The 57391-nt window shown below is 72.5% G+C and carries 51 protein-coding genes (1 of these 51 running past the window's edge); 12 read left to right on the top strand and 39 right to left on the bottom strand.

The window, feature by feature from the left end; genetic code table 11:
- From ACFQLX_RS06655 to ACFQLX_RS06665, 3 genes are all read left to right on the top strand, one after another.
- On the top strand, positions 1–63 hold the end of the coding sequence (locus ACFQLX_RS06655) for a hypothetical protein (RefSeq protein WP_386413070.1). Its footprint begins 201 nt before the window's first position; the window shows 63 of its 264 coding nt (coding positions 202–264); its start codon lies off the left edge, out of view; it ends in the stop codon at positions 61–63.
- On the top strand, positions 63–803 hold the full coding sequence (locus tag ACFQLX_RS06660; RefSeq protein ID WP_386413071.1) for a peptidoglycan recognition protein family protein: 741 nt from the start codon (positions 63–65) through the stop codon (positions 801–803). The genes ACFQLX_RS06655 and ACFQLX_RS06660 overlap by 1 nt, the downstream gene beginning before the upstream one ends.
- A gap of 129 nt (positions 804–932) precedes the next feature.
- Positions 933–2510 (top strand): family 10 glycosylhydrolase, encoded by a 1578-nt coding sequence (locus ACFQLX_RS06665; protein ID WP_386413072.1) that lies wholly within the window; start codon positions 933–935, stop codon positions 2508–2510.
- A 27-nt stretch (positions 2511–2537) separates the two neighbouring features.
- On the opposite strand, the gene ACFQLX_RS06670 is transcribed toward ACFQLX_RS06665, so the two are convergent.
- The gene (locus ACFQLX_RS06670; protein WP_386413073.1) at positions 2538–4001 is read right to left on the bottom strand and encodes an aminotransferase-like domain-containing protein; all 1464 of its coding nucleotides are present in this window, start codon (positions 3999–4001) and stop codon (positions 2538–2540) included.
- Here ACFQLX_RS06670 and ACFQLX_RS06675 point away from each other — a divergent pair.
- Positions 4000–5019: a DMT family transporter gene (locus ACFQLX_RS06675; protein ID WP_386413075.1), complete on the top strand. Its 1020-nt coding sequence runs from the start codon at positions 4000–4002 to the stop codon at positions 5017–5019. The genes ACFQLX_RS06670 and ACFQLX_RS06675 overlap by 2 nt on opposite strands.
- A gap of 57 nt (positions 5020–5076) precedes the next feature.
- Here the strand turns inward: ACFQLX_RS06675 and ACFQLX_RS06680 are convergent, their stop codons facing one another.
- On the bottom strand, positions 5077–6357 hold the full coding sequence (locus tag ACFQLX_RS06680) for a glycoside hydrolase family 10-like protein (protein WP_386413076.1): 1281 nt from the start codon (positions 6355–6357) through the stop codon (positions 5077–5079).
- Between the two features lie 215 nt (positions 6358–6572).
- Between ACFQLX_RS06680 and ACFQLX_RS06685 the strand changes: the two genes are divergently transcribed.
- The gene (locus tag ACFQLX_RS06685; protein WP_386413077.1) at positions 6573–7433 is read left to right on the top strand and encodes a 3-hydroxybutyryl-CoA dehydrogenase; all 861 of its coding nucleotides are present in this window, start codon (positions 6573–6575) and stop codon (positions 7431–7433) included.
- A gap of 89 nt (positions 7434–7522) precedes the next feature.
- On the top strand, positions 7523–8188 hold the full coding sequence (locus ACFQLX_RS06690) for a DedA family protein (RefSeq protein ID WP_386413078.1): 666 nt from the start codon (positions 7523–7525) through the stop codon (positions 8186–8188).
- A gap of 278 nt (positions 8189–8466) precedes the next feature.
- On the opposite strand, the gene pheT is transcribed toward ACFQLX_RS06690, so the two are convergent.
- From pheT to ACFQLX_RS06745, 11 genes are all read right to left on the bottom strand, one after another.
- Complete coding sequence (gene pheT / locus ACFQLX_RS06695; protein ID WP_386413079.1) at positions 8467–11001, bottom strand: phenylalanine--tRNA ligase subunit beta; 2535 nt, start codon at positions 10999–11001, stop codon at positions 8467–8469.
- Positions 11001–12125, bottom strand: a complete 1125-nt coding sequence (pheS, locus tag ACFQLX_RS06700; RefSeq protein WP_386413080.1) for a phenylalanine--tRNA ligase subunit alpha — start codon at positions 12123–12125, stop codon at positions 11001–11003. Before pheS ends, pheT begins: the two co-directional genes overlap by 1 nt.
- Positions 12126–12289: 164 nt before the next feature.
- On the bottom strand, positions 12290–13396 hold the full coding sequence (locus ACFQLX_RS06705) for a sensor histidine kinase (RefSeq protein ID WP_386413081.1): 1107 nt from the start codon (positions 13394–13396) through the stop codon (positions 12290–12292).
- A 186-nt stretch (positions 13397–13582) separates the two neighbouring features.
- Positions 13583–14443, bottom strand: a complete 861-nt coding sequence (locus ACFQLX_RS06710; protein WP_386413083.1) for a TrmH family RNA methyltransferase — start codon at positions 14441–14443, stop codon at positions 13583–13585.
- 137 nt (positions 14444–14580) lie between these two features.
- Positions 14581–14967, bottom strand: a complete 387-nt coding sequence (gene rplT / locus ACFQLX_RS06715; protein ID WP_386413084.1) for a 50S ribosomal protein L20 — start codon at positions 14965–14967, stop codon at positions 14581–14583.
- A gap of 84 nt (positions 14968–15051) precedes the next feature.
- Positions 15052–15246: a 50S ribosomal protein L35 gene (gene rpmI / locus ACFQLX_RS06720; RefSeq protein ID WP_386413086.1), complete on the bottom strand. Its 195-nt coding sequence runs from the start codon at positions 15244–15246 to the stop codon at positions 15052–15054.
- A 135-nt stretch (positions 15247–15381) separates the two neighbouring features.
- Entirely contained in the window at positions 15382–16068 is a 687-nt protein-coding gene (infC, locus tag ACFQLX_RS06725; RefSeq protein ID WP_386413088.1) for a translation initiation factor IF-3, read from the bottom strand.
- A gap of 338 nt (positions 16069–16406) precedes the next feature.
- A complete protein-coding gene (locus ACFQLX_RS06730) occupies positions 16407–16775 on the bottom strand; it encodes a DUF1844 domain-containing protein (RefSeq protein WP_386413089.1) in 369 nt (122 codons plus the stop codon).
- A gap of 43 nt (positions 16776–16818) precedes the next feature.
- Positions 16819–17598: an SseB family protein gene (locus tag ACFQLX_RS06735; RefSeq protein WP_386413090.1), complete on the bottom strand. Its 780-nt coding sequence runs from the start codon at positions 17596–17598 to the stop codon at positions 16819–16821.
- Positions 17576–18919, bottom strand: coding sequence for a type VII secretion-associated serine protease mycosin (gene mycP, locus ACFQLX_RS06740; protein WP_386413091.1), 1344 nt, complete (start codon positions 18917–18919; stop codon positions 17576–17578). The genes ACFQLX_RS06735 and mycP overlap by 23 nt, the downstream gene beginning before the upstream one ends.
- Positions 18916–19788, bottom strand: coding sequence for a hypothetical protein (locus tag ACFQLX_RS06745; RefSeq protein WP_386413092.1), 873 nt, complete (start codon positions 19786–19788; stop codon positions 18916–18918). Before ACFQLX_RS06745 ends, mycP begins: the two co-directional genes overlap by 4 nt.
- Positions 19789–19972: 184 nt before the next feature.
- On the opposite strand from ACFQLX_RS06745, the gene ACFQLX_RS06750 reads away from it, so the two are divergent.
- On the top strand, positions 19973–21235 hold the full coding sequence (locus ACFQLX_RS06750; RefSeq protein ID WP_386413093.1) for an amino acid deaminase/aldolase: 1263 nt from the start codon (positions 19973–19975) through the stop codon (positions 21233–21235).
- A 64-nt stretch (positions 21236–21299) separates the two neighbouring features.
- Here ACFQLX_RS06750 and ACFQLX_RS06755 read toward each other — a convergent pair whose 3' ends face one another.
- The 3 genes from ACFQLX_RS06755 to ACFQLX_RS06765 are packed head-to-tail and all read right to left on the bottom strand — an operon-like array spanning position 21300 to position 24916.
- Complete coding sequence (locus ACFQLX_RS06755; protein ID WP_386413094.1) at positions 21300–22085, bottom strand: 3-oxoacyl-ACP reductase; 786 nt, start codon at positions 22083–22085, stop codon at positions 21300–21302.
- A 47-nt stretch (positions 22086–22132) separates the two neighbouring features.
- The gene (locus tag ACFQLX_RS06760; protein WP_386413095.1) at positions 22133–23494 is read right to left on the bottom strand and encodes an aldehyde dehydrogenase family protein; all 1362 of its coding nucleotides are present in this window, start codon (positions 23492–23494) and stop codon (positions 22133–22135) included.
- A 54-nt stretch (positions 23495–23548) separates the two neighbouring features.
- Complete coding sequence (locus tag ACFQLX_RS06765) at positions 23549–24916, bottom strand: glutamine synthetase family protein (protein ID WP_386413096.1); 1368 nt, start codon at positions 24914–24916, stop codon at positions 23549–23551.
- A 47-nt stretch (positions 24917–24963) separates the two neighbouring features.
- Here ACFQLX_RS06765 and ACFQLX_RS06770 point away from each other — a divergent pair, with 47 nt between their 5' ends.
- Positions 24964–25704: a gamma-glutamyl-gamma-aminobutyrate hydrolase family protein gene (locus ACFQLX_RS06770; protein WP_386413097.1), complete on the top strand. Its 741-nt coding sequence runs from the start codon at positions 24964–24966 to the stop codon at positions 25702–25704.
- On the opposite strand, the gene ACFQLX_RS06775 is transcribed toward ACFQLX_RS06770, so the two are convergent.
- Positions 25625–26290 carry an endonuclease V gene (locus ACFQLX_RS06775; RefSeq protein WP_386413148.1) on the bottom strand — a complete coding sequence of 222 codons (666 nt, stop codon included), beginning with the start codon at positions 26288–26290 and terminating at the stop codon, positions 25625–25627. The two genes, ACFQLX_RS06770 and ACFQLX_RS06775, sit on opposite strands and share 80 nt — an antisense overlap.
- Before the next feature lie 90 nt (positions 26291–26380).
- On the opposite strand from ACFQLX_RS06775, the gene ACFQLX_RS06780 reads away from it, so the two are divergent.
- Both ACFQLX_RS06780 and ACFQLX_RS06785 read left to right on the top strand, forming a co-directional pair.
- Entirely contained in the window at positions 26381–27292 is a 912-nt protein-coding gene (locus ACFQLX_RS06780) for a 5'-3' exonuclease (protein ID WP_386413150.1), read from the top strand.
- Positions 27293–27420: 128 nt separating this feature from the next.
- Complete coding sequence (locus tag ACFQLX_RS06785; protein WP_386413098.1) at positions 27421–28284, top strand: siderophore-interacting protein; 864 nt, start codon at positions 27421–27423, stop codon at positions 28282–28284.
- Positions 28285–28333: 49 nt separating this feature from the next.
- On the opposite strand, the gene ACFQLX_RS06790 is transcribed toward ACFQLX_RS06785, so the two are convergent.
- From ACFQLX_RS06790 to ACFQLX_RS06875, 18 genes are all read right to left on the bottom strand, one after another.
- On the bottom strand, positions 28334–31144 hold the full coding sequence (locus tag ACFQLX_RS06790) for a DEAD/DEAH box helicase (protein ID WP_386413099.1): 2811 nt from the start codon (positions 31142–31144) through the stop codon (positions 28334–28336).
- A gap of 88 nt (positions 31145–31232) precedes the next feature.
- Positions 31233–32207, bottom strand: coding sequence for a twin-arginine translocase subunit TatC (gene tatC / locus ACFQLX_RS06795; protein ID WP_386413101.1), 975 nt, complete (start codon positions 32205–32207; stop codon positions 31233–31235).
- An 80-nt stretch (positions 32208–32287) separates the two neighbouring features.
- The gene (gene tatA, locus ACFQLX_RS06800) at positions 32288–32566 is read right to left on the bottom strand and encodes a Sec-independent protein translocase subunit TatA (RefSeq protein WP_386413102.1); all 279 of its coding nucleotides are present in this window, start codon (positions 32564–32566) and stop codon (positions 32288–32290) included.
- 191 nt (positions 32567–32757) lie between these two features.
- Positions 32758–32955: a hypothetical protein gene (locus ACFQLX_RS06805; protein WP_386413103.1), complete on the bottom strand. Its 198-nt coding sequence runs from the start codon at positions 32953–32955 to the stop codon at positions 32758–32760.
- Between the two features lie 6 nt (positions 32956–32961).
- The gene (locus ACFQLX_RS06810) at positions 32962–33888 is read right to left on the bottom strand and encodes a helix-turn-helix transcriptional regulator (RefSeq protein ID WP_386413151.1); all 927 of its coding nucleotides are present in this window, start codon (positions 33886–33888) and stop codon (positions 32962–32964) included.
- Positions 33889–33921: 33 nt separating this feature from the next.
- Positions 33922–34902, bottom strand: coding sequence for a helix-turn-helix transcriptional regulator (locus tag ACFQLX_RS06815; RefSeq protein ID WP_386413104.1), 981 nt, complete (start codon positions 34900–34902; stop codon positions 33922–33924).
- A gap of 186 nt (positions 34903–35088) precedes the next feature.
- Entirely contained in the window at positions 35089–35460 is a 372-nt protein-coding gene (locus ACFQLX_RS06820) for an FKBP-type peptidyl-prolyl cis-trans isomerase (RefSeq protein ID WP_386413105.1), read from the bottom strand.
- Between the two features lie 105 nt (positions 35461–35565).
- Positions 35566–36549, bottom strand: coding sequence for an FKBP-type peptidyl-prolyl cis-trans isomerase (locus ACFQLX_RS06825; protein WP_386413106.1), 984 nt, complete (start codon positions 36547–36549; stop codon positions 35566–35568).
- Between the two features lie 111 nt (positions 36550–36660).
- A complete protein-coding gene (gene pafA, locus ACFQLX_RS06830) occupies positions 36661–38022 on the bottom strand; it encodes a Pup--protein ligase (protein WP_386413107.1) in 1362 nt (453 codons plus the stop codon).
- Between the two features lie 202 nt (positions 38023–38224).
- Positions 38225–39061: a proteasome subunit alpha gene (gene prcA, locus ACFQLX_RS06835; RefSeq protein ID WP_386413111.1), complete on the bottom strand. Its 837-nt coding sequence runs from the start codon at positions 39059–39061 to the stop codon at positions 38225–38227.
- A 64-nt stretch (positions 39062–39125) separates the two neighbouring features.
- Positions 39126–39971 carry a proteasome subunit beta gene (gene prcB, locus ACFQLX_RS06840; protein ID WP_386413113.1) on the bottom strand — a complete coding sequence of 282 codons (846 nt, stop codon included), beginning with the start codon at positions 39969–39971 and terminating at the stop codon, positions 39126–39128.
- A complete protein-coding gene (locus ACFQLX_RS06845; protein ID WP_386413115.1) occupies positions 39923–40264 on the bottom strand; it encodes an endonuclease VII domain-containing protein in 342 nt (113 codons plus the stop codon). Before ACFQLX_RS06845 ends, prcB begins: the two co-directional genes overlap by 49 nt.
- A gap of 78 nt (positions 40265–40342) precedes the next feature.
- Positions 40343–40555 carry a ubiquitin-like protein Pup gene (locus ACFQLX_RS06850; RefSeq protein WP_386413116.1) on the bottom strand — a complete coding sequence of 71 codons (213 nt, stop codon included), beginning with the start codon at positions 40553–40555 and terminating at the stop codon, positions 40343–40345.
- A 159-nt stretch (positions 40556–40714) separates the two neighbouring features.
- A complete protein-coding gene (gene dop / locus ACFQLX_RS06855) occupies positions 40715–42226 on the bottom strand; it encodes a depupylase/deamidase Dop (protein ID WP_386413117.1) in 1512 nt (503 codons plus the stop codon).
- A gap of 259 nt (positions 42227–42485) precedes the next feature.
- Entirely contained in the window at positions 42486–44249 is a 1764-nt protein-coding gene (arc, locus tag ACFQLX_RS06860) for a proteasome ATPase (RefSeq protein WP_386413119.1), read from the bottom strand.
- A 241-nt stretch (positions 44250–44490) separates the two neighbouring features.
- Positions 44491–45066, bottom strand: coding sequence for a hypothetical protein (locus ACFQLX_RS06865; RefSeq protein WP_386413120.1), 576 nt, complete (start codon positions 45064–45066; stop codon positions 44491–44493).
- A gap of 105 nt (positions 45067–45171) precedes the next feature.
- On the bottom strand, positions 45172–46062 hold the full coding sequence (locus ACFQLX_RS06870) for a tRNA (adenine-N1)-methyltransferase (RefSeq protein ID WP_386413121.1): 891 nt from the start codon (positions 46060–46062) through the stop codon (positions 45172–45174).
- Positions 46063–46120: 58 nt separating this feature from the next.
- Complete coding sequence (locus tag ACFQLX_RS06875; RefSeq protein ID WP_417845898.1) at positions 46121–47302, bottom strand: site-2 protease family protein; 1182 nt, start codon at positions 47300–47302, stop codon at positions 46121–46123.
- A 95-nt stretch (positions 47303–47397) separates the two neighbouring features.
- On the opposite strand from ACFQLX_RS06875, the gene ACFQLX_RS06880 reads away from it, so the two are divergent.
- Both ACFQLX_RS06880 and ACFQLX_RS06885 read left to right on the top strand, forming a co-directional pair.
- Complete coding sequence (locus ACFQLX_RS06880; RefSeq protein ID WP_386413122.1) at positions 47398–48438, top strand: RecB family exonuclease; 1041 nt, start codon at positions 47398–47400, stop codon at positions 48436–48438.
- A gap of 15 nt (positions 48439–48453) precedes the next feature.
- Positions 48454–49125, top strand: coding sequence for a response regulator (locus tag ACFQLX_RS06885; RefSeq protein WP_386413123.1), 672 nt, complete (start codon positions 48454–48456; stop codon positions 49123–49125).
- A 59-nt stretch (positions 49126–49184) separates the two neighbouring features.
- Here ACFQLX_RS06885 and ACFQLX_RS06890 read toward each other — a convergent pair whose 3' ends face one another.
- The 4 genes from ACFQLX_RS06890 to metH all read right to left on the bottom strand — a co-directional run bounded on the left by ACFQLX_RS06890 (position 49185) and on the right by metH (position 57144).
- Positions 49185–50738, bottom strand: coding sequence for an ABC transporter substrate-binding protein (locus ACFQLX_RS06890; protein WP_386413153.1), 1554 nt, complete (start codon positions 50736–50738; stop codon positions 49185–49187).
- A gap of 104 nt (positions 50739–50842) precedes the next feature.
- Positions 50843–52465, bottom strand: coding sequence for an ABC transporter substrate-binding protein (locus ACFQLX_RS06895; protein WP_386413124.1), 1623 nt, complete (start codon positions 52463–52465; stop codon positions 50843–50845).
- A 333-nt stretch (positions 52466–52798) separates the two neighbouring features.
- Complete coding sequence (locus tag ACFQLX_RS06900; protein WP_386413125.1) at positions 52799–53491, bottom strand: HAD family hydrolase; 693 nt, start codon at positions 53489–53491, stop codon at positions 52799–52801.
- 110 nt (positions 53492–53601) lie between these two features.
- A complete protein-coding gene (gene metH / locus ACFQLX_RS06905) occupies positions 53602–57144 on the bottom strand; it encodes a methionine synthase (protein WP_386413126.1) in 3543 nt (1180 codons plus the stop codon).
- Between the last annotated feature and the right edge of the window lie 247 nt (positions 57145–57391).

Raw genomic sequence — 57391 nt, forward strand, 5'->3', positions numbered from 1 at the left:
GAGCCGCTCAACGCCACCATCGGCTGCGCCCTGGACGCCCCCAACCGCGGAGGGCTGCGCTGATGGCCACGTTCGTCACCCGCTCCCAGTGGGGCGCCCGCGCGCCCAAGAGCGTCAGCACCAACATCACGCCCGGGCAGGGCGGCGTGGTCGTCCACCACGTCGACGCCGTCAAGGTGGCCCGTACCAACCACGCGGACTGCGCCGCCCAGGTGCGGGGCATCCAGAACTACCACATGGACAGCAACGGCTGGTCGGACATCGCCTACAGCCATCTGGCCTGCGTGCACGGCTACCTCTTCCAGGGCCGCGGCGAGGGCGTGCGCACCGCCGCGCAGGGGACCACCCAGGGCAACGACGACTGGTACGCGGTCTGCGCGCTGACGGGCGGATCGAGCACCAACTACGACACGATCACCGCCCAGTTGATCGACGCCATCCGCTACGGCGTCAACCGGCTGCGCGTCTCCGGCGGGGCGGCCAATGCCATCACGGGCCACCGCGACCACCATTCGACGGCCTGCCCGGGCAACCTCTACTCCCGGGTGATCAGCGGCGAGGTCAACCCCGGCGGCGGCCCGCTGCCCTATCCCGGGGTCAGCTTCCGCCAGCCGCCGACGTTCGTGCACGCGAGCGTGGCGACGTGGCAGTACCGGATGAACACCAGGCACGGCTACGCGCTCACCGTCGACGGCCAGTACGGCCCCGGCTCGGACAGCGCCTGCCGCACCTTCCAGAGCAGCCGCGGCCTGACCGTGGACGGCATCGTCGGCCCCGCCACCTGGGGCGCGACGTTCGCCTGAGCCGGCTCCCCACCGCCGGGCCCGCGTGCGACACGCGGGCCCGGCACATCGTTTCGCGCACCCGCACATCGTTTCGCGCACCCGCACACCGTTTCGCGCACCCGCACACCTCCCAGGGGGCAACACCGCATGCAGTTTCCACGATCGGTGCCACGACTGCTCACCACGCTGGCGGCGGGCCTCGGCCTGCTCCTCGGCGCGCTCACCGCACCGGCCCACGCCGAGGAGGCGGCCAACTCACCGGCGCAGTGGCGCAGTTACTGGGTGGACGCCTTCAACGCGGGCATCTACACGCCCGCCCAGGTCGACGCCCTGGTGCAGGACGCGCTGGACGTCAACGCCAACGCGCTGATCGTCCAGACCGCGCGCCGCTACGACTGCTTCTGCAACAACGCCCTCTACCCGCGCACCGACGCCGCGATCGCGCCGGCCCCGTACGACCCGCTGGCGGAGATCGTGAGCAAGGGGCACGCGGCCGGGCTGGAGGTGCACGCCTGGGTCAACGTCAACACGATGTGGAACAGCGCCACCGCGCCCCGCTCCCCCGAGCACGTCTTCAACCAGCACGGCCCGAGCGCCACCGGCAGCGAGCGCTGGCTCAACAAGAAGGCCAACGGCCAGGAGCTGGTCGGCGCCAACGCCTACGTCGACCCCGGGCATCCGGCGGCGGTGGACTACGTCGTACGCGGCGTGCAGAGCATCGTGCGCACCTACGACGTGGACGGCGTCAACCTCGACTACGTCCGCTACCCGGACGGCAGTTCGACCACCACGCACAGCGACTGGGGCTACAACGACGTCTCCGTCGCCCGCTTCCAGCACGCCACCGGCCGCACCGACGTCCCCGCGCCCTCGGACGCCGCCTGGAGCGACTGGCGGCGCGCGCAGGTGACGAACCTGGTGCGGAAGATCTACCTGGGCATCTGGGAGGTCGATCCGCAGGCGCGGCTCTCGATGGACGCGATCACCTACGGCCACGGCCCGCAGGCGGTGGGCGGCTGGCAGTCCACCCGCACCTACGCGGAGGTGCTGCAGGACTGGGCCGGCTGGCTCGACGAGGGGATCATGGACACGGCGGTGACCATGAACTACAAGCGCGAGTGGAACCCGGACCAGGCGCTGATGTTCGCCGAGTGGTCGGAGTTCCTCGCCGACCACCAGGGCGAGCGGCAGGCCGTGAACGGTCCGGCGCTCTACCTCAACGGCATCGAGGACTCCCTGCGCCAGGTCCGCCGGGCGCTGGCGCCCACGGCGGCGGGCAATACGGCGGCGGGCTGGAGCGGTTACTCCTACGCCAACCCCAGCATGAACGTCGCCGCCAACGGCCTGGCGGTCGAACGGGCCGCGCTGGAGCGGGCGTTGACGCAGGGCGAGGAGGCGCCGTTCCGGGAGAAGGCGGCGGTGCCCGCGATGTCGTGGAAGGAGTCGCCCCGCGACGGGCACGTCACCGGCACCCTGCGGCTGCGCGACGGCACCCCGCTGGACCAGGCGCAGGTCACCCTGGACCCGCTGACCACCGGCGGCGCGAGCGTGACGCGCCCCAGCGACGGCTCGGGCTGGTTCGGCTTCGCGCACGTGGAGCCGGGGGTGTACCTGGTCACGGCGAAGCTGCCCAGGGGTGTCGCGGGCTCGCCGGCGACCGTGGTCACGGTGACCGAAGGGGGCCTCGCCCGGGCGGAGTTCCCGCTGCTCATGCCGGTGCCGTAACCGGACGGGGAGCTGCCGCAGCCGCGGTCAGCTCCCCACCGCGGCCCAGGCGTCGCGCAGGCGGCGTACCCCCTCGGTCAGCTCCGCGACGGAGGCCGCGCAGACGAAGCTCAGTCGCAGGTGCGGCGCGGGCGGCTCGGCGGGGAAGTAGTGCCGCCCCGCCGCCACCGCGACGCCCGCGCGCAACGCGGCGTCGGCCAGGGCCCGTTCGTCCGTACCGTCGGGCAGGCGCAGCCACAGGTGGAAGCCGCCGGGCGAGACCCGCGCGGCCGGCCACTGCGGCAGCTCGGCGGCGAGCGCGGCCAGCATCGCCCCGCGCCGCGTGCGCAACTCCGCCGCGACCGCCCGTAGATGGCGGCCCCAGGCCGGGGAGCCGACCAGCTCCAGCGCGGTCTCCTGCAGCGGCCGGGAGACGAAGAAGCTGTCGACGACCTGCACGGCGCGCAGCCGCTCCAGTACGGGCCCGCGCGCGGCGACCGCGCCGACGCGCAGGCTCGGCGAGGCGGCCTTGGTGAGGGAGGTGACGTGCACGACCGTGCCGTCGGGGTCCTCGGAAGCAAGGGTGGGCGGCAGCGCCCCCGCGTCCTCGTGCCCGAGGCGGCGGGCGAAGTCGTCCTCGATGACGAAGGCCCCGGCCCGGCGGGCGATGCGCAGCACCTCGCGCCGCCGCTCGGCGGCCAGGACGGCGGTGGTCGGGTTCTGGAACAGCGGCTGGCAGACGAAGACCCGCGCCCCGGTGGCCCGGAAGGCGTCCGCGAGCAGGTCGGTACGGACCCCGCCGGCGTCCAGGGGTACGGGCACGGGGCGCAGCCCGAAGGCGCGCGCGGCGGCGAGCATGCCGGGATAGGTCGGCGACTCCACGAGCACCGCCTCCCCCGGCGCGGCCAGCGCGCGCAGGGCCCCGGTGAGGGCGGGCTGCCCGCCGCCGGTGACGAGCACCTGCGAGGGTGCCACACCCCCGATCTCGCGGGCGAACCAGCCGCGCAGCTCGGCGATCCCCTCGGTCGGCGGCCGCTCCCAGGCCCCGGGCCGGCGCCCGGCGCGGGCCAGCGCGGCGGCGAGGGCGCGCTCGGGCTGCAGCGCGGGGTGCAGGTAGCCGCCGCTCAGCTCGATGACCCCGGAGCGCGGCGGGGCGAGGGTGGCGAGCAGGTCGGAGGCGTCCACCGAGCGGGGCACCACCTCGGCGCCGCGATGCGCGGCGGGGTCGGATGCCGGGGCGGGATCCGCGCTGAGCGCCAGCTCCTGCCAGGAGGTGTCACCGGGCGCGGACACGGCCGCCCGGGGCTCGGCCCGAAAGGCGCCGGCGCCCGGCCGGGTGACCACCAGCCCCTCGGCGACGAGCTGCCGCAGCGCACGCGAGACGGTGACGGGGCTGACCCGGTGGCGCTCGACCAGCGCCCGGCTGGAGGGGAGTTTCTCACCGGGCGAGTAGCGGTCCAGCTCAACTCGCAGGTCTCGCACCAGATTCGCCGTACTGCTACCGTCATTCATGAGAGCAAACGATAGCGCTATCGCACCGGAATCAGTAGCGGTCGACTCAACAGCAGCCGACCGACCAGAGCCGGTCTCCCCCACCCGCACGCCCACCCGCACCCCCACCGAACCCCCTGGCTTCTGGCACACCACCTGGGGCGGCAGCGTCCTGGCCGCACTCGGCGTCGTCAGCTTCTCCCTGACCTTCCCCGGCACCGCCTGGGCGCTGGAGGGCCTCGGCCCGTGGTCGACGGTCGGCGTGCGGCTGGTGCTGGCCGGGCTGGTGGCCGGCGGCTGCCTGCTGGCGCTGCGGGTGCCGCTCCCCCGCCGCGCGGACTGGTCGGGGATCGCCGTGGTCGCCGGCGGGGTGGTGATCGGCTTCCCGCTGCTGACGACGCTGGCGCTGCGCACCTCCTCCACCTCCCACGCGGCGGTCGTGGTGGGGCTGCTCCCTCTGACCACCGCGGCGCTGGCGGCGGTGGCGTACCCGCTGCTGCCCTCCCGGCGAAACGCGGCGCCGCCGCGTCCCTCGCGTACGTTCTGGCTGGCGGCGGTGGCGGGCGCGGCGGTGGTGGGGGCCTTCACCGTCGGGCAGAGCGGCGGCGCGGTGCGGCTCGCGGACCTGTACCTGCTCGCCGCGCTGCTGGTCTGCGCGGCCGGCTACACCGAGGGCGGCAGGCTGGCCCGCCACCTCCCCGGCTGGCAGGTCATCGCCTGGGCGCTGGTGCTCTGCCTGCCGCTGTCCGCGGTGGGCGCGCTGCTGGCGCTGCGGGTGGAGCCGGTGGCGCTGACGGGGCACGCGGTGGCGGGGCTGCTGTGGATCGCGCTGGGCTCGCAGTTCGCGGGGCTGCTGGTCTGGTATCGCGGGATGGCCGTGATCGGCGTACCGCGGGCGAGTCAGCTGCAGTTGGCGCAGCCGCTGCTCACCCTCTTCTGGTCGGCGACCCTGCTGGGCGAGCAGCTCACCCCCGCGGCGCCGCTGGCCGCGACGGCCGTCCTGGTGTGCATCGCGGTGACCCAGCGGGCGGGCCGCTGAGGGGGTCCGACCACCCCGGACCGGACTCCGCGGTGGAGCACCCCCGACGGGAAAGCCCTAGGGAGCGGCGGCCGGGCGCCGGTAGTGGTCGGCCACCAGCCGGCTCACCGCGCCCAGCGGGTCCTGCGGGAGCAGCTTCGCGGAGAAGAAGACGTGCCCGCCGACCTGCGGATAGTCGCGGCAGAACGCCAGATGCCGCGACAGCTCCGCCGGATCGCCCCACACGGCGGGCTGCCCGGAGGCACCCACCTTGTAGAGCGCCTCGCCGATGTAGAGCCCCACGCCCGTCCCCGCCACCACGTCGCTCCACCAGCGCACCAGCTCCCCGTAGTCCGCCGCGGCCATCCCCAGATGCCAGTAGAGCTGCGGGCAGACGTAGTCGATCCACCCCTTCTTCACCCACTTACGGGTGTCGGCGTACAGGTCGTCGTACGTCTGCACGCCGGCCGAGGTGGCCGAGCCGCGCGCCGGGTCGCTCGCCGCGTTGCGCCACACCCCGAACGGGCTGACCCCGAAGGCGACCTGCGGCTTCACCGCCCTGATCCGCTCCCCCGTCTCCCGGATCAGCGCGTCGATGTTGGACCGCCGCCAGGCCGCCCGCCCGGCGAAGCCGCCCCCGTACGCCCGGTACTCGGGCCCGTCGTCGAACACCTGCCCCGCCACCGGATAGGGGTAGAAGTAGTCGTCGAAGTGCACGGCGTCCACGTCGTACGAGCGCACCACGTGCAGCACGCAGTCCTGGATGTGGGAACGCACCTGCGGCACACCGGGGTTGTAGTAGAGCCCCCCGTTGTAGCGCACCACCCAGTCGGGGTGCAGCCGGGCCGGATGCCGGTCCGCCAGCATCTCGATGCGCTCGTCGCGGCGGATACGGTACGGGTTGAACCAGGCGTGCAGCCGCATCCCCCGCGCGTGCGCCTCGCGCACCGCGAACCCCAGCGGATCCCACCCCGGATCGCGCCCCTGCACCCCGGTCAGCCACTCCGACCAGGGCTCGTACGGCGACGGGAAGAAGGCGTCGGCGGCGGGCCGTACCTGCAGGACAACGGTGTTGAGATTGCGCCGCACCGCCTCGTCGAGCCGCGCCAGCAGCGCCCGCCGCTGCGCCCGGGCCGGCAGCTCCACCGAGAGCGGCCAGTCGGTGTTCACCACGGTGGCGATCCAGCTCCCCCGCATCTGCACGAGCCGCCGCCGGGGCAGCCCCACGGGGGCGCCCGCCCCGAGTGACCCGCCGGCGGCGCTCCCGAAAGCACCGGCCTCCGCCGCCCCCACGGCCAGCGCACCCAGCGCCCCCGCTCCCACCGCACCGAAACGGCGCCTGCTCAGCCCCTCGACCATCACGAATCCCTCCGACCGGCTCCGCCCACCATGACCTGCCGGAGGCGGCCATTCCGGGTGTGTGCGGGATCACTGCCGTATTTCACCGCCTCGGGCCGCAGAACTTCCGGGTCCGACAACCCCATGAGCGTTCTTTCACCTGTCTCGGGTAACGTCGATCCGTACAGCGCAGTACAGGGCCGTACCGCGCCATCCAGGGAAAGGGCACGTGTGCCGTGAGCGATATCCAGCGCATCGGAGTGGTCGGCGCAGGTCAGATGGGGGCCGGCATCGCGGAGGTCTGCGCGCGGTCCGGTCTCGACGTCAAGGTCGCCGAGATCACCGGTGAGGCGCTGGAGCTGGGGCGCACCCGGCTGCACAACTCCCTGGAGAAGGCCGCCGAACGCGGCAAGATCAGCGAGCAGGAGCGGGACGAGACCCTCGCCCGGCTGAGCTTCACCACGGACCTCGGCGAGTTCGCCGACCGGGACCTCGTCATCGAGGCGGTCGTGGAGAACGAGCAGGTCAAGACGGAGATCTTCCAGATCCTCGACCAGGTGGTGACCCGCGCGGACGCGATCCTCGCCTCCAACACCTCCTCCATCCCGCTGGTGAAGCTGGCGGTGGCCACCTCGCGCCCCGACCACGTGATCGGCATCCACTTCTTCAACCCCGCGCCGGTGCAGAAGCTGGTCGAGCTGATCCCGGCGCTGACCACCAGCGAGGAGACGGTCGAGCGCGCCGAGCAGTGGGCGTCCAAGATCCTGGGCAAGCACGCCATCCGCGCCCAGGACCGCTCGGGCTTCATCGTCAACGCCCTGCTGGTGCCCTACCTGCTCTCCGCCATCCGCATGTTCGAGTCGGGGCTGGCGACCCGGGAGGACATCGACAACGGCATGGAGCTGGGCTGCGCCCACCCGATGGGCCCGCTGAAGCTCTCGGACCTGATCGGTCTGGACACGGTCGCCTCGATCGCGGACTCGATGTACCAGGAGTACCGCGAGCCCCTGTACGCGGCCCCGCCGCTGCTGCAGCGGATGGTCGACGCAGGACGCCTCGGCCGCAAGACCGGCGCGGGCTTCTACACGTACGCCTGAGAGCCTGCCGGGCGGACGACGGAGGCCGCCCGGCAGGCTCTGAGATAGTTGTCGGGCAGCAGCCCATCGATCAACAGGAGCCCCGTCCCGTGACGACACTCGCCCTCGGCCCCCACTGGCTGGACCCGGACTACCTGATCCAGACCTTCGGACTGATCGGTGTCCTGACGATCGTCTTCGCCGAGTCGGGCCTGCTGATCGGCTTCTTCCTCCCCGGCGACTCCCTGCTCTTCACCACGGGACTGCTGGTCGCCGGGGACAAGCTGGACTACCCGCTGTGGCTGGTCTGCGCCCTGATCTGGGTCTTCGCGATCCTCGGCGACCAGGTCGGCTACCTCTTCGGCCGCAAGGTGGGCCCCTCGCTCTTCCGCCGCCCCGACTCCCGCCTCTTCAAGCAGGAGAACGTGGAGAAGGCGCACGACTTCTTCGAGCGCCACGGCCCCAAGTCGATCGTCCTGGCCCGCTTCGTGCCGATCGTACGGACCTTCACCCCGATCGTCGCCGGCGTCAGCCGCATGAACTACCGCACGTTCATCACGTACAACCTGATCGGCGGCGCCCTGTGGGGCATCGGCGTCACGGTCCTGGGCTACTTCCTGGGCCAGATCGACTTCGTCCACGAGCACATCGAGCTGATCCTGATCCTGATCGTCCTCCTCTCGGTGGTCCCGATCGCGATCGAGTTCCTCCGCGCCCGCGGCAAAACCCCCGCCAAGCAGGAGGACCCCTCCCGCGGCCGCCACGCCAAGCGCTGACCGACCGGGATACCGGAAGGCCGGCCAACCCAAGCGAGGGGCCCGGAGCGACGACTCCGAAAAGACGCACCGCAACGCAGGCCCCCGACAGAGCAGCAAATCGACCGATGGCCAGTGAATCCCTATGGCTTTTCGGAGTTGTCGCGGAGAGGCCCCGCCCCCACAACGAAGCAGCCCCCGCCCCACGACGAAGAAGCCCCCACCTCAACGCAAAGAAGCCCACCCCACAACGAAGGGGTCCCCCGCAACCGCGGAGGACCCCTTCACCACGTAAACCGCTACGCCCCCCGCAGCACAGCCCCGGTCGCAGCAGCCACCGAGGCAACCGCCGCGTCACGAGCCGCAGTGGCCTCCTCGACGGTCAGCGTCCGATCCCCGGCCCGGAACCGCAGCGCATAGGCCAGCGACTTCTTCCCGGCCTCGATCTGATCACCGGTGTAGACGTCGAAGAGCCGCACGGACTCAAGCAGCCCACCCGCCCCCGCCCGCAGCGCGGCCTCGACATCGGCCGAAGGCACACCCGCGTCGACGACCAGCGCGACATCCTGCGTGGCCACCGGATAGTGGGAGATGCCCGGAGCTACCACGCCCGAACCAGCACGCCCGAGCAGATCGAGATCGACCTCCATCGCGGACGTCCGCTCCGGCAGCCCGAACGCCTTGACCACCCGGGGATGCAGCTCCCCGGCGTGCCCGACGAGCGTCTTCACGCCGTCCACCGAGGCGTACAGCGCCGCACACCGCCCCGGATGCCAGGGCTCGTGCTGATCGGCCTCGACGGCGAGCGACGCACCCGCGGCCTCGGCGACGACCCGCGCGGCCTCCACCGCGTCGGCCCAGCTGGCGGCGCGCCCCGCGCCCCACCACCCGGAGCGCTCGCGTCCGCCCGCGAGGACCACCGCGGCGCGCCGCGGCTGCGCGGGCAGCGCGGCCTCCAGCGCGGCGACCTCGTCCTGGGTGGGACGCCGGTCCACCGGCAGCCGGACGGCCGCGGGCGCCTCGGGCGCGGGGCGGAAGACCGCGCCCGTCTCGAAGAGCGCGAGGTCGTGCGAGCCGCGGCTCTCGTTGCGCCGCAGCGCGGCCAGCAGGCCCGGCAGCAGCGTCGTACGCAGCGCGGGCTCCTGGTCGTTGAGCGGGTTGACCAGGGTGACGACCCGCCGCCGCGCATCGTCGGCGGGCAGCCCCAACTGATCGAAGACCCCAAGACCCACGAACGGGTAGGACGGCGCCTCGACGTACCCCGCGCCGGCCAGCGCGCGCCCGACGCGCCGGTGCAGCCGCTGGCGCGCGGTGAGGCCGCGCCCGGCGGGTGCGGAGGGCAGCGTGGAGGGCAGGTTCTCGTACCCCTCCAGCCGGATGACCTCCTCGGCGAGGTCGTTGGGCGCGGTGAGGTCGGGTCGCCAGGAGGGGACGGACACGGTCAGCTCGTCGGCGCCGTAGACGTCGCAGCCGATCTCCTGCAGGCGACGCACCACGGTCTCGCGGCCGTAGGGGACGCCCGCCACCCGGTCGGGGTGGTCGGCGCGCATCTGCACGGTGCGCGGCACCGCGGGGGCGACGACCTCGGTGACGCCGGCCTCCGCCGTACCGCCCGCGAGCAGTACGAGCAGGTCCACCGCGCGCTGCGCGGCGGCGGGCCCGGCCTGCGGGTCCACGCCGCGCTCGAAGCGCTTGGCGGCCTCCGAGGAGAGCTTGTGGCGGCGGGCGCTGCGGGCGATGGTCACGGGGTCGAAGTGGGCGGCCTCGATGACGATCTCGCTGGTGCCCTGGGCCTCGCCCAGCAGCGTCTCGTGGACGACCGGGTCGGCGATCTCGGTGTCGGCGCCGCCCATGACGCCGGCCAGGCCGATCGGCCCGTTGCCGTCGGTGATCACCAGGTCCTCGGCGTCGAGGGTGCGCTCGACGCCGTCGAGGGTGGTGAACTTCTCGCCCGGCAGCGCGCGCCGCACGCCGATGGGGCCCTCGACCCGGGTGCGGTCGTAGGCGTGCAGCGGCTGGCCGATCTCCAGCATCACGTAGTTGGTGATGTCGACGGCCAGCGAGATGGGCCGCATGCCGGCCTTCTGCAGCCGGCGCTGCAGCCACAGCGGGGAGCGCGCCTCGGGGGCGATCCCGGTGACGGTGCGCGCGGTGAAGCGGTCGCAGCCGGCGAGGTCGGAGACGGCGACCGGGTAGCCGTACTCGTTGGGGCCGGGGACGTCCAGCAGCGCGGGGTCGCGCAGCGGGAGGCCGTAGGCGGTGGCGGCCTCGCGGGCGACGCCGCGCATCGACAGGCAGTAGCCGCGGTCGGCGGTCACGGCGATGTCGAGGACCTCGTCGGTCAGCTCCAGCAGCTCGACCGCGTCGGTGCCGGGCTCGTACTCCGGCGGCAGGACGATGATGCCGTCGCCCCAGGCGCCGTCATCGGGGATGCCCAGCTCGGCGGCGGAGCAGATCATGCCCTCGGAGAGCTTGCCGTAGGTCTTGCGGGCGGCGATCTCGAAGCCGCCGGGCAGCACCGCGCCGGGCAGCACGACGACGACCTTGTCGCCGACGGCGAAGTTGCGCGCGCCGCAGACCAGGTTCTGCGGCTCGCCGGTGCCGTTGGCGTCGCCGACGTCGACCTGGCACCAGCGGATCGGCTTCTTGAAGTCGGTCAGCTCCTCGATGGCGAGGACCTTGCCGACGACGAGGGGGCCCTTGAGGTCGGCGCCGAGCTGCTCGACGGTCTCGACCTCCAGCCCGGCGGGGATGAGCTTGGCCTGGACGTCGCGGCCGGTGGCGGAGGCCGGCAGGTCGACGTACTCCCGCAGCCACGAAAGCGGGACTCGCATCAGATCTCCATCCCGAACGGCCGGGTGAACCGGACGTCACCCTCGACCATGTCTCGCATGTCCTGGACGTTGTGGCGGAACATCAGCATCCGCTCGATGCCGAAGCCGAAGGCGTAGCCGCTGTACTTCTCCGGGTCGATCCCGCAGGCCGTCAGGACCTTGGGGTTGACCATGCCGCAGCCGCCCAGCTCGATCCAGCCCTCGGAGGAGCAGGTGCGGCAGGGGCGGTCGGGGTCGCCGACGGAGGCGCCGCGGCAGACGTAGCAGACCATGTCCATCTCGGCGGAGGGCTCGGTGAAGGGGAAGTGGTTCGGCCGCAGCCGGGTCTTCATCTCCTCGCCGCCGAACAGCTCGCGGACCATGTGGTCCAGCGTGCCCTTCAGGTCCGCCATGGTCAGGCCCTCGTCGATGGCGAGCAGCTCGACCTGGTGGAAGACGGGCGTGTGGGTGGCGTCCAGCTCGTCGGTGCGGTAGACGCGGCCGGGGCAGATCACGTACACCGGCAGCTCGCGCTCCAGCAGGGAGCGGATCTGCACCGGCGAGGTGTGCGTACGCAGCACCAGGCCGGAGTCCTCGCCGCCGTCGGCGCCGCGCACGAAGAACGTGTCCTGCTCGGTACGGGCCGGGTGGTCGGGGCCGATGTTCAGGGCGTCGAAGTTGAACCACTCCGCCTCGACCTCGGGGCCCTCGGCGACCTCGTAGCCCATGGCGACGAAGACGTCCTCGATGCGCTCGGAGAGCGTGGTGAGGGGGTGGCGGGCGCCGGCCGGAAGGCGGTCGTAGGGCAGCGAGACGTCCACGGCCTCCTCGACCAGCACGCGCGTGTCGCGCTCGGCCTCCAGCTCCTCCTGGCGCTTCCTGAGCGCCTGGTTGACCGCGCCGCGCGCCTGGCCGACGCGCTTGCCGGCGTCGGCCTTGGCGTGCGGCGGCAGGGCGCCGATCTCACGGTTGGCGAGCGCCAGCGGGGAGCGGTCGCCGCTGTGGGCGGTCTTCGCCTCGCGGAGCTGCTCGAGGTCGGCGGCGGCGGCGAAGGCCGCGAGGGCCTCGTCGCGCATCCGCTCGATCTCTGCCGGCTTCAGTGCCTCGACCTCGACGGGGTCGTACGACTTATTGGGTGCGGACATCCTTTTCCCGTATTTCCGATTGGCTGGCTGCGCGCCCTGACCGTGCGTTTCGTGTGCGGTAGTGCCCTGGTGCCAAAGGGCGAGTCTATAGGGGCGCAGAGGGGTGGGTTTCGCCCGCGGTGACCGTACGGGCCCGGGGCGGTGCCGGGGGCGCCCGTCGGGGCTCAGGCCAGGTGGGCCGGGGTGCCGACGGGCAGCGTAAAGCGGAAGCGGGCGCCGCCGGCCGGGGCGCGGCTGACGGAGATCGTGCCGCCGTGGGCCTCGACGATGCCCTTGACGATGTAGAGCCCCAGTCCGGTGCCCCCGCGTTTGCTGCCCCGCCAGAAGCGGGTGAAGACGCGGCTCATCGACTCCTCGGGGATGCCGGGGCCCTCGTCGCTCACGGTGATCTCGGTGCCTTCCGTACTGGCGTCCTCCGCGCTGGCGGGGACGCCCGCGGGTGCCACCTCGATGGTGACAGTCCCGGCGCCGTGGCGCACCGCGTTTTCCAGCAGGTTGCCCAGTACCTGGTCGATCTTGTCGGGGTCGGCCCACAGCTGCGGCAGTACGGGCGCCACCACGGTGGCGAAGCGGGCGGGGTCCTCCCCCGCGGCGGTGAGGACCTCGACGTGGCGGCGGACGGCGGCGGCGATGTCGACGGTCTGCCGGCGCACCTCCAGCCGGCCGGAGTCGATGCGGGAGATGTCGAGCAGCTCGGCGATGAGCCGGGTGACGCGGTTGGCGTCGGCGTGCACCGTCTCCAGCATGAGCCGCTTCTGGTCGTCGGTGAAGCGCTCCCACTTCGCCAGCAGGGTGGCGGTGAAGCCCTTGACGGAGGTCAGCGGGGAGCGCAGTTCGTGCGCGACGGTGGCGATCAGCTCGGCGTGGCTGCGCTCGTTGCGCAGCCGGGCCTCGGTGGAGCGCAGGGTGACCACCAGGCGGTGCAGGGGTCCGGCCGGGTGCAGGCGTACGTAGCGGGCGGCGGCCAGCACCTCGCGGTTGCCGGGCAGCAGCAGGTGGCGCTCGGGCTGGGCGGTGCGGATGGCCAGTCCGCCGTAGGGGTCGGTCAGCTCCCACCAGCGGCGGCCCTTGAGGTCCTCCAGCGGCAGCGCCTCGGCGATCGGGCGGCCCAGCGCGGCGGCGGGGTCCAGGGCGGTGATCCGGGCGGCGGCCGTGTTGAAGCAGACGACGCGGCCGCTCTCGTCGGCGACGACGAGGCCGTCGGGAAGGTCGTCGGGGTCCAGGGCGAGGCCCTTGGGATCGCTCGCGCCGTCCGTGAACTCCACTGGCAACCCCCTTCCGCAGGGCGGCTGTTGCCCCGGCTCCCCCGCCGGTCGCGCCCCGGTCGGGCCACCTTAGCCGGTGAAGGTGGCGCCGGGGCACCCGCGCGATGGCCGAAACGGTCCGGGCGGCGGCCTCCCGGCGCCCGGCGCGCGCCCGCGTGCGCGGGTTTCAGCGGCTGCCCGGACCGGCCGCTCTCAACGGCAGCCGCCCTCGGCACGCTGGGCGCGCGCGGACCCGTAGAGGCATACGGCCGCGGCGGTCGCCAGGTTCAGGCTCTCGGCCTTGCCGTGGATCGGGACGCGCACCACGGAGTCGGCCAGCGCCCGGGTCTCCTGCGGCAGCCCCCACGCCTCGTTGCCGAAGACCCAGGCGGTGGGGCCGCCGAGCAGGCCGCTGTCCAGCTCGCCGTCCAGGTCGCTCTCGCCGGCGCCGTCGGCGGCGACGATCCGCACGCCCGCCGCGCGCAGTCCGGCGACCGCCTGCTCGACGGGGACGCCGACCGCGACGGGGACGTGGAAGAGGCTGCCGGCGGAGGCCCGTACCGACTTGGGGTTGTAGAGGTCGACGGAGGCGTCCGTCAGGACGACCGCGTCGGCGCCCGCCGCGTCGGCGCAGCGCAGCACCGTGCCGGCGTTCCCGGGGTCGCGGACGTGCGCCAGCACGGCGACCAGCCTGGGCCGGGCGGCCAGAATCTCCTCGAACGGCGAGTCGACGAAGCGGCAGACCCCGACCAGTCCCTGCGGGGTGACGGTCTGGGAGACCTCCGCCATCACCTCGTCGGTGGCGGTGCACACGCGCGCGCCCGCCGCCCGCGCGGCCTGGACGATGTCGGCGTGGCGCTCGGCGGCCTCCACGGTGGCGAAGAGCTCCAGCAGGGCGGGCTCCTCGCGCCCGTCGGCGGTGACGGTGCGGCCGACGGCCTCCCGTACGGCCTGGGGCCCCTCGGCGAGGAAGCGGCGTTCCTTGCCGCGGAAGTTGCGCCGCGAGAGCCGCCGGGCGGCGCTGACGCGCGCGGAGCGGACGGAGGTCAGCTCGGGGCTCGGGGCTGCGGTCACGCTTGCTCTCTCCAGGGGCTGCGGGGGGTGGACCGGTGCGGGCCGGGGTGGCCCGGTGCGGAGACGGGGGCCTTCAACGACAGGACCCGCAGGGCTCAGCCCTGCGGGTCCTGCTCAGCCGTTGGCGAAAGTCTCGCTCAGGCGGCGGCCTTCGGCGCGTTGACGTCGGCGGGGAGGGCCTTCTGGGCCACCTCGACGAGCGCGGCGAACGCGTTGGAGTCGTTGACCGCGAGCTCGGCCAGCATCTTGCGGTCGACCTCGACGTTGGCGGCCTTCAGACCCTGGATGAGGCGGTTGTACGTCATGCCGTTCTGGCGGGCAGCGGCGTTGATGCGCTGGATCCACAGCTGACGGAAGTCGCCCTTGCGCTTCTTGCGGTCGTTGTAGTTGTAGACCAGCGAGTGGGTGACCTGCTCCTTGGCCTTGCGGTACAGGCGGGAGCGCTGGCCGCGGTAGCCGCTGGCCTGCTCGAGGATTGCCCGACGCTTCTTGTGAGCGTTTACTGCCCGCTTGACGCGTGCCATTTTCAAACTCCTTGGTTACTGATGGTCCCGGGACGGGAGCGCTACGGCGCGGCGTGACGTCAGCCGCCGCCGGCGCGGGGGGTGTTACTTGCCGAGAAGCTTCTTGATCTTCTTGGCGTCGGCCGGGGCCATCTCCACGGTGCCCGTGAGACGACGGGTCACACGCGAGGACTTGTGCTCGAGCAGGTGGCGCTTGCCGGCGCGCTCGCGCAGCACCTTGCCGGAGCCGGTGATCTTGAAGCGCTTCTTGGCACCGCTGTGCGTCTTGTTCTTCGGCATAGCGCCGTTCACTCCTCGTCAGTGGACATCCCCTCCCGCCGGAAGACGGCAGGCGGGAACGCCCGGTGTTTCGGTTGGCTGCCGACGGCCCCTGGCGCGGGGCCCTCGGTGTTGCGTGCCGGGCGGGGGCCCGACTCAGGCTTCGGCCGACTCCTGCACGGGCTCCTCGACGAAGTCCTCGGCCGAGTCCTCGGCGAAGTCCTCGCCGGAGTCCTCGAGCGGCCGGCCCTGGCGCTCCGCCTTGCGGGCGGCCTGGGCCTCGCGCGCCTCGGCCATGGCCTCGGTCTTCTTCTTGTGCGGCCCGAGAACCATGATCATGTTTCGGCCGTCCTGCTTCGGGCTGGACTCGATGAAGCCCAGGTCCTGGACGTCGTCCGCAAGTCGCGTCAGCAGCCGGAAGCCCAACTCGGGGCGGGACTGCTCGCGGCCGCGGAACATGATCGTGATCTTGACCTTGTCGCCCTGCTTGAGGAAGCGGACCACGTGACCCTTCTTGGTCTCGTAGTCGTGCGGGTCGATCTTCGGCCGGAGCTTCATCTCCTTGATGACCGTGTGCGCCTGGTTCTTGCGCGCCTCACGGGCCTTCATGGCCGACTCGTACTTGAACTTCCCGTAGTCCATGAGCTTGCACACGGGAGGACGGGCTGTCGCCGCCACCTCGACCAGGTCGAGGTCGTACTCCTGGGCAAGCTCCAGGGCCTTGGCAAGCGGCACGATGCCGACCTGCTCGCCACTGGGACCGACAAGACGCACCTCGGGGACGCGAATACGGTCGTTGATGCGGGGCTCGGCGCTGATGGGGCCTCCTCGGTAGCACCACACGGATGCCTGGCGGGCAGCCGCGTTACGTCTGGTTGGCGACCTCACCGCGTCCGGGCATGAAAGAAGCCCCGGACGGGAGCACAGCGGATGCTCCTTGCCGGGGAGCACCGCCGCGATAACCGCGGGGCGCGTCTGGACCGGTGACCCGCCTGCCCGGGGGCTGGTCGGGTGGGATGCTCAGGAGCGTCCACTTGTGGGCCGGGCACCTGCGCACGGGGTGCTGTCTCGTAGACAGCCTCATGCAACACGTGTCCAGCCGGTCGTCCTCAAGACTACCAGGGCGGGCCGCCAGGTGCACATTCGGCGTATCGGCGGCCCGAGGCTCCCGGCGCGGGGGCTCAGCCGTAGACGGGGCCCGTGTACTTCTCGCCCGGGCCCTGGCCCGGCTCGTCCTTGACCAGGGACGCCTCGCGGAAGGCCAGCTGCAGGGACTTCAGGCCGTCGCGCAGCGGGGCGGCGTGGAAGGAGCTGATCTCCGTGGTGCTCGCGTCCAGCAGGCCGGCGAGGGCGTGGATGAGCTTGCGGGCCTCGTCCAGGTCCTTGTGCTTCTCGCCGTCCTCGGTGAGGCCGATCTTCACGGCGGCGGCGCTCATCAGGTTCACCGCGACGGTCACGATCACCTCCACCGCGGGGACCTCCGCGATGTCGCGGGCCATCGCGTCAAAGTCGGGCTGCTCGTCTTCGGGGGCGGGGTTCGCGTCGCTCATGGGGCCCAAGCCTAGGGCCTCGGGGGCGGTGGTACGGACCGGCTCAGCGCTCGTAGAAGGGCTGCCCGGCGAGGGCCGCGTCGGCGGGCAGGAGGGCGAGGTCCAGGCCGCGGACGAGGCGGGCGCGCAGTGCGGGGTCGGCGGCCAGGGCGGCGGCGACCTCCTGGGCCCGCGCCGCCGGGCTCCCGCCGGGGGGGTCGTCCGCCAGGACGAGGGCGAGCGTGCCGTCGGCGTGCTCCGCGGGGCCCAGCCAGGCCCGTACGACGGCGGGGGAAGCGGCCAGCAGGGTGTGCAGGGCCTCGGTGACCGCCGGGTCCGCCAGCGGGTCGAGATCGCTGCGGCCCTCCGCGGCGGCGAGCAGCGCCGCTCCGGCGAGGGCGTACGGGACGGGGCCCGCGACGTCCAGCGCCAGGGTGTCGGCGCCCTCGGAGACTGCCGCCTGGATGGCCTGGCGCAGCGGGACGGCGACCGGGCGGGCCTGGGCGTCCCAGCGGGCCAGGGCCTCGGTGGAGGTGAAGGCGGGCAGCGCCCGGCGGCCGTCCGGCGCGGTCAGGGTGGGGACGGCCATGTCGCTGCTCTTGTCGCGGCGCAGCCCGTCGGGGCCGGTCTCCGCCTCGCCCAGCAGCGCGACGACGGGGACGAGCAGGCGCGCGTCGGCGAGGGCGGCCAGGACCGCGGACTCGGCGGCGCCCCGCCCCCTGCCGGCGGCGGCCCAGGCCGCGAGGGCCCCGGTCAGCCGCGGGTCGGCGGAGCCGTCGTCGTCGGCGAAGCCGGAGTCGGGGATGTTCTTCAGCGGGGGTTCAGGATGATTCGTCGGCGCCACGGGTCGAGGGTAGCCCGGCGGGGTGGGCCGGTCGGACGGGCCGGGGGGCCTGCGGCGCCGCAGCGGCCTCGGGCGCTTCGGTGGCGGGTGGACGGGCGGGCGCCGGCCGCGCCTCGTCCGGCCACGGGAGCGCCTCGGCGTACGGCTCGCGCGAGCGCCGCCAGGCGAAGTACGCCGCGCCCAGCAGCCCCAACCCGGCGACGCCCAGCCCGAGTTCGCGCCCGCCGGGCGCCGGCGGCCCGGGCGGGCCGGCGGTGGTGGGCCCGGGGCCGAAGTAGCGCTCCTTCGCGGGCGCGGTGGACGGGCGCTGCGGCTGCGGCTTCGTCTTCAGCGCCAGGCGTACGGCCGCCCCCGCGTCCACCACGCCCGCGCCGAGCGCGTCGCTGCGGCCGCCCTCGGGGGTGCGGCGGGCGGTCTGCTGGAGCAGCTGCTTGACCTGGCGTGGGCTGAGGTCGGGGTTGGCGGAGCGGACCAGGGCGGCCACGCCGGAGACGAAGGCGGCGGCGGCGCTCGTACCCCAGCCCTCGTAGTAGTTGCGGTCCGGGTCGGCGATGACGACGTCCACGCCGGGGGCGGCGACGGTGGCGTACCAGCGGCGGGTGGAGAAGGGGGCGCGGTCGCCGTCGCGGTCGACGGCGGTGACGGCGATGACGCCGGGGTAGGCGGCCGGGTAGGAGGCGCGGTTGCCCTTGGCGCCGCTGTTGCCGGCGGAGGCGACGACCACGACGCCCTTGGCCAGCGCGTACTGCACGGCCGCGTCCTCGCCGGCCTCCGGGTGGGCGGTTTTGCTGTCGTCGCCCAGGGAGAGGTTGATGACGTCGGCGCCGTGGTCGGCGGCCCAGCGGATGCCCTCGGCCAGGGCGCCGCCGCGCTTGGCGCGGGCGCGTTTGCGGCTGGGGTCGGCCTCTTCGAGGATCACGCGTACGGGCAGGATCCGCGCCGCGGGGGCGACGCCGCGCACCCCGTCGCCGCCGCCCGGGCCGTGGCCGTGGGCGGCGATGATGCCGGCCATGGCGGTGCCGTGGCGGGCCCACTCCCCGTCGCCCCGGCCGGCGCCGAAGCCGATGAGGTCCCGGCCGCCGAGGACCTGCCCGGTCAGGTCGGGGTGCTGGGCGTCGACGCCGGTGTCGAGCACGGCGACGGTGACGCCGCGGCCCTGGGTGACGCCCCAGGCCTGGGGTGCGCGCACGCCGTCGACGCCCCATTCCAGGTCGCGGATGGCGTCGGCGCGGGCGGCGCCGGCGGCGGTACCGGTGAGGGGGCCCGCGGCGGACAGGGCGAGGGCGAGTGCCGCCGCCACCGTCGCCAGGCGGCGCTTCACTTCTCCTCCTCGGGCGCGGTGGCCTCGATACGGGCGCGCAGCCGGGCCTCGACGGCGGCGGCGAGGCCCAGGGCCTCGTGGCCGAGTCCGGACTGGGCGACGGCGGTGGTCTGCTTGGCCTGCGCCGCGCGGGCGGCGGGCTGCGGGTGGGCGACCACGCGGCCGTCGGCGAAGCCGGAGACGGCGTAGACGACGACGGGTGCGCCGGCCAGGACGCCGACGGTCCAGCCGGCCCGCTGGCGGTCGCCGAAGCGGGCGGCGGGGGTGCCCGGGGCGGCGTAGGGGCGCGGCAGCAGGCCGGGCCGCTCGCCGAGGTGCTCGCGCTCGAAGCGGGCGGCCAGTCTGCGCAGGGGCGCCGGGCCGGCTTCGGCGAAGAGGAGTCCGACGGTGATGACGCTGCTGCCGCTGGCGTCGCTGTACGTGGCGCGCAGCAGCCGGGCGCAGCCGGCGGGCGCCAGCTCCCGGGCCAGGGGGGCGTCGAGGCCGGCGGCGCAGGGGCTGTCGGGGGCGAGGGCGACGCGTACCCACGTACGGTCCGAGCGGCCCGGTCCGCTGCCCTTGCCGTGCAGGACGGGCGGGAGGAGGGTGTCGACGGGCTCGCTGTGCCAGAGCTCGCGGACGCGGTCGTACGCGGCGACGTCGGCCGGGACGCGCGGCCCGCGCTCGGCCCAGGTGTCCAGCGCGGCGGCGGTCAGCGCGGCGAGGCCGAGCAGCAGGCACAGGGCGGCGGCCGCGCGGCCGGGGCGGCGCGGGGGCAGGGCGGCGGAGTGGACGCCCTCGTCGGGAGCGGGGGGCGGGGCGGGGATCGCGGGGGCGGGGCGCGACTGCTGCGCGTGGTCCGCGGGTACGCGGTCGGCCTCGGTGCTCACCGGCGCGCTCCCCCTTTTCCTCCGGCGGTCCAGCGAGCGCACACTCTACTGGCCGTCACGCGCGGGCGTGTGCCCGCGAGCGCGCGCGAGCCCCTGCTTCACACGTGCCCTTGAGAGTACGTGCCGGAGCTGTCCGCGGGCACCCCCTACCCCGGGAGCGGATCCCTCTGGCAGGCTGCCCGCCATGGCTCCTCCCCACTCCGGTCCCCACTCCGCTCCCCACTCCGGCCCGCCCGTCGGCGCCCTCGCGCAGTCCGCCGCCGAACGCGCCCGCTACGACCGCGCCACCGCCGGCCTCGACGCCCCGCTCGCCGTCGTGGACCTCGACGCCTTCGACGCCAACGCCGACGACCTCGTGCGCCGGGCCGGCGGCAAGCCGATCCGGGTGGCGAGCAAGTCGGTGCGCTGCCGGGCGCTGCTGCGGCGGGCGCTGGAGCGGCCGGGCTTCGCCGGGGTCATGGGCTTCACCCTGGCGGAGTCGCTGTGGCTGGCGCGGGACGGCTTCGGGGACGTACTGCTGGCCTACCCCTCGGCCGACCGGGCGTCCTTCGCCGAGCTGGCGGCCGACGCGAAGGCGGCAGCCGCGGTGACGGTGATGGTCGACTCCCCCGAGCAGCTCGACCTCGCCGAGGCGGCGCGCGCGGGCGGCCGGGAGGAGATCCGCGTCTGCGTCGAACTGGACACCTCGCTGCGGATGTTGAACGGCCGCATCCGGATCGGCTCGCGCCGCTCACCCCACGCCAGCCCGGCCGCGCTGGCGGAGCTGGCGCGCGCGGTGGTGCGCCGGCCGGGCTTCCGGCTGGTGGGGGTCATGGCGTACGAGGGCCACGTCGCCGGGGTCGGCGACGCGCTGCGGGGCCGCCCGGGGCGCTCGGCGGCGATCCGGCTGATGCAGGCGGCGGCGCGCCGGGAACTGGCCGCGCGCCGCGCCGAGGCGGTACGGGCGGTGCGGGCGGTGGCGCCGGAGCTGGAGTTCGTCAACGGCGGCGGCACGGGCAGCGTGCAGCACACCGCCGCCGAGGAGGCGGTGACGGAGATCGCGGCGGGCTCGGGGCTCTACCATCCGCGGCTCTTCGACAACTACACGTCCTTCGCGGGCCGTCCGGCCGCCCTCTTCGCCCTGCCGGTGGTACGCCGTCCCGGCCCCGGGGTGGTCACGGTGCTGGGCGGCGGCTATCCGGCCTCGGGCGCGGCGGGCGGCGACCGCCTCCCCGAGCCGTGGCTGCCGGCCGGACTGCGCTACGACCCGCTGGAGGGCGCCGGCGAGGTGCAGACGCCGCTGCTGGGCGCGGCGGCGGACGACCTGGCGGTGGGCGACCGGGTGTGGTTCCGCCACGCGAAGGCGGGCGAGCTGTGCGAGCGCTTCGCGGAGCTGCACCTGGTGCGCGGCGACGCGGTGGTGGAGACGGTGGCGACGTATCGCGGGGAGGGGCGGACGTTTCTCTGAGGAACGGTCCCAAGTCCCTAGCGGGGGCGGCTGCTTCGGCCGCCCCCCGCTAGAGCCCGTATCCCTACAGCGCGGTGACGTACGCCCCCGAGAGGCCGCCGTCCACCAGGAACTCCGCCGCGTTGACGAAGGAGGCGTCGTCGCTGGCCAGGAAGGCCACGGCGGCGGCGATCTCCTCCGCCTCGGCGAAGCGGCCCGGCGGGATGTGCACGAGGCGGCGCGCGGCGCGCTCGGGGTCGGCGGCGAACAGCTCCCGCAGCAGCGGGGTGTTGACCGGTCCGGGGCACAGGGCGTTGACGCGGATGCCCTCGCGGGCGAACTGCACGCCCAGTTCGCGCGACATGGCCAGCACGCCGCCCTTGGAGGCGGTGTAGCTGATCTGCGAGGTGGCGGCGCCCATCACGGCGACGAAGGAGGCGGTGTTGATGATGGAGCCCTTCCCCTGGCGGCGCATGTAGGGGATGGCGGCCTTGCAGCAGAGGTAGACGGAGGTGAGGTTGACGTCCTGGACGCGCTTCCAGGCCTCCAGTCCGGTGGTGAGGATGGAGTCGTCGTCGGGCGGTGAGATGCCGGCGTTGTTGAAGGCGATGTCGACCGATCCGTAGGTGTCGTGGGCGGTGGCGAAGAGTGCCTCGACCTGCTCGGGGTCGGTGACGTCGGTCCGTACGAACAGGCCCCCGGTCTCCTGCGCGGCGGCCTTGCCCGCCGCCTCGTCGATGTCGGCGCACACCACGTGCGCGCCCTCGGCGGCCAGCCGCCGCGCGGTGGCCAGTCCGATGCCGCTGCCGGCGCCGGTGACGACGGCGGTGCGGCCGGGGAGGCGGCGGCAGACGGGGGTGTCGTGCTGCAAGGTCGCTCCTTGGAGTCGGTGGGTGGGGCTGGTACGGACCGGGTGGGTCACTCGGTGCTGAGGAAGACGTTCTTGGTCTCGGTGAAGGCGGCGAGCGCGTCGGGCCCCAGTTCGCGGCCGAGGCCGGAGTGCTTGAAGCCGCCGAACGGGGTCCAGTAGCGCACGCTGCTGTGCGAGTTGACGGAGAGGTTGCCCGCCGCGACGGCCCGCGACACCCGCAGCGCGCGGGCGCCGTCGCGCGTCCAGATCGAGCCGGCGAGCCCGTACGGCGTGGCGTTGGCGAGTCGTACGGCCTCCTCCTCGTCGGTGAAGGGCAGCACGACGGCGACGGGGCCGAAGATCTCCTCCATCGCCCGCGGATCGTCGGCGGGCACGCCGGTGAGGACGGTCGCCGGATACCAGAACCCGTCGCCGCCCGGCGCCCTGCCGCGGATGGCGGCGGGGGCGTCCTCGGGGACGTAGGAGCGCACCCGCTCGCGCTGGCGGGCGGAGATCAGCGGGCCCATGAGCGTGGCCTCGTCGGCGGGGTCGCCGACGGTGAAGGCGTGGACGGCGGGCTCCAGCAGCTCCAGGAAGCGCTCGTAGACGCCGCGTTGGACGAGGATGCGGGTACGGGCGCAGCAGTCCTGGCCGGTGTTGTCCAGGAAGGAGGCCGGGGCCGCGGCGGCGGCGCGCTCCACGTCGGCGTCGGCGAACACGAGGTTGGGGCTCTTGCCGCCCAACTCCAGGGTGACGCGCTTGAGTCCGGCGGCGCACGTGGCCATGACCTCGCGCCCCACGGCGGTCGATCCGGTGAACACCACCTTGGCCACGCCCGGATGCTCCACCAGCGCGGCCCCGGTGACGGGTCCGGCGCCGGGGAGGACCTGGAGGAGCCCGTCGGGCAGTCCGGACTCCAGGGCCAGTTCGGCCAGGCGCAGGGCGCCCAGCGGGGTGGTCTCGGCGGGCTTGAGGAGGACGGCGTTGCCGGCGGCGAGCGCGGGAGCGGCGCCCCAGGCGGCGATGGGCAGCGGGAAGTTCCAGGGGACGATGACCGCGACGACGCCCAGGGGTTCGGCGAAGGTGAGGTTCACCCCGCCGGGGACGGGGATCTGCCGCCCGCAGAGCCGCTCGACTCCCCCGGCGGCGTACTCCAGCAGATCGCGTACGTTGCCGGCCTCCCACCGCGCGTTGCCGACGGGGTGCCCGGCCTCGCGCACCTCGATCTGCGCCAGCTCCTCCAGGTGCGCGTCCACGGCGCCGGCGAAGCGCCGCAGCAGCCGGGCGCGGTCGCCGGGGGCGAGGGCGGCCCAACGGGCCTGCGCACAGGCGGCCCTGCGGACGGCGGCGTCCACCTCGTGCGGTTCGGTCCCGGCGACGGTGGCGATCCGCTCGCCGGTGGCCGGATTGAGGACGTGGTGCTCGTGCAAGACGCTCCTAGGTGGCTGAGGGCGGACCAGGTGCCGTTGTCCCAGGCGGTGTTGTCACATCCGTTCGAAGGAGCGGAAGCGCTCCCAGTCGGTGACCGCGCCGTCGTAGGCGGTCTGCTCCACCTCGGCCATGTTGCGGTAGTGCTGCACGACGGCGTCGCCGAAGGCGGCGCGGGCGAGGGGGGAGGTGCTCCACAGGTCGGCGGCCTCGCGCAGCGAGCCGGGGACGTGGCGAGCCTCGCCGGCGTAGGCGTTGCCCGTCTCGGGGTCGGGCAGGGGCAGCTTCTCGTCGATGCCGTGCAGGCCCGCGGCGATCATCCCGGCGAGGGCGAGGTAGGGGTTGACGTCGCCGCCGGGGAGGCGGTTCTCCAGGCGCAGGGAGGGGCCGTGGCCGACGATGCGCAGGGCGCAGGTGCGGTTGTCCAGTCCCCAGGCGACGGCGGTGGGGGCGAAGGAGCCGGCCCGGAAGCGCTTGTAGGAGTTGATGTTGGGGGCGTACAGGAGGGTCAGCTCGCGCAGGGAGGCGAGCTGGCCGGCGAGGAAGTGCCGCATGGTGGCGGACATGCCGTGCTCGGCGGCGGGGTCGGCGAAGACGGGGGCGCCGTCCTCGTCGCGTACGGACAGGTGGATGTGGCAGGAGTTGCCTTCGCGCTCGTCGTACTTGGCCATGAAGGTGAGCGCGCGGCCCTCCTGGGCGGCGATCTCCTTGGCGCCCGTCTTGTAGACGGCGTGCTGGTCGCAGGTGGTGAGGGCCTCGTCGTAGCGGAAGGCGATCTCGTGCTGGCCGAGGTTGCACTCGCCCTTGGCGGACTCCACGACCATGCCGGCCGCGCCCATCTCGTTGCGGATGCGGCGCAGCAGCGGCTCGATGCGGCCGGTGCCCAGGACGGAGTAGTCGATGTTGTACTGGTTGGCCGGGGTGAGGCCCCGGTAGCCCGAACTCCACGCCTCCTCGTAGGTGTTGTTGAAGACCATGAACTCCAGCTCGGTGCCGGCGTAGGCGGTCCAGCCGCGCTCCGCGAGGCGCTCCAGCTGGCGTTTGAGGATCTGGCGCGGGGAGGGCTGGACGGGCGAGCCGTCGTGCCAGGCGAGGTCGGCGGTGATGAGGGCGGTGCCGGGGTGCCAGGGGATGCGGCGCAGGGTGGCGGGGTCGCCGTGCATGGCGAAGTCGCCGTAGCCGCTCTCCCAGGACGTCATGGCGAAGCCGTCGACGGTGTTCATGTCGGCGTCGACGGCGAGGAGGTAGTTGCAGCCCTCGGTGCCGTGGTCGTAGACCTCGTCGAGGAAGAAGCGGGCGGCGAACCGCTTGCCCTGCAGGCGGCCCTGCATGTCGGTGAAGGCCAGGACGACGGTGTCGACCTCGCCGCGCTCGACCAGCGCGCGCAGTTCGTGGATCGGGAGCGGGGGCGTGCGGTCTGCCACGTCGATGACCTCCTGCTGGGCAGTGTCGTGGTCTTAAGCTAGCGGCCATGGTCACTCCCGTCATCGGCATCAGCATGTACCTGGAGCAGTCGGCCCGTTGGGGTGACTGGGAGATGCCGGCGGTGCTGCTGCCGGCCGCGTACGTCCATCTGGTCCAGCAGGCCGGGGGCCGGGCGGTGCTGCTCCCCGCCGACGTCCCCGAGGCCGCCGCGGAGGTGCTGGCGGGGCTGGACGGCGTCATCGTCGCGGGCGGCGGCGACGTGGCCCCCGAGCGCTACGGCGCCCGCCGCGATCCGCGTACGGGCCCGGCGGACCCGCAGCGCGACGCGTGGGAACTGGCGCTGGTCGAGGGCGCGTTGGCGTACGGGCTGCCGCTGCTGGGCATCTGCCGGGGCATGCAGCTGCTGAACGTGGCCTGCGGCGGCACGCTGCTCCAGCACCTGGACGGCCACCGGGGCCCCGCGGGCCGGATGGGCGAGCACGTGGTGACCCCGCTGGCGGGCACCCGCCTGGCGGAGATCTTCCCCGCCCCCACGGCCGTCCCGACCTACCACCACCAGGCGGTGGACGTCCTCGCCCCCCGGCTGACGGCCTCGGCCCGCGCCCAGGACGGCACGGTGGAGGCGGTGGAGCTGGCGGGCCCCGTCTTCACGCTCGGCGTCCAGTGGCATCCGGAGATGGGCGCGGACACCCGGCTGGCGGAGGCGTTCATCCGCGCGACAGCGCGTCCCGGCACGCCCGGTCCGCCCGCCGTGTGCTCTCCGGCAGCCGGAAGCCCCCCGCGGTGAGCGCCAGCGTGTACGCGCACGCCTCCGCCAGCCCCACCCGGTGCCCCACGGACACGTAGACGGGCTTGACCCCGGCCCGCGTCCGCACCGCCCGCCCCACGACCTCTTCGCCGTCCGTCAGCGCGGCCGTCGCGCCCCGCTCCGGCCCCAACTCGCCGTGCCGGTAGAGGAACGGCGACTTGGCCACCCCGAAGCACGGCAGGTCGAGCAGCACCCCGAGATGCACCGCCAGCCCCACCCGCCGCGGATGGGCGTACCCGTACCCGTCGCAGACGAGCAGGTCGGGCCGGCGGGAGAGACCCGCCATCGCGTCCAGCACCGGCGGGATCTCCCGGAACGCCAACAGCCCCGGCACATAGGGGAACTTGGCCTCCCCCACCGCGGTCGCCTGCTCCACCACCTCCAGCGTGCCCGCGTCCAGCACCACCACCGCGGCCGCGACCCGCTCGCCCTCCACCTGGTAGGCCACGTCGACCCCGGCGATCAGCCGCACCCCTTCGGGCCCCGGCCCCACCGCATCGGCCCGCTCCCGGATCCCCGCCTGCACCGCCAGCGCCTCGGCCTCGGTCCGCGGCCAGCCGTCCATCGCCCACTCCCCCCGTACGCCGTACGCGCCCACGCGCCCCGGCCCCCTGTCACACCCGTGCGGCATCATGCCAACGTGACCCGACGCCTCATGCTCCTCGACACCGCAAGTCTCTACTTCCGCGCCTACTTCGGCGTGCCCGAGTCGATCCGGGCCCCCGACGGTACCCCGGTCAACGCCGTCCGCGGCCTCCTGGACTTCATCGCCCGACTGGTCCAGGACCACCGCCCCGACGACCTCGTCGCCTGCATGGACGCCGACTGGCGCCCCCAGTGGCGGGTGGACCTCATCCCCTCCTACAAGGCGCACCGGGTGGTGGAGGAGCGATCGGGCGCGGCCGATGTGGAGGAGGTCCCCGACACCCTCTCGCCCCAGGTCCCGATCATCGAGGAGGTCCTGGACGCCCTCGGCATCGCCCGCGTCGGTGTCGCGCCCTACGAGGCGGACGACGTGATCGGCACGCTGACCGGGCGGGCGAAGGGCCCGGTGGACATCGTCACGGGCGACCGCGACCTCTTCCAGCTCATCGACGACGCCCGCGGCGTGCGCGTGGTCTACCCGGTGAAGGGCGTGGGCAACGCCACGCTGATGGACGAGGCGGCGCTGCGCGCCAAGTACGGGGTGGACGGCCCGGGTTACGTGGACTTCGCGCTGCTGCGCGGCGACCCCAGCGACGGCCTGCCGGGCGTGGTGGGCGTCGGGGAGAAGACGGCGGCCAAGCTCGTCGACGCCTACGGCGACCTCGCCGGGATCCTGGCGGCCGTGGCCGACCCGGCGTCCGCGCTGACCCCCGCGCAGCGCCGGCGGCTGGACGAGGCGCGCCCGTACCTCGCGGTGGCGCCGACGGTCGTCACCGTGGCCCCGGACGTCCCCCTCCCGGCCTACGATCCGGCGCTGCCCACCGCCCCGGCGCGGCCCGAGCGGCTGGCGGAGCTGTCGGAGCGCTGGGGCCTGGGCGGCTCGCTGACCCGGGTGCGCCAGGCACTGCGGTGGGAGGACTGACGGGGGCTGCCCAGCCGGTCGCCTCCCCAACCCCGAGTGGCCCAATCGACGGCCTTCCGGCTCCCCTCACACCCCCAGGAGGTGTTAGCTTAGGCAAGCCTAAGTGATCGTGTGAGGGGAGCCCCGAGGTGGCGCAGCGTCCGGCCCGCAAGAAGGCCCAGGTCAACACCGCCGAGGTGGTACGGACCGAGCGCCTGACCCCGCATCTGATGCGGGTGGTCCTGGGCGGTGAGACCTTGCGCGGGCTCGGTGTGGGCGAGTTCACGGACCACTACGTCAAACTGCTCTTCCCGGCCGAGGGCACGACGCTCCCCGACTCCCCCGAGCCCTTCGACCTGGAGGCGCTGCGCCGCGAACTGCCCCGCCAGCAGTGGCCCGTCACCCGCACGTACACCGTGCGCCGCTGGGACCCGCGGGCCCTGGAGCTGACGATCGACTTCGTGGTCCACGGCGACGAGGGACGGGCCGGCCCCTGGGCACTGCGCGCCCGGCCCGGCGAGCGGGTGCACTTCCTCGGCCCGGGCGGCGCCTACGCCCCCGACCCCGCGGCCGACTGGCACCTGCTGGCCGGCGACGAGAGCGCGCTGCCCGCCATCGCCGCCTCCCTGGAGCACCTCCCGCCGGGCGCCCGCGCGTACGCCTTCCTGGAGGTCACCGGCCCCGGCGAGCAGCTGCCGCTGGCAGCCCCCGAGGGCGTCGAGGTGACCTGGCTGCACCGGGGCGCCGAGCGGGTGGGCTCCCGACTGGTCGACGCGGTACGGGAGTTCGCCTTCCCCGCCGGCCGGGTGCACGCCTTCGTCCACGGCGAGGCGGCCATGGTCAAGGAGCTGCGCCACCTGCTGCGCCTGGAGCGCGGCATCCCGCGCGAGGACCTGTCGATCTCCGGCTACTGGCGCCTCGGCCACACCGAGGAGGGCTGGCGCGCGGTCAAGCAGGACTGGAACGCCCGCATCGAAGCCGAACAGGAAACCCCGCCGGCGGCAGCGGCGTAGCAGCCGGCACGCGGGCGGCGCACTGGCCGCCGCCCGCGCACCCGCCCGATCAGCCGACCGAGCTGTACGCCACCACTCCGCGCCGCAGTCCGTCCACGGCCTTGCGCGCGTTCGTCGCCACGGTGGAGCCTTCGGGCGCGGCCTGGGCGATCTGCCCCAGCACGTCGATGAGCTGCTTGTTCCACCGCACGAAGTCGCCGGCCGGCATCTCCGCCTCGTTCAGCACGGCATCCAGGGACTTCCCCGACGCCCACTGGTGGGCGGCCCAGGCGAAGCCGAAGTCCGGCTCGCGCTGGCCCACGCCGTCCGCCTGGTCGATGCGGTGCTGCTCCTCCAGGGCGTCCAGGCGCCCCCAGATCCGCACCATCTCGCCGAGCGCCGCGCGCGCGGCGCCACCGGGCAGCTTCGGCGGGACCGCGTCGTCGGACTGCCGCGCCTCGTACACCAGCGCGGAGGCGCAGGCGGCCAGCTCGGCCGGGCCCAGGCCCTCCCAGACGCCCTCGCGCAGGCACTCGGCGGCCAGCAGGTCCAACTCGCCGTAGAGGCGGGCGAGTCGGCGCCCGTGGTCGGTGACCTCGTCGCCGTGCAGGTAGCCCAGCTCGGCGAGCATGGCGTAGACCCGGTCGAAGGTCCGCGCGATGGTGTTCGTCCGCCCCTCGATGCGGCGCTCCAGCTGCCGGGTGTCGCGCCGCAGCCGGTCGAAGCGCTCCGCCCAGCGGGCGTGGTCCTCGCGGTCGTCGCAGCCGTGGCAGGGGTGGCGGCGCAACTCCTCGCGCAGGCTCGCCAGTTCGGAGTCGTCGGCGGCCGGCGCGCGCCGCTTGCGCTGGCGCTCGGGCTCGAAGTGGCCGACCTTGGTACGCAGCGCGGAGGCCAGGTCGCGGCGCGACTGGGGGCTCCTGGCGTTGAAGGACTTGGGGATGCGCATCCGCTCCAGCGGCTCCACCGGCACGGGGAAGTCGGCGGCGTTGAGCCGCTTGACCTGCCGGTCGGCGGTGAGCACCAGCGGGCGCGGCCCGTCGAAGTGGTCGGCGCCGCGCTGCCCGGCGGTCCGCCCCGGCACCAGCCCCGGGTCCAGCACCAGCGCCAGCCCCGCGAACCTCCCCGTCGGCACGTGGATCACGTCGCCCGGCTTCAGCCGCTCCAGCGCGGTGTGCGCGGCGGCGCGGCGCTGGGCGGCGCCCTGCCTGGCCAGCTCGTTCTCCCGGTCCTTCAGCTTCCTGCGCAGCGCGGCGTACTCGTCGAAGTCGCCGAGGTGGCAGGTCATGGCCTCCTGGTAGCCCTCCAGCCCCTCCTCGTTCTTCTGCACCTGCCGGGAGATCCCGACCACCGAGCGGTCGGCCTGGAACTGCGCGAAGGAGGTCTCCAGCAGCTCGCGCGAGCGGTGGCGCCCGAACTGGGAGACCAGGTTGACCGCCATGTTGTACGAGGGGCGGAAGGAGGAGCGCAGCGGATAGGTCCGCGTACTGGCCAGGCCCGCGAGGTGCTCGGGGCTCATGTCGCGCTGCCAGAGCACCACCGCGTGGCCCTCGACGTCGATGCCGCGCCGCCCGGCCCGCCCGGTGAGCTGCGTGAACTCACCCGGGGTGATGTCGGCGTGCGTCTCGCCGTTCCACTTGACGAGCTTCTCCAGCACCACGGAGCGCGCCGGCATGTTGATGCCCAGCGCGAGGGTCTCGGTGGCGAAGACGGCCTTGACCAGGCCCTTGACGAAGAGCTCCTCGACGATCTCCTTGAAGGTGGGCAGCATGCCCGCGTGGTGCGCGGCGATGCCCCGCTCCAGCCCCTCCAGCCACTCGAAGTAGCCCAGGACGTTGAGGTCCTCGCGCGGGATCGCGGCGGTACGCGCCTCGACGATCTCGCGGACCCGCAGCCGGGCGGCGTCGTCGTTGAGCCGCAGCCCCGAGTAGAGGCACTGCTGCACGGCGGCCTCGCAGCCGGCCCGGCTGAAGATGAACGTGATCGCCGGCAGCAGCCCCTCCGCGTCGAGGCGCTCGATGACCTCCGCGCGGCTGGGCGTCCAGACCCGGCTGCGCGAGCGGCGCTCGCGCTCGCGGTCGGCCTCGCGCATGGCACGCCGCGAGCGGCCGTACGTGGGACGCGGGGTGTCCATCCGCGCCAGCTTCAGCAGATCGGGGTTGACCTCGCGGGAGGAGGGCGCGGTGGCGCCCTGCTTCTCCTCGTACAGGTCGTACATCTTCCGGCCGGCCATCACGTGCTGCCAGAGCGGCACCGGCCGGTGCTCGGAGACGATCACCTCGGTGTCGCCGCGCACGGTGTCGAGCCAGGCGCCGAACTCCTCGGCGTTGGAGACGGTCGCGGAGAGCGAGACGAGGGTGACGGACTCCGGCAGATGGATGATGACCTCCTCCCAGACCGCGCCGCGGAAGCGGTCGGAGAGGTAGTGGACCTCGTCCATCACGACGTAGCCGAGGCCGTCGAGGGCGCGCGAGCCCGCGTAGAGCATGTTGCGCAGGACCTCGGTGGTCATCACGATGATCGGGGCGTCGGCGTTGACGGAGTTGTCGCCGGTGAGCAGGCCGACCTTGTCGGCGCCGTAGCGCTTGACCAGGTCGCCGTACTTCTGGTTCGACAGGGCCTTGATGGGCGTGGTGTAGAAGCACTTGCGGCCCTCGGCGAGCGCCTGGTGCACGGCGAACTCGCCGACGATCGTCTTCCCGGAGCCGGTGGGCGCCGCGACGAGCACGCCCTTTCCGGACTCCATCGCCTCGCAGGCCTCCACCTGGAAGTCGTCGAGGTCGAAGTCGTAGAGCTCGCGGAAGGAGGCGAGCGAGGTGGCCTGGTCTGCGGCGCGAAGCCGCGAGGCGGCGTAGGCCTCGGCGGGTGAGAGCTCGTCGGTCATATGCCTTCGAGCCTACCCGTCCGCACCGACAGCGCACCCGATCTTTTCACGGGCGGCGCCGCGGCCAAGAGCCGGGCCCCGGCCGCCCTCAGGTCACGTCGTCGTAGCCACCGCGCCGCGCCACTCCGGCGCCGTCGGCGTCCCCGGCCGCCTGCTCGGGCAGGTGGGCGGCGGCGGAGACGGGCTCGACCCCGCCGATCGCCTCCGGGGTGAGGTCGAGGTCGGAGGCCTCGTCGTCGTCGGGCTCCAGCGCCTCGCGCCGGGCCCGGCGGCGGTCGTTGAGCAGGGAGAAGCCGCAGGCGGCGAAGTACAGGACGATCACCGGGCCGGCCAGCCCGAACATGCCCACGGGGTCGGTGCTGGGCGTGGCGACCGCACCGAAGGTGACGATGCCCATGATCATCCAACGCCACCAGCCGAGCATCCTCCGGCCGCTGACCGCGCCGCCCAGGTTCAGCAGCACCAGCACGAGCGGCAGTTCGAAGGAGAGGCCGAAGACCACGACCATCCGGGTCAGCAGGTCCAGGAACTCCGGCAGCGGCAGGAGGTTCTTGGTGTCGTCCGGTGTGAACTCCAGCAGCACCTCGGCCGTGGTCGGCAGGATCGCGTAGGCGAAGTAGGCGCCGCAGAGGAACAGCGGCACGCCCGCGGCCACGAACCACATCGAGTACTTCTTCTCGTGCCGGTGCAGCCCCGGCGCGAGGAAGGCCCACAGCTGGAAGAGCCAGACCGGCGTGGAGGCGACCAGGCCGGTCATGAAGGAGACCTTCAGCATGGTCGTGAACGGGGAGATGAGGCCGTTCATGGTGAAGTCGGCGCACTGCTTCTTGGCCCCGATGTCGGAGACCTTCAGCCCGTCCGGACAGCCCACCGCGTCCAGCACGGGCGCCATCAGGAAGTCGACGATGTCCCGGTAGAAGAAGAGCGCGACGATCGTCACGACCAGGATCGCGCCGACCGCCCGGATCAGCCGGTCCCGAAGCTCCCGAAGGTGCTCCGCGAGGGGCATCCGCCCCTCGGGATCCTTGTCTGTGCCCTCGTTGCTGCGGGCGGACTTGAGCAACCCACGTCCTCATCTCGTGCGGCGAGCCGTCCCCGGCCGCCGGTCCTGCGTACGGCCCCGCGCCCCGGCGGAGCCGACGGTCAGCGCTGCGCCTGGGTGTCGGTCGGCTCGGCGACGGGTCGCGAGCTGGTCACGTCGCCGGGCGCGGCCTGGATGGTCTTGGGGGCGGGCTGCGGCGGGTCCGCCGGAGCCGCCGCGGTGTCGCTGCCCTCGGACTTCATCGCCTTGGCCTCGCTCTTGAGGATGCGGGCGGACTTGCCGAGGGAGCGGGCCATCTCGGGAAGCTTCTTCGCGCCGAAGAGCAGGATGATGACGACGAGGATGAGGATGATCTCCGTCGGGCCGAGCCGTCCGAACATAAGCTTCTACCTTCTCACCGAGGCGGCTGGGGTATCCCCTGCTCAACGAGCCTGGGGAAGGGTCTGGCTGCGATCGTAACCCGCGTGGGTGAACGTCAGGCAATGCTCCGGCGTGCACCGGGTTGCGGCCCCCGCCTCACTGCTGGGCGCAACCGGATGAAGCGTACCTCCCGGCCCGCCGGTATAACAGGTCACCTGCCGGGGCCGGCGTCCTTCACCAGGGGTGTTGCCGCTTTTTCGACCTCGGCGGCGGCCTGGGCGACGGCCCGGGAGGCCGCCTCGACCCGCTGGGAGAGCCTGCCGACCTCCAGCCAGACCCGCGCGGCCGCCACCGCGAGCACCGCCAGTCCGATCGCACTCAGCGCGATCGCCGTCATCGGCCACAGCACCTCGGCTCACTCCTCCACATAGGCTTCGAGGGCCTGTACGGCCGCCCGCCTCGCGCTCTCGGCCAGCTCTCCCGGCGACACGATGCGCCCGTCGCGCCCCAGCCGCAGCGCCAGGCGCCGCAGCGAGGAGGGGTCGGGCGCCCGCAGGGTGATGCGCAGGCCCCCGTCGGGCAGCTCCTGCGCACCCTCGTGCGGGTAGTACTCCGCGACCCAGCGCCCGCCCGGCCCGACCTCGACCACGACCTCGGGGTCGTCCTCGGTCGTACGCACCAGGCTCTCGCCCAGGTCCCGCGGCTCCACCTGCGGCGGGTCGGCCGGCAGGTCCAGCATCCGGATCTCGGCGACCCGGTCCAGCCGGAAGGTGCGCCGCGCCTCGGAGAGCCGGCACCAGGCCTCCAGGTACGTCCGGCCCACGGTGAACAGCCGGATCGGGTCGACCTCGCGCTCGGTCAGCTCGTCGCGCGCGGGCGAGTAGTACGTCAGCCGCAGCCGGCGCCGCTGGGCGATGGCCCGGTCGACCTCGGCGAAGACGCCGCCCTCGGACTCGAAGGTCACCGTGAGGCTCGCACTGGCGTCCGCCATCTCCCCGGCCGCCGCCTCCAGCTTCGCGGTGGCCCGCAGCAGCGCCTGCCGGTCGCCCTCGCGCAGCCCCGGCAGTGTCGCCACCGCGCGGGCCGCCACCAGCAGCGCGGTGGCCTCGTCGGCGGCCAGCCGCAGCGGCTCGCCCGTGGACGTCGCCTCCGGGTTGCGGAACCAGACCCGCTCACCGTCGGTGTCGATGTCCAGCAGGTCCCCGCCGCGGAAGCTCGTCCCGCACATGGGCAGTACGTTCAGATCGCGGATCAGCTCGGCCTCGGTGATGCCGAAGGCGCGGGCGACGTCGGCGACGTACGAGCCGTCGCGCTCGCGCAGATAGGTCACCAGCGACAGCATCCGCCGCGTCTGGTCGATCGCGTTGGCCACAGCTCAGCCCTTCGCCACGGCACGCAGCCGGTCCACCACGTCGGCCCGCAGATCGGCCGGCTCCAGCACCACCACATCGGGCCCGAACTCCACCAGCCAGGCGTCGAGCCCGTGCCCGTAGGGAATCTCCAGCTCGTCCCAGCCGGGCTCGGCGGCCTCCCGGCTTCCCACGGCCCGCGCGCGCAGCGGATAGCCGGCGCCGGCGCGCAGCCGGATCAGCGCGGTGCGGTCGGCGATCTCGCCGGCCCAGCGCTCCACGGTCTCGCGGATCTCGACCCGGTCGGGCACCTCGCGGGTGAAGTCCTGCCCCCTGCTGCGGACCCGGCCGGTGATACGCGAGAGGCGGAAGACCCGCTCGGCCAGCCGCTCGCGGTCCCAGCCGGCCAGATACCACTGCCCGCGCCAGCACTCCAGCTGCCAGGGCTCCACATGGCGCGACTCCGGCCGTACCGCGGCGGCCTTGCGGTAGTCGAAGGCGACCGGCCGGCGGTCCCGGCAGGCCAGCATCAGCGGCTCGAAGGCCGCCTCCCGCGCGGGGATGCGCGGCTCGATGGCGCTGTGCTCGCCCCACGGCTCGTCGGTGACCGGCATCCCGGCCGCCCGCAGCTTCTGCAGCGCGCCGCTGGCCGCCCCGGCCAGCCGGGCGTGCTGCCACACCTTCGCCGCCACCCCGAGCGCGGCGGCCTCCTCGGCGTCCAGCGCGATGGGGGGCAGCCGGTTGCTGTCGCGGCGCGCGAGATAGCCCGTGTCGCCGTCGAAGCCCTCGACGGTCTCGATGACCAGGCCCAGCTCCCGCAGATCGTCCTTGTCCCGCTCGAACATGCGGTTGAAGGCCTCGTCGCCGGAGGTGTCACCCGGCTGGGTGGGAGCGGCCTCGATGTACGCCTCGATGGACCCGCGCAGCTCACGCTTGCTCAGCGGGCGCCGCGTGCTGAGCAGGCACAGCGCCAGGTTCATCAGCCGCTCGGCCTTGGCGATCGCCATCGCTGTCCCCGCCCCCTTCGCATCCGGCCGCGTACGCGGCTCCACCGCACGACGTTACCGTGCCGCACAGCCCGCACCAAAGCGCCGTCGTCTTCTCCCCCGCCCCGGCCTCCCCGGGCCTTCCCCGTGGTAGGGACGCGAAAGGGCCCGGGGGCGGCGCCCCCGGGCCCTTCACCGCGCGGTCCCTCAGACGGAGACCAGGTCGCAGACGAAGATCAGCGTCTCGCCGGGCGCGATCTTGCCGCCGGCGCCGCGGTCGCCGTAGGCCAGGTGCGGCGGGATGACCAGCTGGCGGCGCCCGCCGACCTTCATGCCCTGGACACCCTGGTCCCAGCCCGGGATGACCTGGCCGACACCGAGCTGGAAGCGCAGCGGGGTGCCCCGGTTCCAGCTGGCGTCGAACTCCTCGCCCGTGCCGTAGGCGACACCGACGTAGTGGACCTCCACCATGTCGCCGGCCTTGGCCTCCGGGCCGTCGCCCTCCCAGACGTCCTTGATCTCCAGCTCGGCCGGCGGCTCGCCACCCGGGAAGTCGATTTCGGGCTTCTCGATGCTCACGTCACTTGCTCCTCAGGGGATACAGCTTCAATCCACTTCAAAAGGCACAGTCTTCCAGACACCCGCGGGCAGCCGGTGGACCGACCACCCGGTATCGGGCCGGTGTCAGACGGTGCCGACGATGTCCACGACGAAGACCAGCGTCTTCTTCGCCAGCTCGTGGCCCTGCGACTCGCCGTAGGCCAGCTTCGGCGGAATCACCAGCAGCACCCGGTCGCCCACGTTCTTGCCGACGAGCGCCTGGTCCCAGCCCTTGACGACGGAACCGGTGCCGATCTGGAAGGCGGAGGCGCCGCCGTGGTCCCAGGACGAGTCGAACTTCTTGCCGTCCTCCCACGCGACACCGGTGTACTGGGCGATCAGGCCCTCACCGGCCTTGACCTTCGGCCCGTCGCCCTTGATGAGGACCTGCTCCTGCAGAGTGGCCGGCGGCTTCTCGCCCTTGGGAATGGTGATCTCCGCGGGCTTCTGGCTCGGGACGTTCACCTTGATCCCCAGCTCGGGGGTGGCCATCGTGCCCTTGGCCTCGGCCTTCGCGTCGGCGGAGGCGGCGCCCGCCACGTCGATCGCCCACACCAGGCCGTCGGTCCCCTTGATGCCGGACTGCGGGTTCAGGTTCTCCCCCACCAGGTCCTTGGCACTGCCCTCCACCAGCAGCCGGGTGCCGACCTTCTGGCCGATCACGGCGTCGAGGACCTTCGGCGGCAGCATCGGGTTCTGCTCACCGGTCTTGGCGACGACCTGCGCGTGCGGGCCGCTGCCCTTGGCCTGATCCCAGGTACCGCCCAGATTGCGGCTGTCCTTCATCGCCACGCCGGAGAAGTCCAGGCGCACGTAGTCGCCCTTCTTCACCTCCGTGCCCGAGCCCTCCACCACCGGCTTGACCACGACCTTCGACGGAGCGGTCGCGTCCGAGGGGACCTTGATCGTCGGCTTCTTGCCGAAGGAGCCCGACACCGTCGACACCGCGGCGGAGGCGTTGGTCCCCTTGTCGGAGCCGGAGGAGTCATCGGATCCGCAGGCGGCGGTGAACAGCAGGGTCGGCACGGCCAGAGCCGCGACGACACGCGTCTTGTTGCTGAGCTTCATGAAACCAACTCGCGAGTAGGGGGCGGGCAGTCCCGGCCACTCTACGGCCTGGGCCGCCCGCCCCTCCGGCTCACGTGCCGATGCGCGGGGGTCCACCTGGGTGGAGCACGATCACATCCCGGCGATCAGCTTTTCGACCCGGTCGTCCACCGAGCGGAACGGGTCCTTGCACAGCACCGTGCGCTGCGCCTGGTCGTTCAGCTTCAGATGCACCCAGTCCACCGTGAAGTCACGGCGCTGCTCCTGGGCCCGGCGGATGAAGTCGCCGCGCAGCCGCGCCCGGGTGGTCTGCGGCGGCACGGACTTGCCCTCGAAGATCTTCAGGTCGTTGCAGACCCGCGCCGCCTGGCCCCGCTTCTCCAGCAGGTAGTACAGCCCCCGCCGGCGGTGGATGTCGTGGTACGCGAGGTCTATCTGCGCGATCCGCGGATGCGAGAGGGTGATGTTGTTCTTCGCGCGGTAGCGCTCGATCAGATGGTGCTTCATCACCCAGTCGATCTCCGTGGAGATCTTGTCCAGCTGCTCGGTGCGGATCGCGTCCAGCGTGCGCCCCCACAGCTCCAGCACCTGCTCGGTGACGCCGGTGCGGATGCCGCGCCGCTCGCAGAAGTCGACCGCCTTCTCGTAGTACTCCTGCTGCACCTCCAGCGCGGAGGCCTCGCGTCCGCTGGCCAGGCGCACCTTGCGCTGGCCCGTCATGTCGTGGCTGACCTCGCGGATCGCCCGGATCGGGTTCTCCAGGGTGAGGTCGCGCATCACCGTGCCGGCCTCGATCATCCGCAGCACCAGGTCGGTCGCGCCGACCTTGAGCAGCATCGTCGTCTCCGACATGTTCGAGTCGCCGACGATCACGTGGAGCCTGCGGTAGCGCTCGGCGTCGGCGTGCGGCTCGTCGCGGGTGTTGATGATGGGGCGCGAGCGGGTCGTCGCGGAGCTGACGCCCTCCCAGATGTGCTCGGCGCGCTGGCTGACGCAGTAGACGGCCCCGCGGGGCGTCTGCAGCACCTTGCCCGCGCCGCAGATCAGCTGCCGGGTGACCAGGAAGGGGATGAGGATGTCGGCCAGGCGGGAGAACTCCCCGTGCCGGGCGACCAGGTAGTTCTCGTGGCAGCCGTAGGAGTTGCCGGCGGAGTCGGTGTTGTTCTTGAAGAGGTAGACGTCGCCTGCGATCCCCTCCTCGTGCAGCCGGCGTTCGGCGTCCACGAGGAGGCCCTCGAGAATACGCTCGCCCGCCTTGTCGTGGGTGACCAGTTCAATCAGGTTGTCGCATTCCGGAGTTGCGTATTCCGGGTGTGAGCCCACATCGAGGTACAGGCGGGCTCCGTTGCGCAGGAAGACGTTGCTGCTTCGGCCCCAGGAGACAACTCGGCGGAAGAGGTACCGCGCCACCTCATCAGGGGACAGACGACGCTGCCCCCTGAACGTGCACGTGACGCCGTACTCGTTCTCCAGCCCGAAGATTCGGCGGTCCATGACTGAACATTACGCCTGATGGCCTCTTATGAAACCGGGTTGGGCGACGGCGATTCGATCTTTTCGCCAATTCCGGCGCCCGGGCGGCACGCGGCGGCAAGGGGGAGGCCGCGCCCCCCGGGCACGGCGAAGCCGCTCCCGGCACCGACCTCGGTCGGATGCCGGAAGCGGCACGTGCCGCCGTGCGCCAGGCCGCTCGCGGCTACTTGCCGTCCTCCGGGGCATCCGGCAGATCGCCCACGGTGTCCGCCGGGTCCTCGGCGGTGTCCTGGGCGCCGTCCTGGGCGCCCTCGCTCTCCGGCGGCCCGTCCTCTGCCGCCACTGGCGCCTCGGGCTCCTTGGCGCCATCCAGCAGCCGTGTCAGCTGCGGGCCCAGGATCCGCTTGAACTTGCGCTGCTGGGGGCGCCGGCGGTCCAGCACGGCCACCTCCAGCTGATCGGCCGTCAGCGTGCGCTCACCGCCGTTGCTGTCCCGCGTCAGCGACTCCACGGCCAGCTTCAGCGCCTCCGCGAGCGTCATGCCCTCGCGGTGGCGCTGGTCGAGATAGCTGCTGATCTGGTCCGCGTTGCCGCCGACCGCCACCGAGCCGTGCTCGTCGACGATCGAGCCGTCGTGCGGCAGCCGGTAGATCTGGTCGTCCGCCGGCCCCTCCCCGACCTCGGCGACGATCAGCTCCACCTCGTAGGGCTTCTCGGCCACGGAGGAGAAGATCGTGCCCAGCGTCTGGGCGTAGACGTTCGCCAGACCGCGGGCCGTGACGTCGTCGCGGTCGTAGGTGTACCCCCGCAGATCGGCGTAGCGCACCCCGCCGATGCGCAGGTTCTCGAACTCGTTGTACTTGCCGACCGCCGCGAAGGCGATCCGGTCGTAGATCTCGCTGATCTTGTGCAGCGCGCGGGAGGGGTTCTCGGCGACGAAGAGGATGCCGTCCGCGTACTGCAGGACGACCACGCTGCGACCGCGCGCGATGCCCTTGCGGGCGTACTCGGCGCGATCCTGCATCGCCTGCTGGGGTGAGACATAGAACGGGGTCGACACCGGCTATCCGTCCCTTTCACTGCGTCCGATACGCGGCTCGCGCCGCCTGGGTCCGTCCATCGGGCTAGAGCACCGCGGCGCGCGGGCCGTCCGGGTTCTCGTGGCGGCGGTCGATCACCGAGCGGGCGATCTCCATCGCCTCCGACTCCGACAGGCGGCGGTAGCCCTCGTCCGTGATGACCGTGAGGATCGGGAAGATCCGCCGGGCCATGTCCGGGCCGCCGGTGGCCGAGTCGTCGTCCGCGGCGTCGTAGAGCGCCTGGACGGCGACCGTGACGGCCTCCTCCTCCGTGAGGTCCTCGCGGAAGAGCTTCTTGAGGCTGCCCCGGGCGAAGATGGAGCCCGAGCCCACGGCGGTGAAGCCCAGCTCCTCCGAGCGGCCGCCCGTCACGTCGTACGAGAAGATGCGGCCCTTGCCGCGGTTGAAGTCCCAGCCCGCGAAGAGCGGCACGACCGCGAGGCCCTGCATCGCCATGCCGAGGTTGGAACGGATCATCGTGGTGAGGCGGTTGGCCTTGCCCTCCAAGGAAAGGACGGCTCCCTCGACCTTCTCGAAGTGCTCCAGCTCCAGCTGGAAGAGCCGGACCATCTCCACCGCGAGGCCCGCGGTGCCGGCGATACCGATCGCCGAGTACTCGTCGGCCGGGAACACCTTCTCGATGTCCCGCTGGGCGATCATGTTGCCCATGGTGGCGCGGCGGTCACCGGCCAGGACCACGCCGCCGGGGAACGTCAGCGCCACGATCGTCGTGCCGTGCGGGGCCTCGATGACACCCTGGCCCTGCGGGAGCACCCGGCCGCCCGGCAGCACCTCGGGGGCGTGCCGCCCGAGGAAGTCGAGGAACGACGACGATCCGGGGGTCAGGAAGGCAGCCGGTAGACACCCGGTGCTGCGAGGGTTGGCTTCCACGGGTTTCCTTCCACGTAAGCGGCCGCACGCCCGATGGCGTCCGGCCGGTCCTTGAACTGCCCCAGGGCCGCGTCGCAGCCGAAGCACAGTACGCCACGGACCCTACCCGTCCCGTGGTCGTGATCAACGTGTTCTGGTCGTGCGGAAGGACAGATGACGCACACCCCGCCTTGGGCGGCGATGAGCCCCTCGCGCTCGGCCACGGTGATGCCGTACTTGCTTTTGAGATGCGCGGCCTGCTGGATCGTCACGCGACATGCCGCCTGCAAGCCGTCGGGCCTGGCGTAGTTCAACGCGAAAGCTTCCAGTGGCAGCATCCGCCGGCAGGCCGAGCATCTCTTCGTGCCCATGGGATCGATGTCTGATTTGAACTATTCCCCGCCCTTTTGGACGAAGCTGCGCACGAACTCCTCTGCGTTCTCTTCGAGCACATCATCGATTTCGTCCAGGACGGAGTCCACGTCGTCCGACAGCTTCTCCTGCCGTTCCTTCAGGTCGGACTGCTCCTCCGCCTGCGTCTCCTCGACCTCCTCCGAGGTCTTCGTCGCCTTCTTCTGTCCGCCGTCGGTGTCCTTGGTCGCCATGTCCCTCACCCCGCTCGGTCAGTCCGCGTACAAGATCAGTGCTGTAGACCCTACAAGCCGGGTCCGACATCGGCCCTGCGGTTACTACAACGCGCGAGTACCACCGTGGTGATTCCCGCTTCCGTGGATTTCAGCCCACTCGCGCCCCAGAGGTTGCGGTCAGCCGCCCGAGAGCATCCGCACCAGCTCCTCCGCCGTGCGGCAGCGGTCCAGGAGTTCCTTCACGTGGTTGCGCGTCCCGCGCAGCGGCTCCAGCGTGGGGACGCGCTGCAGGGAGTCCCGGCCGGGGAGGTCGAAGATCACGGAGTCCCAGGAGGCGGCCGCCACGTCGTCGGCGTACTGCTCCAGGCAGCGGCCGCGGAAGTAGGCGCGGGTGTCCTCCGGCGGCGCGGTACGGGCCCGCTCCACCTCGCCCTCGGCCAGCAGCCGCTTGATGCTGCCGCGGGCCACCAGGCGGTTGTAGAGGCCCTTGTCGGGGCGTACGTCGGCGTACTGGAGGTCGACGAGCTGCAGGCGCGCCGCGTCCCAGTCGAGGCCGTCGCGGCGCCGGTAGCCCTCCAGGAGCTTGAGCTTGGCGACCCAGTCCAGTTCGTCGGCGAGGCTCATGGGGTCGCGTTCGAGCCGGTTGAGGGTGTCCTCCCAGCGGGCGAGGACGTCCACGGTCTGCTCGTCGGCGTCGGTGCCGAAGCGGTCCTCGACGTATTTGCGGGCCAGCTCGCAGTACTCCATCTGGAGCTGTACGGCGGTGAGCGTACGGCCGCTGCGCAGCGTGATGAGCTGGGCGAGCTTCGGATCGTGGGAGACCTGGTGCAGGGTGCGCACCGGCTGGTCCACGGCGAGGTCCTGCGCGATGAAGTCGTCCTCGATCATGGACAGGACCAGGGCGGTGGTGCCGAGCTTGAGGTAGGTGGAGATCTCGGAGAGGTTCGCGTCGCCGATGATGACGTGCAGTCTGCGGTACTTCTCCGCGTCGGCGTGCGGCTCGTCGCGGGTGTTGATGATGGGCCGCTTCAGGGTGGTCTCCAGGCCGACCTCGACCTCGAAGTAGTCGGCGCGCTGGCTGAGCTGGAAGCCGTGCCTGGTGCCGTCCTGGCCGATTCCGACGCGGCCGGCACCGGTGACGACCTGGCGGGAGACGAAGAACGGTGTCAGGTGGCGCACGATGTCCGAGAAGGGGGTCTCCCGCTTCATCAGGTAGTTCTCGTGCGTGCCGTAGGAGGCGCCCTTGTTGTCGGTGTTGTTCTTGTAGAGGTGGATGGGCTGGGCCCCGGGGAGCTGGGCGGCGCGCTGGGCCGCCTCGGCCATGACGCGCTCGCCGGCCTTGTCCCAGAGGACGGCGTCGCGGGGGTTGGTCACCTCGGGGGAGGAGTACTCGGGGTGGGCGTGGTCGACGTAGAGCCGGGCGCCGTTGGTGAGGATCACGTTGGCGAGGCCGATGTCCTCGTCGGTGAGCTGGCTGGCGTCCGCGGCTTCCCGGGTCAGGTCGAAGCCGCGGGCGTCCCGCAGCGGGTTCTCCTCCTCGAAGTCCCAGCGGGCACGGCGCGCCCGGTGCATCGCCGCCGCATAGGCGTTGACGATCTGGGACGAGGTGAGCATGGCATTGGCGTTCGGGTGGCCCGGGACGGAGATCCCGTACTCCGTCTCGATGCCCATTACTCGCCGTACGGTCATGCGGCCCTCCTTGCCCGGCGCCGCCCTCAGCTCTGGGCGGCGCTCAAGTACCGCTGCGTGTCCGGCACGTTCCCGGTCGGCGCGCCGGTACCGAAGAGCCTAGAGCGCCTTTGCGGTGGTGGGGAGATCATTACGGTCTTTGCTTCGGCGCTGCGCGCCGCAGTCGCAAACAGGGTCCGGCCGCGCGAGCCCGTGCGCGGGCCTGCGCAGCCGGATACCTGCCTGCTGTCGGATCTGTACCGGTCGGCCGTCGTGGTGCTTACAGGTACTGGCCGGTGTTGGCCACGGTGTCGATGGACCGTCCGGTGTCGGCGCCCTGCTTGCCGGTGACGAGGGTGCGGATGAAGACGATCCGCTCGCCCTTCTTGCCGGAGATGCGGGCCCAGTCGTCGGGGTTGGTGGTGTTGGGGAGGTCCTCGTTCTCCTTGAACTCGTCCACGCATGCCTGGAGGAGGTGGGAGACGCGCAGGCCCTTCTGGTCGTGGTCGAGGAAGGCCTTGATGGCCATCTTCTTGGCCCGGTCGACGATGTTCTGGATCATCGCGCCGGAGTTGAAGTCCTTGAAGTAGAGGACTTCCTTGTCTCCGTTGGCGTAGGTGACTTCGAGGAAGCGGTTGTCGTCGGACTCCGCGTACATCTGCTCGACCACCGACTGGATCATGCCGGTGACCGTGTCCCCCTTGTTCCCGGCGTGCTCGGCGAGGTCGTCGCGGTGCAGCGGGAGGGTGGAGGTGAGGTACTTGGAGAAGATGTCCTTGGCCGCCTCGGCGTCGGGACGCTCGATCTTGATCTTCACGTCGAGCCGGCCGGGGCGCAGGATCGCGGGGTCGATCATGTCCTCGCGGTTGGAGGCGCCGATGACGATGACGTTCTCCAGCCCCTCCACGCCGTCGATCTCGGCGAGGAGCTGCGGGACGATGGTGTTCTCCACGTCGGAGCTGACACCGGAGCCGCGGGTGCGGAAGAGGGACTCCATCTCGTCGAAGAAGACGATGACGGGGGTGCCCTCGGAGGCCTTCTCCCGGGCGCGCTGGAAGACCAGGCGGATGTGGCGCTCGGTCTCGCCGACGTACTTGTTGAGCAGCTCGGGGCCCTTGATGTTGAGGAAGTAGGACTTCCCCGTGGGCTTGCCGGTGACCTCGGCGACCTTCTTGGCCAGGGAGTTGGCGACGGCCTTGGCGATGAGCGTCTTGCCGCAGCCGGGGGGGCCGTAGAGCAGGATGCCCTTGGGCGGCCGCAGCTCGTGCTCCTTGAAGAGGTCGGGGTGGAGGTAGGGGAGCTCGACCGCGTCGCGGATCATCTCGATCTGGTTCCCCAGACCGCCGATCTTGCGGTAGTCGATGTCGGGGACCTCCTCCAGGACGAGGTCCTCGACCTCGCTCTTGGGGATGACCTCGTAGACATAGCCGGAGCGCGACTCCAGCAGCAGGGCGTCGCCGGGGCGGATGACGGTGTCCAGCAGCGGCTCGGCGAGCCGCACCACCCGCTCCTCGTCGGTGTGTCCGACCACCAGGGCGCGCTCGCCGTCCTCCAGGATCTCCTTGAGGGTGACGATGTCGCCGGCGCGCTCGAACGCCATGGCCTCGACCACGTTGAGCGCTTCGTTGAGCATCAGCTCCTGGCCGCGCCTGAGATCGTCGAGGTCCACTCCGGGGCTGACGTTGACCCGGAGTTTCCTGCCTCCGGTGAAGATGTCCGCCGTGCCGTCCTCGTTGGCCTGCAGGAAGACACCGAAGCCGGCGGGCGGCTGTGCGAGCCGGTCGACCTCCTCCTTGAGGGCCACGATCTGGTCGCGGGCCTCGCGGAGCGTGTTGGCGAGCCGCTCGTTCTGCGCGGACACGCCTGCCAGGTTGGTCTGCAACTCGACGATGCGCTCTTCGAGAATTCTCGTGTGCCGCGGCGAGTCGGCGAGCTTGCGGCGCAGGACGGCGATTTCCTGCTCAAGGTAGGCAATCGTGCCGGCGGAGTCATCGCTCCGGCCCGTACGGTTGCCGCGGTTCATTTCGTCGTCGTGGGCTGCCACGGTCCTCACCTCCTCCAAGGGGAGCTGGACGCTTCCTGACCCTACCTGGACAGGCCCCAGTTGAAACCCCTAGATCACCAAAGACGGTCGGGGTGAGTCCGATCTTCACCCTTGCGCGCGTCCTTACGCCAGGGGAATACCCATCCCGCAACATCGGAAAGCGGGCGGTTGCAGGGTCGATACGGTCAACACCCGTCAGGGGTGATTATGTTTCCTGCGCCACGGGTCGGTCGGCGGGCGTTCAGGCCTGCGCGGTCGGCGTGCGGACGGGCTGCGCCTCCAGGACGAACCTGCCGTCCTCCCAGTGCCATTCGACGTCGCGCTGCCTGTCGGGGCAGCAGCGGGGGGCGTTCTCGGAGTAGCCCAGCAGGGTGACGGAGACGCCCTGGCGGTCCAGGGCGAACGCGCCGACGTTCATGTTCTCGCGGGCGTCGAGGAGGGTCTCGGCGATGCGCGGGGGGCCGCCCTCGGCCACCGGCTGCGCGAGGACGTACAGCGCGCTGGGCGCGGTGCCCAGGCCGGTCTCGCAGCGGACCGCGACGACGGTCTCCAGCCGGCCGTCGCGGTCGAGGTCGGCGGCGCCGCGGTGGGTGATGACGGGCTTCCTGGAGCCGCACTGCAGCGGGTAGCGGGCCGCCTCGGCGTCGGGGGCGCCGGAGTTCTTGGCGTCGGCGGGTCCGGGCTGGGCCGCGGCGCCGTCGGGCTGCAGGAGGGCGCCCGCGCCGATGAGCGCGGCGATCGCGGCGGTGGTGGCCAGCCAGTGCAGCGGGCTGGTGCGGGTGTGCGGGAGGTCTGCTGCGCCTGGCAGGGGCTGCACGCTGATGGCTCCTGGGATCGCTGGTGCCGTGGGGGTGGCTGGAATGCTGCCACATGATCACGGGGGTGGCGTCACCGCCACCCCCGTTCGGCTCAGCGTTCTCGGCTACGCGCGGCCGCCGGGGCCGGAGTAGTCCTCGCCGTACGCGCCCGGGGCCGGGCGGCGGCGGCGCAGCGGCGGCTCCACGCCGTCCGCGAGGCGGCGGGCGGTGAGCAGGAAGCCGGTGTGGCCGATCATGCGGTGGTCCGGGCGTACGGCCAGGCCCTCGATGTGCCAGGTGCGGACCATGGTCTCCCAGGCGGAGGGCTCGTTGAACGTGCCGTGCTCGCGCAGGGACTCCACGGTGCGGGCCAGCTGGGTGGTGGTGGCGACGTAGGCGCAGAGCATGCCGCCGGGGACCAGGGCCTTGGAGACGGCGTCCAGGCACTCCCAGGGGGCGAGCATGTCGAGGATGACGCGGTCGACCTCGGTGTCGCTGAGGTTGTCCTGCAGGTCGCCGACGGTGAGCTGCCAGGCGGGGTGCGGGCCGCCGAAGTAGCGCTCGACGTTCTCCCTGGCGATACGGGCGAAGTCGTCGCGGCGCTCGTAGGAGTGGAGCATGCCGTCGTCTCCGACGGCGCGCAGCAGGAAGCAGCTGAGTGAGCCGGAGCCCACTCCGGCTTCGACGACGCGGGCGCCGGGGAAGATGTCGGCCATCGCCAGGATCTGCCCCGCGTCCTTGGGGTAGACCACGGCGGCGCCGCGGGGCATGGACAGGACGTAGTCGGGGAGCAGCGGGCGCAGCGCGAGATACGCGACGTTCCCGGTGGTACGCACCACAGTGCCCTCGGGAGCGCCGATCAGCTCGTCGTGCGGGAAGGCACCCTTGTGGGTGTGGAAGCTCTTCCCGGCTTCGAGCGTGAAGGTGTAGTGGCGACCCTTGGGGTCGGTGAGCTGGACCTGGTCCCCGACCTGGAAGGGCCCGCGTCGGCGGGCGGCACCGGTCGGTTCGGACATGGGTGCCAGCCTACCTGCCTCTTCGCGGCCGCCGCGCCGCGGGCGGCGTCAGGTGGCGTCAGGTGGCGGGGCGGGCCATCGCCGTGACGAAGGCCTGCTCCACGTCGGCCGCGGACAGGACGCCGTAGATCTCGCCGGTCTCCTCCAGCACCAGGTACTCCGTGGCGGGGGTGGAGCGCATGTGCTCCAGCAGTTCCTCGCCCGTCAGTTCGGCGGAGACCAGCATGCCGACGCGCAGTTCCTGGGCGTAGCCGCCGACCTGCTCCCAGGGGCGGCGGTGCTCGGGGACGGCGACGACCGCCGATTCGCGGACGATGCCGGTGGGGGCGCCGGCGGTGTCGACCACGACCAGGGCGCGGGCGCCGGCCTCGTCGGCCCGGCGCAGCGCCTCCGACAGGGGGGTGTCGGGGGTGACCGGCGCCGCGCGGCGGGTCAGGACGCGGGCGCGCAGGTCGGGGAGGCGTTCGCGCAGCCGCGCCATGCGCAGGCTGTTGCCGGCGCCGGTCCACATGATCGCGGCGAGGATCGCGGCGAGCAGGGCGTCGGTGAGGGTGTCGAAGCCGCTGAGTTCGGCGTCGTCGCCGGCGCGGGCGTAGGTGAGCATCGGCAGTCCGATCAGGACGACCACGGCGAGCGCGCGGCCCACCCAGGCGGCGGCGACGGTGCCGGCCATGGGGTTGCCGCTGAACTTCCAGACGGCCGCGCGCAGCATCCGGCCGCCGTCCAGCGGGAGGCCGGGCAGCAGGTTGAAGGCCGCGACGATGAGGTTGGAGGTCATCAGCCCGGCGAGCAGCACCGCGGGGACCGTGCGCTCCTGTACGAGCTGCAGGGCGCCGTAGAAGACGCCGCCCAGCAGCAGCGACAGCAGCGGGCCGGCGAAGGAGAGCCAGAACTCGCGGCCGGGGGTCTCGGCCTCCTTCTCGATCTCCGAGACGCCGCCGAAGAACTGCAGTTGGATACGGCGGACGGGCAGCTTGTAGTGGAGCGCCACCAGGGTGTGGGCCAGCTCGTGGACCAGGACGGAGGCGTAGAAGGCCACCGCGAAGAAGAGCGCCACCAGATAGCGCAGGGCGCCCAGTTCCGGCAGGACGCGGTCCACCAGGCCGCCGAACACCCAGGTGATCAGGGCGGCGATGAGGAACCAGCTGGGGGCCACGTAGACGGGGACGCCGAACGGGCGGCCCATGAGCAGACCGCCCCCGCGTTCCCTGAGGGGCCTCTCCTTGCCGTCTCGGTCCACGCTTGTCCCCTTGTTCCCCTTGTCGAGGCTCCTGCCGGCGCCTGTCCCCGATCGTATGCCGCGGGCTGTCGGTGGTGGGCCGTAGGGTCGTACACATGAGTACCCCGAGCGGCACCGACACCAACGCCGAGCGGCCTGCCTCCGTCCCGGGGGCCGCCGGGCCGCAGCGCCCTGTCCAGGGGCGGTCGGGGCGGGTCCCCGGTGGGCCTGCCTCGCTCTCCCCCTCGCGGGCGGGTGATTTCCAGACGTGTCCGCTGCTCTACCGCTTCCGGGTGATCGACCGGCTGCCGGAGCGGCCGAACGCCGCCGCCACGAAGGGCACGCTGGTGCACGCGGTGCTGGAGCGGCTCTTCGACGATCCGGCCGGGGAGCGGACGACGGCGCGGGCCCGGTCGATGGTGGTGCCCGCCTGGGAGCGGCTGCTGGCCGAGCGGCCGGAGCTGGCGGAGCTGTTCGCCTCCGAGGGGGCCGGGGAGCCCGGGGCGGGGGGCGGGCTCGCCGCCTGGCTGGCGGAGGCGGAGGCGCTGGTGGAGCGCTGGTTCACGCTGGAGGACCCGACGCGGCTGGAGCCGGCCGAGCGGGAGCTGTTCGTGGAGACGGAGCTGGAGTCGGGGCTGCGGCTGCGCGGGGTCATCGACCGGGTGGACGTGGCGCCGGGCGGCGAGGTGCGGATCGTCGACTACAAGACGGGCAAGGCGCCACGGCCGCAGTACGCGGCGGGGGCGCTCTTCCAGATGAAGTTCTACGCCCTGGTGCTGTGGCGGCTGCGCGGTGCGGTGCCGCGCCGGCTGCAGCTGGTCTACCTGGGCAGCGGGGACGTGCTGACGTACGACCCGGACGAGGCGGATCTGCTCGGTGTGGAGCGCAAGCTGCACGCGCTGTGGCGGGCCATCGAGCAGGCGACGGCGAGCGGGGACTGGCGGCCCAGCACGGGTCCGCTGTGCGCCTACTGCAGTTTCCAGGAGCTGTGCCCGGCCTACGGGGGCACTCCCCCGCCGTATCCGCTCGCCGTCGCCGCGCGGACGCGGGGGGAGGCGCCGGAGTCGGTGAAGGCGCAGGTGGGCGGGGAGGGCGGCGGCAAGGGGCGCCCGGCCGCGGCTGCTGACGGGTCGGCAGGCACAATGGGCGGCGTCTAGCGAAGGAGTTCTCTCGTGGCGATCCGCGTCCTGCTCGTCGACGACCAGCCGCTGCTGCGTACGGGTTTCCGCATGATCCTGGAGGCCGAGCAGGACATCGCCGTGGTGGGTGAGGCGGGTGACGGGGTCCAGGCCCTGGACCAGGTCCGCGCACTGCAGCCCGACGTGGTGCTGATGGACATCCGGATGCCGCGGATGGACGGCGTGGAGGCGACCCGGCAGATCAGTGGGCCGGGCCGGGACGGTCCGGCGAAGGTGCTGGTGCTGACCACCTTCGATCTCGACGAGTACGTGGTGGACGCGCTGCGCGCCGGTGCCAGCGGCTTCCTGCTGAAGGACGTGCCGGCGGCCGAGCTGGTGCAGGCCATCCGGGTGGTGGCGTCCGGTGAGGCGATGCTGGCGCCGAGCATCACGCGCCGGCTGCTCGACAAGTACGCGACGAAGCTGCCCTCCGGCGAGGAGACGGTGCCCGACACCCTCGGCACGCTCACGGACCGCGAGGTCGAGGTGCTGAAGCTGGTGGCGCGGGGGCTGTCGAACGCGGAGATCGCGGCGGACCTGTTCGTGAGTGAGACGACGGTCAAGACCCATGTGGGGCATGTGCTCACGAAGTTGGGGCTGCGGGACCGGGTGCAGGCCGCGGTCTACGCCTACGAGAGCGGGCTGGTGCGCCCCGGGGCGTCCTGACCGGGAGCCGTACGGGCGCGAAGGCCGCGGGCATCGGCGTGTCCGCGGCCGGCTCGGGGCTACTCGCCGGCGCCCTTCTCGATCTCCCAGAAGCGGAAGACCGTGGAGGCGTCCAGCACGCCTTCGAGGCCGAGCATGTTCTCCTTGGCCACCGCGTACTGCTTGCCCTGCCACAGCGGCAGCACGGGCAGCTCCTCGGCGACGAGGTCCTGGACCTTCACGAACTCCGGCACGGTCGCCCCGCGGTCGGCCTCCGACGCCGTCTGCGGCAGCAGCTCGTCGGTGATCTTCCCGGCCTGGTAGTTGTTCGACAGGACGTTGCCCTTGCCGAAGAACGGCAGCGTGAAGTTGTCGGGGTCCGGGTAGTCCGGCACCCAGCCCTTGACGTAGAAGCCGTAGTCGCCGGCCTCCATGCCCTTCTGGTACTCGTCGGCGTCCTTGATGCTGACGACCTCGGCCTGGAAGAGCCCGGTGGAGTTGAGCTGCTCGGCGATCAGTTCGAAGCCCGGGACGGTGCCGGGGCCGTAGCGCTCGGGGGTGACGTAGAGCTTGATCTGCGGCTTGCCGGTGATCCCGGCGCCGCGCAGCACCTCGGCGGCCTTCGCCGCGTCGGGGCGCTCCCCGTAGGCGTCGTAGAAGGCGGTGTTGTGGCCCACGATGCCCGAGGGGATGATCGAGTACAGCGGCTCGGCGGTGCGGCGGTAGACGTCGCGGACGAGCGCGGAGCGGTCGATGCTGTAGGCGATGGCCTTGCGGATCGCGGCGTTGCCGGCGGTGGGGTCGGCCATGTTGAACACCAGGTGCTGGACCTCGGCACTGGTGCCCTCGACCACCCGGATCGGGTGGTCGCTGCTCACCGACTGCTTCTCCAGCTCGGCGATGTCGTTGGCGGCCAGGCCCCGGTAGGCCAGGTCGATGTCGCCGGCCTCCAGCGCCTGCTTCAGCTTGGCCGTGTCACCGTCGAAGAGCTTCAGCGTCATGCCGGAGTTCTTCAACTCGGCGGGGCCCTGGTAGCCGGGGTTCGGCGCGAAGACCGCTTCCTCGTCCTTGCTGTACTTCTCCAGCTTGTACGGGCCCGAGCCCACGGCGCCGTCCGCGCGCAGCCGGTCGGCCGGGTACTCGGTGTGGTCCACAATCGAGCCGGCACCCGAGGCGATCTTCAACGGGAAGGTCGCGTCGGGGTACTTGAGCTTGAAGACGATGGTCTGCTCGTCGGGCGTCTCCATCGTGTCGATCGCGTCGAAGAAGAACGCCGGGCCGTTCTCGTCGTTGATCTTGACGGTGCGCTCGAAGGAGAACCTGACGTCCTCGGAGGTGAGCGCGTTGCCGTTGCTGAACTCTAGTCCGGGCTTGAGCTCGCAGACGTAGAGCCTGCTGCGGCTGTCCTGGAAGGTGCAGCTCTTGGCCGCCTCCGGCTGCGGCACGGTGCCGCCGCGGGGGAAGCTGATCAGGGACTGGAAGACGTTGTTGAACACCAGCCAGGAGCCCACGTCGTAGCCGGAGGCGGGGTCGAGGGAGGTGACCGCGTCGCTCATCCCCATGACGACCTTTCCACCGCTGCCCGCCTCCCCGCCGGAGTCCGAGCCGCATCCGGTCAGGAGGGCGGCGGCCATCCCCGCGCCGAGGGAGGCGGCGGTAAGCCGACGGGTACGGTTGTTCACGTCCTGTGGTCCTTGCTCTGCTCGTACCGGGTGAGTGGGGGCGGGCACGGTCGGGGTCATTCGTCGAGTCCGCGCTCGAACTCCCACATCTGCAGCGTGGAGGAGGAGTTGAGCGCCCACTCGACACCGCTGATGGCGTCGCGGGCCGCGATGACCTCCTTGCCCTGCCAGAGCGGGAGTACGGGCACGTCCCGGGCGGTGACGTCCTGGATGCGCTCGAAGGAGTCGATCACCCGCGCGCGCCGCGCCTGCTGCCTGCTGGCGCGGAGCCGGTCCTCGATGCCGGGGTCGCGGTAGTGGTTGCCGGTGGAGTTCTGGTTGTCGGGGCCGACGAAGGGGGCGACGAAGGTCTCCGCGTCGGGGAAGTCGGGGTACCAGCCGAGGCCGTAGACCGCGTACTTGTCGGCCTGCAGGGCGCGGGCGTACTTCGTCCACCCGGTGCCCTTGAGGGTCACGTCGAAGAGCCCGGAGCCCTCCAGTTGGGCCTTCAGCTCCTCGAACTCGTCCTTGGTGGCCGCACCGTAGTGGTCGGTGGTGTAGTTCAGGGTCAGCGGTACGGGGACGGGCACGCCCGCCTCCCTCAGCAGGTCCTCGGCCCTGCCCGCGTCGGGGGCGCCGTAGGTGTCGAAGAAGGCGGTGCTGTGGCCGAGGACACCCTGCGGGATCATGGAGTACAGCGGGGTGGCGGCCCGCTGGTAGACGTCGCGGACCAGCTTCTCGCGGTCGACCACCTGCGCGACCGCCCGGCGGACGGCCCGTTCCCTGGAGACGGGCAGGTTCATGTTGAACACGAGGTAGCGGATGCCCATGCCGGGCGTCTCGACGAACTGCAGGTCCGGGTCGTCTCCGCTGCGCAGCCGGTCGATCTGGTCGGGCTCCAGCGTCCGGTTCACCACGTCGATCTCGCCGGCCTTGAGCGCCTTCTCCATCGCCTGGGCGTTGTCGGCGCCGGGTGCGGCGAAGACCCGCAGCTCGACCTTGTCGTTCTTGGGCTCGACGCTGCCCCGGTAGGACTCGTTGCGGGTGAAGACCAGCTTCTCGGCGCTGCCGTCGCGCTCCTCGACCCGCAGCGTGTACGGGCCCGAGCCGACGATGTCGAAGCCCTTGTGCAGTTCCTTCGGCGCGTACTCCGCCTTGTCGACGATGGCCGCCGCGGGGGTCGCCAGCTTCATCGGGAAGGTGGCGTCGGGCGCCTTGAGGTGGAAGACGACCTCCCGGTTGCCGGGTGTCTCCACCCGGTCGATGCCGGTGAGGAGGCCGACCGGGCCTTCGGCGTTGTCGATGCGCAGCATCCGGTCGATGGAGTACTTCACGTCCTCGGCCGTCAGCGGGTGCCCGTTGGAGAACGTCAGCCCCTCGCGCACGGTGCAGCGGAACTGGGTGCTGCGCCGGTCGGCGAAGGCGCACCGCTCGGCGGCGTCGGGCTCGGGCTCGCTGCCGGTGCGGGGCAGGCGCAGGAGGCCCTGCATGGTGTTCTGCAGGACGTTCCAGCTGTTGATGTCGTACGCGAAGGCCGGGTCGAGGGGGGCCGGGGCGTCCTTGCCGACCGCGATGACGTCCGTCGTACCGACGACGATGGGGGCGGCGTCGTCGGCGGAGTCGCCCCCCATGCCGCACGCGCCCAGGGCGGGGGCGAGAAGGAGCAGGGCCGACGGCAGTACCAGCCTCGTACGGGTCATCGTCGGCTTCTCTCCCTCGTCGATCCCTTGTCGGCGCCCCCGCGTCCCCGCAGACCCTAGTGCGCTCCTCCCGGCCGGCTCGACCCGCTCGATCGGGGGTCCGGGCGGGGCGGCCGGCGGGGAATCACTCCCCGGATTCGGGCGACCGCGCACCGGTGCGCGCCGCCCCCGCAGGCTCGCGGGCAATGCGGGCATTACGGCTGGAAGGAGGCGCTCCGGATCGGCGGCGGCACGGGGCCCGCCGGGCCGCCGGAGGAACGCGGAGTGACGAAACTCACGTCCGCGACCCGGCCGTCGGGTGGGGTGTTTCGGTCATCTCGCGCGATAACGCCGTCAGTTGATCACAGAGCGCAGGAAAGCCAGGTCGACCTCTTCGAGCGAGGAGACCACCGTGCGGCCGGGGGCGGGCGCGATGGGGACGATCGACGGCACGGCGACGACCCGGCAGCCGGCGGCCTCCGCCGCCGCGACGCCGGTCGGGGTGTCCTCGACGACTGCGCAGCGGGCGGGGGCGGCGCCCAGGGCCGCGGCGGCGGCGAGGTAGGGGTCCGGGTGCGGTTTGGTGCGCTCGATCTCGTCGCCCGCCACGGTCAGTGCGAAGTGCCGGTGGCCGAGGGAGTGCAGCATCCGGTCGATGATGCGGCGGTGCGAGGCGGAGACCAGCGCGGTGGGGACGCCGTGTGCGGCCAGCTCCGCGAGGAGGCGGTGGGCACCGGGCATCAGCGCCACCCCGCCGTCCAGGAGTGCCTCGAAGCGTTCGTTGAGGAGGACGGTCAGCTCGGGGAGGGTGATGTCGGCGCCGGTGGCGTTGATGAGGTGGGTGGCACTGCGGGTCATCGGGCCGCCGACGACCACCGCGCGGTGCTCCTCCCCCAGCGCGTGGCCCAGCTCGGCGAAGACCTCCACCTCGGCCCGCCACCAGGAGTCCTCGGTGTCCACCAGGGTGCCGTCCATGTCGAGCAGGACCGCCTGCAGGGCCGAGCCTTCGGCCGTCAGGGTGCCGAGGGCGGGAGTGCCGCTTGTCATCCAGCCACCTCCTGGAGGGTCGCCCCGGGGATACGGCGGCCGGCCGCCTGGGAGGCGACCGGCCGACTCGGGACCGACCAGTGTACGGCGGGGATCACCCGGCGGCCTCTTCAGCGTGCGTTGAAGTACTTCGCCTCGGGGTGGTGGATCACGAAGGCGTCGGTGGACTGCTCCGGGTGCAGCTGGAACTCCTCGGAGAGCTTCACGCCGATGCGCTCCGGCTCCAGCAGCTCGGCGATCTTGGCGCGGTCCTCCAGGTCGGGGCAGGCCCCGTAGCCGAGGGAGAAGCGGGCGCCGCGGTACTTCAGGGCGAACATGCCGGCGGCGTCCGCCGGGTCCTCCGCCGCGAAGCCCAGCTCGGCGCGGACGCGGGCGTGCCAGTACTCCGCGAGTGCCTCGGCGAGCTGGACGGACAGGCCGTGCAGCTCCAGGTAGTCGCGGTAGGAGTCGGCGGCGAACAGCTCCGCCGTCGCCCCGCCGACCTTCGAGCCGACCGTGACGACCTGCAGCCCGATCACGTCGCGCTCGCCGGACTCCTCGGGGCGGAAGAAGTCGGCGAGGCACAGGCGCCGGCCGCGGCGCTGGCGGGGGAAGGTGAAGCGGGTGCGCTCGCTGCCGTCCTCGTGCAGCAGGATGAGGTCGTCGCCCTTGGAGACGCAGGGGAAGTAGCCGTGGACGACGGCCGCCTCCAGCAGCCGCTCGGTCTGGAGCCTCTCCAGCAGGGCGCGCAGCCGCGGGCGGCCCTCGGTCTCGACCAGCTCCTCGTACGTGGGGCCGGTGCGGGCCTGCTTGAGGCCCCACTGCCCCTTGAAGAGGGCGTCCTCGTCCAGCCAGGAGGCGTAGTCCTTGAGCGGGATGCCCTTGACCACCCGGGTGCCCCAGAACGGCGGGACGGGGACCGGGTTGTCGACGGCCACGTCGGAGCGGGCCGGGCCCTCCTCAAGGCGCTCCTCGGTGTCAGCGCCCGCGCGCTGCGCGACGCGGCGCTTCCTGAGCTCGGGGAGTACGGCGCCGGGGACGCCGCGCTTGACGCCGATGAGGGCGTCCATCAGGCGCAGGCCCTCGAAGGCGTCGCGGGCGTAGCGCACCTCGCCCTGGTAGATCTCGTGCAGGTCCTGCTCGACGTAGGCGCGGGTCAGCGCGGCGCCGCCGAGGATGACCGGATAACTGGCGGCCAGGCCGCGCTGGTTGAGCTCCTGCAGGTTCTCCTTCATGATCACCGTGGACTTCACCAGCAGGCCCGACATGCCGATGACGTCGGCGCGGTGCTCGGCGGCGGCCTCCAGGATGGCGGAGACGGGCTGCTTGATGCCCAGGTTGACCACGGTGTAGCCGTTGTTGGAGAGGATGATGTCGACCAGGTTCTTGCCGATGTCGTGGACGTCGCCGCGGACGGTGGCCAGCACGATGGTGCCCTTGCCCTCCGTGTCCGACTTCTCCATGTGCGGCTCGAGATGGGCGACGGCGGCCTTCATGACCTCCGCCGACTGCAGGACGAAGGGCAGCTGCATCTGGCCGGAGCCGAACAGCTCGCCGACGGTCTTCATGCCGTCCAGCAGGGTGTCGTTGACGATGTCCAGCGCCGGGCGGCTCTCCAGGGCCTCGTCGAGGTCGGCTTCCAGGCCCTTGCGCTCGCCGTCGACGATGCGGCGCTTGAGGCGCTCCTCCAGCGGCAGCGCGGCCAGCTCCTGCGCCCGGCCGGCCTTCAGCGAGGTGGCGGTGGCGCCCTCGAAGAGCTCCATCAGCCGCTGCAGCGGGTCGTAGCCCTCGGCGCGGCGGTCGTGGATGAGGTCGAGGGCGACCTTGACCTGCTCCTCGTCGAAGCGGGCGATCGGCAGGATCTTGGAGGCGTGCACGATGGCCGAGTCGAGGCCGGCCCGGACGCACTCGTCGAGGAAGACCGAGTTGAGCAGGATGCGCGCGGCGGGGTTGAGGCCGAAGGAGATGTTCGACAGGCCCAGGGTGGTCTGGACGTCCGGGTGGCGGCGCTTGAGTTCGCGGATGGCCTCGATGGTGGCGACGCCGTCCTTGCGGGACTCCTCCTGGCCGGTGCAGATGGTGAAGGTGAGGCAGTCGATGAGGATGTCCGCCTCGTGGATGCCCCAGTTCCGCGTCAGGTCCCTGATGAGCCGCTCGGCGATCGCGACCTTCGTCTCGACGGTGCGGGCCTGGCCCTCCTCGTCGATGGTCAGCGCGATCAGCGCGGCGCCGTGCTCCTGCGCGAGGCGGGTGACCTTGGCGAAGCGGGACTCGGGGCCGTCCCCGTCCTCGTAGTTGACGGAGTTGATGACGGCGCGGCCGCCGAGCTTCTCCAGTCCGGCGCGGATGACGTCGACCTCGGTGGAGTCCAGGACGATCGGCAGCGTGGAGGCGGTGGCGAAGCGGCCGGCCAGCTCCGCCATGTCGGCGACGCCGTCGCGGCCCACGTAGTCGACGCACAGGTCGAGCATGTGCGCGCCCTCGCGGATCTGGTCGCGGGCCATCTCCACGCAGTCGTCCCAGCGGCCGTCCAGCATGGCCTCGCGGAACTTCTTCGACCCGTTGGCGTTCGTCCGCTCGCCGATCGCCATGTACGCGGTGTCCTGGCGGAAGGGGACGCTCTGGTAGAGGGAGGCGGCGCCGGGCTCGGGCTGCGGGTCGCGCTCGGCGGGCGTGAGCCCGCGGACCCGCTCCACCAGTCGGCGCAGGTGCTCCGGCGTCGTACCGCAGCAGCCGCCGACGAGGGACAGGCCGTAGTCGCGTACGAAGTCCTCCTGGGCGTCGGCCAGTCCCTCGGGGCCGAGCGGGAAGTGGGCGCCGTCCTTGGTGAGGACCGGCAGGCCGGCGTTCGGCATGCACAGCAGCGGGATGCGGGAGTGGCGGGTGAGGTAGCGCAGGTGCTCGCTCATCTCCGCGGGACCCGTCGAGCAGTTCAGGCCGATCATGTCGACGCCCAGCGGTTCGAGAGCGGTCAGCGCGGCGCCGATCTCCGAGCCGAGCAGCATGGTGCCGGTGGTCTCGAAGGCCATCGAGACCAGCAGGGGCACCTCGGTGCCGGTCGCCTCCATCGCGCGCCGCGCCCCCAGGATCGAGGACTTGGTCTGGAGCAGGTCCTGGGTGGTCTCCACGATCAGGGCGTCCACGCCGCCGGCGAGCAGGCCCTCGGCGTTCGTCTGGAAGCCGTCGCGCAGGGTGGTGTACGAGACGTGGCCGAGGGTCGGCAGCTTCGTACCGGGGCCGATGGAGCCCAGCACCCAGCGCTGGCGGCCGTCGCGGGCGCCGAACCCGTCCGCGGTCTCACGGGCGAGGCGGGCACCCGCCTCGGACAGTTCGAAGACGCGGTCGGCGATGTCGTACTCGGCCATCGCCGAGTGGTTCGCCCCGAAGGTGTTCGTCTCGACGCAGTCGACGCCCACCTCGAAGTACGCCTCGTGGACGGAGCGGACGATGTCGGGGCGGGTGAGGTTCAGGATCTCGTTGCAGCCCTCCAGCTGCTCGAAGTCCTCCAGCGTGGGGTCCTGCGCCTGGAGCATCGTGCCCATCGCGCCGTCGGCCACCACCACCCGGGTGGCCAGGGCGTGGCGCAGGGCGGCCGCGCGCTCGGCGGCGGAGGCGGCTCCCCCGCCCGGAAGGGACGACGGGGACTGCGGCTGGGACTGCGGCTGCGAGGCCATGGAGGAGCTCCCTCGGATGCGACGGCTGTCGGCTATGCGGCGCCCGCGTACGGCAGCGCACCGGATCAGCCTAGCCCGCCCCTTTGACAGGCCCACCTGGTGTCCACCCTCCGGACGGGTGCCGCGGGCGTCCGATCACTGGCAGACTTCCCGCAGGCGGGCACCGGTCCACACGGCGGACCGGGCCGTACCGGCTCGGAGCGGAATACCCCTCAGGAGAGCGGTGGCGCAGCCTTCTCACGGCAAT

The sequence above is a fragment of the Streptomyces polyrhachis genome, from assembly GCF_042663125.1.
GTDB classification, from domain to species: Bacteria; Actinomycetota; Actinomycetes; order Streptomycetales; family Streptomycetaceae; genus Streptomyces; species Streptomyces polyrhachii.

Bases quoted from the DNA above. Each gene is read 5' to 3' on its own strand.
- ACFQLX_RS06660 (WP_386413071.1), top strand. From the start codon at position 63: ATGGCCACGTTCGTCACCCGCTCCCAGTGGGGCGCCCGCGCGCCCAAG.
- ACFQLX_RS06665 (WP_386413072.1), top strand. From the start codon at position 933: ATGCAGTTTCCACGATCGGTGCCACGACTGCTCACCACGCTGGCGGCG.
- ACFQLX_RS06675 (WP_386413075.1), top strand. From the start codon at position 4,000: ATGAGAGCAAACGATAGCGCTATCGCACCGGAATCAGTAGCGGTCGAC.
- ACFQLX_RS06670 (WP_386413073.1), bottom strand. From the start codon at position 4,001: ATGAATGACGGTAGCAGTACGGCGAATCTGGTGCGAGACCTGCGAGTT.
- ACFQLX_RS06680 (WP_386413076.1), bottom strand. From the start codon at position 6,357: ATGGTCGAGGGGCTGAGCAGGCGCCGTTTCGGTGCGGTGGGAGCGGGG.
- pheT (WP_386413079.1), bottom strand. From the start codon at position 11,001: ATGCGAGTCCCGCTTTCGTGGCTGCGGGAGTACGTCGACCTGCCGGCC.
- pheS (WP_386413080.1), bottom strand. From the start codon at position 12,125: ATGTCCGCACCCAATAAGTCGTACGACCCCGTCGAGGTCGAGGCACTG.
- rplT (WP_386413084.1), bottom strand. From the start codon at position 14,967: ATGGCACGCGTCAAGCGGGCAGTAAACGCTCACAAGAAGCGTCGGGCA.
- rpmI (WP_386413086.1), bottom strand. From the start codon at position 15,246: ATGCCGAAGAACAAGACGCACAGCGGTGCCAAGAAGCGCTTCAAGATC.
- ACFQLX_RS06730 (WP_386413089.1), bottom strand. From the start codon at position 16,775: ATGAGCGACGCGAACCCCGCCCCCGAAGACGAGCAGCCCGACTTTGAC.
- ACFQLX_RS06750 (WP_386413093.1), top strand. From the start codon at position 19,973: ATGGCTCCTCCCCACTCCGGTCCCCACTCCGCTCCCCACTCCGGCCCG.
- ACFQLX_RS06770 (WP_386413097.1), top strand. From the start codon at position 24,964: ATGGTCACTCCCGTCATCGGCATCAGCATGTACCTGGAGCAGTCGGCC.
- ACFQLX_RS06775 (WP_386413148.1), bottom strand. From the start codon at position 26,290: ATGGACGGCTGGCCGCGGACCGAGGCCGAGGCGCTGGCGGTGCAGGCG.
- ACFQLX_RS06780 (WP_386413150.1), top strand. From the start codon at position 26,381: ATGCTCCTCGACACCGCAAGTCTCTACTTCCGCGCCTACTTCGGCGTG.
- ACFQLX_RS06790 (WP_386413099.1), bottom strand. From the start codon at position 31,144: ATGACCGACGAGCTCTCACCCGCCGAGGCCTACGCCGCCTCGCGGCTT.
- tatA (WP_386413102.1), bottom strand. From the start codon at position 32,566: ATGTTCGGACGGCTCGGCCCGACGGAGATCATCCTCATCCTCGTCGTC.
- ACFQLX_RS06810 (WP_386413151.1), bottom strand. From the start codon at position 33,888: ATGCTGTCGCTGGTGACCTATCTGCGCGAGCGCGACGGCTCGTACGTC.
- ACFQLX_RS06815 (WP_386413104.1), bottom strand. From the start codon at position 34,902: ATGGCGATCGCCAAGGCCGAGCGGCTGATGAACCTGGCGCTGTGCCTG.
- ACFQLX_RS06825 (WP_386413106.1), bottom strand. From the start codon at position 36,549: ATGAAGCTCAGCAACAAGACGCGTGTCGTCGCGGCTCTGGCCGTGCCG.
- pafA (WP_386413107.1), bottom strand. From the start codon at position 38,022: ATGGACCGCCGAATCTTCGGGCTGGAGAACGAGTACGGCGTCACGTGC.
- ACFQLX_RS06850 (WP_386413116.1), bottom strand. From the start codon at position 40,555: ATGGCGACCAAGGACACCGACGGCGGACAGAAGAAGGCGACGAAGACC.
- dop (WP_386413117.1), bottom strand. From the start codon at position 42,226: ATGACCGTACGGCGAGTAATGGGCATCGAGACGGAGTACGGGATCTCC.
- ACFQLX_RS06870 (WP_386413121.1), bottom strand. From the start codon at position 46,062: ATGTCCGAACCGACCGGTGCCGCCCGCCGACGCGGGCCCTTCCAGGTC.
- ACFQLX_RS06880 (WP_386413122.1), top strand. From the start codon at position 47,398: ATGAGTACCCCGAGCGGCACCGACACCAACGCCGAGCGGCCTGCCTCC.
- ACFQLX_RS06890 (WP_386413153.1), bottom strand. From the start codon at position 50,738: ATGGCCGCCGCCCTCCTGACCGGATGCGGCTCGGACTCCGGCGGGGAG.
- ACFQLX_RS06895 (WP_386413124.1), bottom strand. From the start codon at position 52,465: ATGACCCGTACGAGGCTGGTACTGCCGTCGGCCCTGCTCCTTCTCGCC.
- ACFQLX_RS06900 (WP_386413125.1), bottom strand. From the start codon at position 53,491: ATGACAAGCGGCACTCCCGCCCTCGGCACCCTGACGGCCGAAGGCTCG.
- metH (WP_386413126.1), bottom strand. From the start codon at position 57,144: ATGGCCTCGCAGCCGCAGTCCCAGCCGCAGTCCCCGTCGTCCCTTCCG.